Here is a 57,671-nt window from a genome sequence, read left to right on the forward strand (position 1 = left end):
CCCGGTCGAAATGCCCCTCCGGCAGCTTCGGATCGGACCCGACCGTCCGGCCGTCGGTGTTCAGCACGGCCACCGGCAACCCCCGGGTGGCCTGCTCGACCAGCCGGGCCCGGTGCTCCGAGACCTCCACCGCAGTCAGCCGGGCACCCCGCTGCGCGGCGAGCGCGCCGAGCAGGCCGGCCTTGCCACCGGGGCCCGCGCACAGGTCCAGCCAGCGGCCGTCGTGACCCTCCAACGGGGCCGTGGCCAGCGCGTTCGCCACCAGCTGGGAACCCTCGTCCTGCACGTGCGCCCGACCGTCGGCCAGCGCCGGCAGATCCCCGGGCGCGCCACCGGGCAGGTAGACCGCGTACGGCGAGAACGCGCCCGGCGCGCCACCGACCTCGTCGGCCAGCTCGGCCGGATCGAGGAGGCCCGGACGGGCGCACAGGTGCACCGGCGGGCGCTCGTTGTCCTCGATCAGCAGCCGGGTCACCTCGCCCAGGTCACCGCCGAGGGCGTCGGCGAAGGCCCGCACGATCCACTGCGGGTGGCTGTAGGTCACGGCCAGGTGGCCGATCGGGTCGGCGGCCATGGTCGGGGCGAGCTTGGCCGTCCACGCGTCGACGTCCTGGCCGGCCACCTCGCGCAGCACCGCGTTGGCGAAGCCGGTGGCCCCCTCCCCCACCGCGCGGACCAGGTCGACCGTGGAGGACACCGCGGCGTGCGCCGGAACCCGGGTGTGCAGCAGCTGGTAGGCGCCGAGCCGCAACGCGTCGCGGACCGGCGGGTCGATCCGGGCGACGTCCCGACCGGCCGCAGCGGTGAGGATCGTGTCGAGGGTGCCGAGCTGCCGCAGGGTGCCGTAGGTCAGCTCGGTGGCGAAGGCGGCGTCCCGACCGGCCAGCCCCTGCTCGCGCAGGATCGCCGGCAGCACCAGATTGGCGTACGCGTCGTCGCGGTGCACCGCCGCGACCGCCTGGTAGGCGGCGTACCGGGGCAGGTCCACGGCCGGGCGGACCGGGCGGCCGGGTCGCCCGCCGCGCCGGTCGGCCCCGGCCCGGTCGCCCCAGCTGCCGGTGCGGGCGGGGCGGTCACCCCGGGTGCCGCCGGACGGCCGCCGGTCGTCGCCGGCCGGACGGTCGGGGCGTGCGGTCGGCCCGGTCACGCGAGTTCCTCCCCGGCGGCGACCCGGACGCCGCGCGCCCAGTCGGTCGCCGGCATGGCCTTCTTGCCCGCCGCGCGCACCTCACCGAGCTGCACCGGCACCGTCGCCGTGCCGGCCAGCACGCGGGACTTCTCCACCAACAGTTCTCCAGGTTTCAGGGTGGGGCCGTTACCGACCGGGGTCACCGGGCCGAGCTTGACCCGGTCGCCGCGGAACGTCGTCCACGGACCGGGCGCGGGGGTGCAGGCACGCACCCGCCGGTCGACGGCGAACGCGGGGTCACCCCACCGCACCCGGGCGTCGTCCACGGTCAGTTTCGGGGCCAGCGAGACCCCGTCGGCGGGCTGCGGTTCGGCCCGCGCGGTGCCCGCCGCGATCGCGTCCAGGACGGCGACCAGCAGCCCGGCACCGGAGTGGGCGAGCCGTTCCAGCAGGTCGCCGGAGGTGTCGGTGGGGCGGATCTCGTCGGTGAGCGTGCCGTAGACCGGGCCGGTGTCCAGCCCCTGCTCCAGCTGGAAGACGCTGGCCCCGGTCAGCTCGTCGCCGTGCAGCACCGCGTGCTGCACGGGTGCCGCGCCCCGCCAGGCGGGCAGCAGCGAGAAGTGCAGGTTGATCCAGCCGTGCCGGGGGATCTCCAGCGCCGCCGGGGGCACCAGCGCGCCGTAGGCGACCACCGGCACACAGTCGGGGGCCAGCTCCCGGAGCCGGTCGAGGAACTCGGGCTCCCGGGGGCGGGCCGGGGTGAGCACCTCGACGCCGTGCTCGTCGGCCCAGACGCCGACCGGGGACCGCGACACGCCCCGGCCCCGGCCGGCGGGCGCGTCGGGACGGGTCACCACGGCCACCAGTTCGTGCCCGGAGGCGTGCACGGCGGCCAGGGCGGGGACGGCGACCGCCGGGGTGCCGGCGAAGACCAGCCGCATGCCGGCGGTCACCGGCCCAGACCGAAGGGGTTGCCGGCGGCGTGCGGGCTGACCTTGACCGTCGGCGGGGCGGCCTCGTCGTACCAGTCGGCCTGGCGGATCGCCTTCATCGCCTCCTTGCGCCCGGCCGGGTCGAGCCGGTCGAGGAAGAGCACCCCGTCGAGGTGGTCGGTCTCGTGCTGGACGCAGCGGGCCATCAGCCCGGTGCCGACGATCTGCATCGGGTCGCCGTAGCCGTTGAAGCCCTTGGCGATCACGTTCTGCCGGCGCTTGGTGTCGAAGTAGAGCCCGGGGATGGACAGACAGCCCTCCGGGCCGTCCTGCTCCTCGGTGTCGGGGAACTCCAGCACCGGGTTGACCAGGTGACCGAGCACGTCGTCCACCTCGAAGGTGAAGACCCGCAGACCCACGCCGATCTGGGGGGCGGCCAGCCCGGCACCGCTGCGGTCACGCATCGTTTCGGTGAGGTCGGCGACGAGCCTACGCAGCTCGACGTCGAAGTCGACGACCGGATCGGCCGGCGTGCGCAGCACCGGGTCCCCGAACAGACGGATGGGCTGGACGGTCACGCGGGGTGGCTCCTTCGTTGGACGGCGTGGTGCCGTACCAGTCTACGGAGTGCGGCGGGGGCACCGGCCGGCGTACCGCGACGGGTGGTGATCGGGGTGGGACGGCCGGGTCAGCCGCCGGCGCCCGGGTCGCCGGCCAGCACGGCGTCCCCGCCGAGCAGGGCGTGCGCGGGCAGCGGGAGCCGGGTGCCGTGGGCGGCCTCCCAGTCGTGCACGAGGCTGGGGCGCACGTGGGCGGCGAAGTAGTCGACGGCGCTGGTCTGCCCGACGACCGGCTCGTCCACCTCGGCGACGAGCTGCGCGGGCACCAGCGGGAAGCCGTTGCGCAGGGCGGCGCTGAGCCGGCGGTGACCGTCGACGACGAAGAAGTACTCGCCGGTGAAGCCGATCCGCAGCGGGGCGAGGGCCTCGTCGCCGGCCGCCGCCAGCTCCCCGACGAGTCCGGAGCCGTCGAGCCCGCGCAGGGTGGCGACGTCCTCGGTCGGGTAGACCCGGGCCGGGTCGAGCAGCAGCAACGGGGGGGCATCGCGCAGCACGTCGGCGGCGAGCCGGCCCTCGTACGCGTCGATGATGTGCGTGATGACCTCCTCGGCGGAGGCCCGGGTGGTGTCGCAGACCAGGTCGTAGTTGCGCAGCCGGGCCTTGTCGACGCCGTAGCGGAGGATGAACCGGTTGCGCTCGCTGTCGCTGCGTTCGCGCAGCCTGGCCTCCGCCTCGGCCAGCGAGGTGTAGCTCTCGGCCGGGCCGGAGGGGCGCAGCAGCACCCGGCGGGCCGCCTCGGCCGGCTCGGTGATCATGTGCACCTTGAGCGCGTGGGTGAAGAAGTGCCAGGCCAGCCGGGAGTCCATCACCAGCGACTCGCCGGAGGCGGCGATGTCGCGCTGGAGCTGGTCGACGTAGCCGTCGACGGCCTGGTCCAGCTCGGCGTGCAGGTTGAGCTGGAGGGCGGTCATCTGGCGTTCCTGGGCCATCTGCCGGTAGAGGTCGCCGACGCTGACCCGGCGCAGGCCCAGCCGCTTGGCGATCTCGACGGAGACGGTGCTCTTGCCGCTGCCGAGGTCACCGTTGAAGACGATCGACTGACGAACGGTCACGACTGGTCCACCCCTGCTCACCGGCTGATTGACTTCATCGATTTGGCGTCGACCCGACGCGTTCCCGCCTTCGTCGCGCCATTCGTGCGCCCGGGCATGAGGGGCGATGCTATCACGCGTACGCCCGCCGTCCGGCGGACCCGGGGTGCGACGGGAGGCTGGCCGGGCACCCGATGGAACTGACCGGTGACTCAGAACAGGGCGAGCGGGTCGACCTGGAGGCGGACCGGTTCGGCGGCCCGCCGGGCGCTGCGGACCCCGGCGGCGGTGTGCAACGCCCCGGCCAGCGCGGCGGCCCGCGACCGGGGCACCCGGACCAGCATCCGTTCCCGGTCCTCGTCGGCGGGGACCGGACCGAGCACCTCCGCCCCGTCCGGCAGCCGCACCTGCGCGAGCAGGTCGGCCACCGCCTCCGCCGCACCGGTGACGCTGGCCATCTTCACCGCCGGCGGGAAGCCCAACTCCCGCCGCTCGGCCAGCTCCCGGGCGGCGAACCAGCCCGGGTCCCAGCGCAGCAGCGCCTGCACGGGGGCCAGGGCCCCGTCGGCGACCACCACCACCTTGCCACCGGCCGGGGCGGGACGGGCCAACGCCGCCGCGGACAGCCACCGTCGCAGCGCCTCCTCGCCGGCCCGCAGATCGGCCCGGGTGAGCAGGGCCCAGGAGTCCAGCAGCAGTACCGCCCCGTACCCGCCGTCGGCCACCGGTTCCGCGCCCGGGGTGGCGATGACCAGCGCGGCACCGCCCGGCACGGCGGCGAGCACCTCGTCGCGGCCCGAGGTGCGCACCGGCACCCCGGGAAACGCCCGGCCCAGTTCCTCGGCGGTCCGGCGGGCCCCGGTGACGGCCGCCCGCAGCCGCCGCCCGCCGCACTGCGGGCAGGCGTACGCGGCGGTGACCCGGCCACACCAGCGGCAGGCCGGCGGGGCGTCGGCGGCACGCAGCGCCAGCGGGCCGGCGCAGTGCGGGCAGCGGGCCGGGGTGCGGCACTCCGCGCAGGAGACCGAGGGCAGGTAGCCCCGGCGGGGCACCTGGACCAGCACCGGCGCGTCCGCGCGCAGGGTGTCCCGGGCGGTGGTCCAGGCCAGGCTGGGCAGCCGGGCCGTCGCCGCGCCCGGGTCGCGGGCCAGTTGCGGGTCGTCCCCGGTCGGGGCGATCGCCGGGGTACGCGTCCGCAGGGTCGCCCGGTCCGCCACCACCTCGCGGGCCCACCCCGTCTCCACCAGCAGCTGTCCCTCGGCGGTCCGGGTCCAGCCGCCGACCAGCGCGGCGGCGTCGGCGAGCCGGGCCCGGGTGAGCAGCACCTCGCGCGCGTGCGGGTAGGGGGCCCGGGGCTCGGCGTGCAGGTCGTCCCCGTCGTCCCAGATCGCCACCAGACCGAGCCGGTCGACGGGGGCGAACATGGCGGCCCGGGTGCCGATCACCACCGGCACGTCGCCCCGCCGGGCGGCCAGGAAGGCCCGGTAGCGGCGGGCCGGGCCGAGCGCGGCGGAGAGGGTCACGTGCCGGCCGGGGCCGAGCAGGGCGGTCAGCGCCGCGTCGAGCCGGTCGAGGTCCCGGGCGTCGGCCACCACCACGACCGCGCCCCGTCCCCCGACGAGGGTGGCGGCGACCGCGTCGGCGTAGCGGGCCGCCCAGTCCTCCCCGGCCAGCGCCGACCAGACCGCCCGGGGGGCCCGCCCGTCGGCCAACGCCGCCAGGAACGCCGGGCCGGCCGGATAGTCCCGCCAGCCACGCGGATCGACCCCGGCCGCGCCGGGCTGGTCGACGCCGGGCGGCTCGGTGCCGACCGGCACGGCGTCGGCGCGGGGTTCCTTCTCGACCCGGGCGTGCCGGGGCGGGACGGCCAGCCGGAGCACGTCGGCGAGGTTGCCGGCGTACCGGTCGGCGACCGCGCGGGCCAGCCGGGCCACCTCGGGGGCGAGCACCGGCTCCGGCGAGACCACCTTCTCCAGGTAGGCCAGCCGGCCGTCGTGCGCGGAGCTGTCGACCCGCTCCAGCAGCCATCCGTCGACCAGTTGACCGGCGAAGCGGACCTTCACCCGCACCCCGGGGACCGCGTCGTCGGCCAGCCCGGCGGGGACCAGGTAGTCGAAGGGGCGGTCGAGGTGCGGCAGCGCGACGTCGACGCAAACCCGAGCGACCGGCGACCCGTCAGCGGGTCGCCGGTCGCTGGGCGCGGTGCCGGTCAGGCGCCCGCTACCGACTTCAGGTCGGCGGCCCGGTCGGTGCTCTCCCAGGTCAGCTCCGGCAGCTCCCGGCCGAAGTGGCCGTAGGCGGCGGTCTGCTGGTAGATCGGGCGCAGCAGGTCGAGGTCCCGGATGATCGCGGCCGGACGCAGGTCGAAGACCTCACCGACGGCCCGCTCGATCCGCTCGACCGGCACGTTCTCGGTGCCGAAGGTCTCGATGAACAGGCTCACCGGGTGGGCCTTGCCGATCGCGTACGCGACCTGCGCCTCGCAGCGCTCGGCCAGCCCGGCGGCGACCACGTTCTTGGCCACCCACCGCATCGCGTACGCGGCCGAGCGGTCCACCTTGGACGGGTCCTTGCCGGAGAACGCGCCGCCACCGTGCCGCGCGTACCCGCCGTAGGTGTCGACGATGATCTTCCGGCCGGTCAGGCCGGCGTCACCCATCGGACCACCGATCTCGAACCGGCCGGTCGGGTTGACCAGCAGCCGGTAGCCCTCGGTGTCCAGGCCCAGGCTCTCCAGCTCCGGGGCGATGACGTGGTCCCGCACGTCCGGGGTGAGCAGCGAGTCCAGCGAGATGTCCGCGGCGTGCTGGCTGGACACCACGACGGTGTTCAGTCGGACCGGGCGCAGCCCCTCGTACTCGATGGTGACCTGGGTCTTGCCGTCCGGCCGCAGGTAGGGAATCGTCCCGTCCTTGCGCACCGCGGACAGCCGCTGGGCCAGCCGGTGCGCCAGCGCGATCGGCAACGGCATCAGCTCGGGCGTCTCGGAGCAGGCGAAGCCGAACATCATGCCCTGGTCGCCGGCACCCTGGGCGTCCAACGCGCTCTCCGACGCCCCGGTCCGCAGCTCGAAGGCGTTGTCGACGCCCTGGGCGATGTCCGGCGACTGCGCGCCGATGGAGACGCTGACGCCACAGGAAGCGCCGTCGAAGCCCTTCTTCGACGAGTCGTAGCCGATGCCGAGGATCGTCTCGCGGACGATGGTCGGGATGTCGGCGTACGCCTTGGTGGTCACCTCGCCGGCGACGTGGACCTGACCGGTGGTGATCAGGGTCTCGACCGCCACCCGGCTGTGCGGGTCCTGGGTCAGCAGGGCATCGAGGATCCCGTCGCTGATCTGGTCGGCGATCTTGTCCGGGTGGCCTTCCGTGACCGATTCGGACGTGAAGAGGCGGCGTGTCACGGCACTCCTAAGCTCTTTAGATAATCGTTCCGCAGCAGTCTAGTCACCCTCGCGTAGCGCTCACGACCGGGCGAGGCGGCATCCACCGTTCAGGACCGGGCGGGCCACCTGTCACGCACCAGGTCCCAGACCTGGTCGGCCAGGTCCTCCTTGGCCTGCTCGGGTAGGTGGTGCACGCTGCCGTCGGCACCGATGACGGTGGCCGCGTTGGTCTCGGCGCCGAAGACCTTGTCGACGCCGACCTCGTTGACGACGACCAGGTCGGCGCGTTTGCGGGCGAGTTTGGCCCGGCCGTTGGCCTCGGCGTCGCCGGTCTCGGCGGCGAACACCACCAGCACCTGCTCCGGTCGACGGCGACGGCCCAGCTCGGCGGCGATGTCCGGGTTGGTGACCAGCGCGATGGTCGGCGCGCTGCCGTCGTCCGACTTCTTGATCTTGCCGGTGGCGTAGCTGGCCGGACGGAAGTCGGCCGGCGCCGCCGCCATCACCACCGCGTCGGCGGTCTCCGCGGCGGCCAGCGTGGCCACCCGCAGTTCCTCGGTGGTGCCCACCCGGACCAGGTCGACCCCGGCAGGGTCGGGCAGCGACACGTGGGCGGCGACCAGGGTGACCCGGGCGCCCCGGGCGACGGCGGCCCGGGCGAACGCGTAACCCTGCTTGCCGGAGGACCGGTTGCCGAGGAAACGGACCGGGTCGAGGGGTTCCCGGGTGCCGCCGGCGGTGACCACCAGGTGCCGGCCGGCCAGATCGGCGGGGGCGTCGACACCCCGGGCGAGGGCCCGCCGGGCGACCGCGAAGATCTCGGCCGGGTCGGGTAGCCGGCCCTTGCCGCTGTCGGCACCGGTGAGCCGGCCGACGGCGGGCTCGATCACCCGTACCCCCCGGGCCCGCAGGGTGGCCACGTTGGCGACGGTGGCGGGGTGCTCCCACATCTCGGTGTGCATCGCCGGGGCGAGCACCACCGGACAACGGGCGGTGAGCAGGGTGGTGGTGAGCAGGTCGTCGGCGAGGCCGTGGGCGGCCCGGGCGAGCAGGTCGGCCGTGGCCGGCGCGACCACCACCAGGTCGGCCTGCTGGCCGAGCCGCACATGGGGCACCTCGTGCACCGCGGACCAGACGTCGTCGGCGACCGGCTGGCCGGACAGTGCCGCCCAGGTCGGCGCCCCGACGAAGCGGAGCGCCGACGCGGTCGGCACGACGCGGACCCGGTGGCCCGACTCCGTGAACAGCCGCAGCAGCTCGCACGCCTTGTAGGCGGCGATGCCACCGCCGACTCCGAGCACGATCTCGGCGGACATCGGGGGTACGGGGGTTACGGCTGGTCGGTCGGCTCGGCGGTGAGCAGGCCCGCGTTGATCTCGCGCATGGCGATGGAGAGCGGCTTCTCCTGCGGGGTGGTCTCCACGAGCGGGCCGACGTACTCCAGCAGGCCCTCGCCGAGCTGGCTGTAGTAGGCGTTGACCTGACGCGCCCGCTTGGCGGCGAAGATCACCAGCGCGTACTTCGAGGTGGTCTTCTCCAGCAGCTCGTCGATCGGCGGGTTGGTGATGCCCTCGGGGTTGGCGATGGATCCCACGAAATACCTCTGCCTCTGAAGTGTCCGCGCGGACGCGGCTGGTCGCTCGGCCGCGCGGGGCGGCCGGTCGCTCGACCACGTTGCGGTGGCCGGGCGGGAGCCAGATTAGGACGAACCGAGCAAGCCTACCAGCTCAGCGGCGGCGCGCTCGGTGCGGTCGTGGTGGACGGCGCGCGTGGCGCGGGCCGCCAGGACCGGGTCCGGACGGTGTCCGGGCGGCAGCAGCAGCACCAGGCTGCTCTGCGGCAGGGCCGCGTGGACGACGAGCGCCCCGGGCGGGTCCAACGGCAGCAGCACCGGCCGGCCCCGCGTCAGTCGTTCGATCAGCGGGGCGCGCGGCGTGCCCCGGCGGTACGGCCCGGCCCGGGACCACTCCAGCAGCTCGCCCGCGGCGATCATCCGGTCGAACTCGGCCGGCTCCCGGAAGAGCCGGTCGACGCCGTCGGACTCGCCGGTGCGAGGCGCCCGGGTGGTCACCGGGACCGGCACCCACACGGCGGGAGAACGCGCCCGGACCGCCTCGACCACACCGCCCCGGCCGGCACCCGAAGGTCCGGTCAGGACGGTGAGCCGTGCCGCCGGGCACGCCTCCTCATCCGTGCTCACCGCTTGTTTGTACCTGCTGCGGCGGTCAGTTGGCGGCGAACTCTCCAAGCAGCGCCTTGCGCTGCTGCTCGCCCAGGCCACGCAGGCGGCGGCTGTCGGCGATCTTGAGCTTCTCCATGATCTGGGTGGCCCGGATCTTGCCGATACCCGGCATCGCCTGCAGCACGGCCGACACCTTGAGCTTGCCGACGACATCGTCGGACTCGGCCCGCGCAAGGACGGCGGCCAGGGTGGTCTTGCCCTGCTTGAGCTGCTCCTTCAGCTCAGCACGGGCCTTGCGGATCTCCGCGGCCTTTTCCAGCGCGGCAGCGCGCTGCTCGGGGGTCAGTGACGGGAGCGGCACCAGTTCTCCTCAGGTCCCTATCGCGACGGGCGGAACGCACCGCCGCTCTGTGAAACGTGGTGTCGCTGGCAACCAAAGAGGTCCGTGGTTCCCAGCGCGGGGAAAACTAGCGTTCGACGGAGTTTTCGGCAACGTGGACGCGCGATGATCAACGTAAAGTGACCGAGCCGTCAGTCAGTGTCCGGAAGCCAGAATGTGCCGGCAGTCGGCCGCCACCCGGGCCGCGGCGGTCCGCAACGCGTCGACGTCCGGACCCGCGTTGAGCACCTCCCTGGAGTACGACGGCAACACTGCGGACAGGTTCGGACCGAACACGGTGGGTAGGTCGGCGGCCGTCGCACCCTGCGCGCCGAGACCCGGTGCGAGCAGTGGGCCATTGACCCGGGACAGGTCGTGACCGGTGTCGCCGATGGTCGCGCCGACCACCAGTCCGAAGCTGCCCAGCGGCTCAGCACCCCGGTTGAGCTGGGAAATCTCATCGATAACAAGCTGTGCGACGGTGCGCCCACCGGAGGTGACGGCACGCTGCACCTCCGCCCCTTCGGGGTTCGAGGTGAGCGCTAACACGAAGACCCCGCCACCGTGCGCAGCGGCCGTCTCGAACATCGGGGCCAGCGAACCTACTCCCAGGTAGGGGCTCGCCGTGAGCGCGTCGACATACATCGGGCTGGATGGATCAAGGTACGCGGAAGCGTACGCGGCGACCGTCGAACCGATGTCGCCACGCTTGGCGTCGAGAAGAACGAGCGCCCCAACATCACGTAACTGTCGGATAGTTGACTCAAGAATCGCCACTCCACGGCTCCCGAATCGCTCGAAGAAGGCCGACTGAGGCTTGAACACCGCAACCCGGTCACCGAGCGCTTCCGCGACGGTCCGGACGAACCGTTCCAGACCGTCGACGTCGTCCTCAAGGCCCCAGCGGGCCAGCAGACCCGGATGGGGGTCGATGCCCACACAGAGCGGCCCCCGCTCGGCCACCGCCCGGTGCAGCCGGGTTCCGAAGGTCTCCATCCGTTGCTCCCTCTCGTCTCGCGTTCCGCTGCTGCGGGGCGGACGGTCGCCGCCCCGGTTGCGCCCCGGTGTTCAGCCGGCCGCGACGGCGGCGGCGATCCCGGCCGCGATCCGGGCCACGTCGTCGTCCCCCGTCACGTACGGCGGCATCGCGTACACCAGGTCGCGGAAGGGGCGCAGCCACACGCCCCGGTCCACCGCGGCGGCCGTCGCCGCCGCCAGATCCACCTCGTGGTCCAGCTGCACCACGCCGATCGCGCCCAGCACCCGGACGTCGGCCACCCCCGGCGCCCCCCGCAACGGCTCCAGACCGGCCCGCAGCCCCGCACCCACCCGCGCCACCTCGGCCGCCCAGTCACCGGCCCGCAGCAGCCCCAGGGAGGCGTTGGCGACGGCACAGGCCAACGGGTTGCCCATGAACGTCGGGCCGTGGGCCAGCACCCCGTCGGCGGAGATGCCCCGGGCCACCTCCGGCGTGCACAACGCCGCCGCCAGGGTGAGGTAGCCGCCGGTGAGCGCCTTGCCCACACAGAGCACGTCCGGGGTCACCCCGGCGTGCCCGGCGGCGAACATCGACCCGGTCCGGCCGAATCCGGTGGCGATCTCATCGAAGATCAGCAGCACCCCGTGCGCCCGGGTCACCTCGCGCAGCACCCGCAGGTACCCGGGGTGGTGGAACCGCATCCCACCGGCCCCCTGCACCACCGGCTCGACGATCACCGCCGCCAACTCGTCCGCGTGCCGGGCGACCGCGTCGGTCAACGCCGTCACGTACGCCGGGTCGGGCGGGTCGGCGAAACCGCCGGGCGGCACCGGCGCGAAGACCTGCCGGGGCAGCACGTCCCCCCAGAGGTGGTGCATGCCGCCCTCCGGGTCGCAGACACTCATCGGGTGGAACGTGTCGCCGTGGTAACCGCCCCGCCAGGTGCCCAGGCGGCGACGCTGCGGCCGGCCGGTGGCCCGCTGGTACTGCAGGCACATCTTGATCGCCACCTCGACCGACACCGAGCCCGAGTCGGCCAGGAAGACGTGCGCCAACCCCGGCGGGGCCAGCTCGACGAGCGTCTCGGCCAGCCGGACCGCCGGCTCGTGGGTGAGCCCGCCGAACATCACGTGACTCATCCGGCCGAGCTGGTCGGTGACCGCAGCGTCCAGCACCGGATGCCGGTACCCGTGGATCGCCGCCCACCACGACGACATCCCGTCGACCAGTTCCCGGCCGTCGGCCAACCGCAGCCGGACACCCTGCGCGCTGTGCACCACGTACGGCGGGTGGGCCGGCGGCAGCGCCGCGTACGGGTGCCAGACCCGGGCCCGGTCGACGGTCAGGATCTCCTCGGGCGTCACGCGTGCTCCTCCGTACCCTCGTCGGTGGTGGCGTCGGGGCGCACGGGCGCTGCGGGCGGACACGACCGGAACGCCGGACGTGCCCGCCGGCTCACCGGCCGCCCACCACCCGGTCGCCCGCCCGGACGGCCCCGGCCGGGACCCGGGCGGCGGCCCGCACCAGGGCCGGGCCCCGGTAGATGAACCCGGTGTAGAGCTGGACCAGGCTGGCCCCCGCGTCGAACATCCGGGCCGCGTCGTCCGGGTCGAGGATGCCGCCGACCCCGATCACCGGGAGCCGGCCCCCGGTCTCCCGGTGTACGAACGCGACCATCTCCCGGGCCCGCCCGGTCAGCGGACGGCCGGACAGGCCACCGGTCTCGACGCCCCGGGCCCGGTCGGCGGGAGCGAGCCCGTCGCGGGCCAGGGTGGTGTTGGTGGCGATCACGCCGGCCGCGCCCCGGGCCAGGCACACCTCCAGCAGCTCGGCCACGGCCGGCTCGGTGAGGTCCGGGGCGATCTTCACCAGCACCGGCTTCTCCCCCACGAGGGCGGCCAGCAGGGCGTCCAGGTGTGCCTTGTCCTGCAACGACCGCAACCCGGGGGTGTTCGGCGAGGAGACGTTGACCGCGAAGTAGTCGCCGTGCCCGCGCAACGCCCGGTACGAGGTGAGGTAGTCCTCCACCGCGTCCTCCAGCGGGGTCACCTTGGACTTGCCCAGCGAGATGCCCAGCGGCACCCCCAGCGGGCGGGGCGCGGCGGCCAGCCGGTCGGCCAGCGCCTGCGCCCCGGCGTTGTTGAAGCCCATCCGGTTGATCACGGCCGCGCTGTCGGGCAGCCGGAACAGCCGGGGCCGGGGGTTGCCCGGCTGGGCGTGCGCGGTGACCGTGCCGACCTCGACGAAGCCGAACCCGAGCGCCGGCCAGGCCGGCAGGGCCACCCCGTTCTTGTCCATCCCCGCTGCCAGGCCCACCGGGTTGGGGAACTGCACCCCGAACACCGTCCGGGGCGCCAGGTGCAGGTTGCGGGCCCGCAGCAACGCCAGCGCCGCCGGCCGGCGGGACAGGGCCGCCAACCGCCGCAGCGTCCACTCGTGCGCCGCCTCCGCGTCGCCGCCGCCGATCCGGAACAGCGCCCGCCGGACCCCCTTCTCGAAGATCATGTCCCCTCCCGGCCGACGCTCCCCCGACCGACGCTCTCGTCGGTGATCAAGAGGTTTGCGTCACCGCGCCCGCCGTTCGGTGACCGAAACCTCTTGATCACCGAAACGAGCGGGGGGCGCGGACCGCGCGGGGAACGGGGGTCGGGGGTCACTGGGCGGCCCGGAGGGCGGCGTGGAGCTCCTGGAGGGGGCGCACCCGCATGTCGCCCCGGATGCGGGCCTCGATGCCCATCACCGCCGCCGCCACCCCCGGCACGGTGGTGATGCACGGGATGTCGGCCGTGACGGCGGCGCTGCGGATCTCGTAGCCGTCCGAGCGGGCGCTCGCGCCCGACCCCTGCGGGGTGTTCACCACCAGCGCCACGTCACCGGCGAGGATCATCGACACCGCGTCCGCGCCCTCGCCCGCCTGGTAGTGCTTGCGGATCTGCTCGCAGGCGATACCGTGCCGGCGCAGCAGCTCGGCGGTACCCGTGGTGGCGACGATCGCGAAGCCCAGGTCGGCCAGCCGCTTGATCGGGAAGATCATCGCACGCTTGTCCCGGTTGGCCACCGAGACGAAGATCCTCCCGGTGGTCGGCAGCGAACCGTACGCGGCGGACTGGCTCTTGGCGAACGCGTGCCCGAAGCTGGTGTCGATGCCCATCACCTCGCCGGTGGACTTCATCTCCGGGCCGAGCAGCGAGTCGACGCCCTTGCCGGCCGGGGTGCGGAACCGCTTGAACGGCAGCACCGCCTCCTTCACCGCGATCGGGGCGTCCGGCGGCAGCACCCCGCCGTCGCCGGTCGCCGGGAGCAGCCCCTCGGCACGCAGCTCGGCGATCGTCGCGCCGAGGGCGATCCGGGCCGCCGCCTTGGCCAGCGGCACGGCGGTGGCCTTCGAGACGAACGGGACCGTCCGGGACGCCCGCGGGTTCGCCTCCAGCACGTAAAGCATGTCGTCCTTGAGCGCGTACTGGACGTTGAGCAGACCGCGCACCCCCACGCCCCGGGCGATCGCCTCGGTGTAGCGGCGCACCTCGGTCAGGTGCGAGCCGGCCAGCGTGATCGGCGGCAACGCGCACGACGAGTCGCCGGAGTGGATGCCGGCCTCCTCGATGTGCTCCATCACCCCACCGAGGTAGACCTCGCCGTCGGCGTCGCAGAGCGCGTCCACGTCGATCTCGATGGCGTCGTCGAGGAACCGGTCGACCAGCACCGGGTGGTCCGGGGAGATGTCGGTGGCCCGCCCGATGTAGTCACGCAGCGTGGCGTCGTCGTAGACGATCTCCATGCCTCGCCCGCCGAGCACGTACGACGGTCGGACCAGCACCGGGTAGCCGATCTCGTCGGCGATCGCCTTCGCCTCGTCGTACGAGGTGGCCGTGCCGTGCGCCGGGGCCCGCAGGTCGGCGCGGGCCAGCAGCGCCCCGAACGCGCCGCGCTCCTCGGCCAGGTGGATCGACTCCGGAGAGGTGCCCACCACCGGCACCCCGGCGTCCTTGAGCCGCTGCGCCAGCCCCAGCGGGGTCTGCCCGCCGAGCTGCACGATCACCCCGACCACGCCGGGGCCGCCGGCCGCCCGGCCGGACGAGTCCTCGGCGTGCCAGACCTCCAGCACGTCCTCGAAGGTCAACGGCTCGAAGTAGAGCCGGTCGGCGGTGTCGTAGTCGGTGGAGACGGTCTCCGGGTTGCAGTTGACCATCACGGTCTCGTAGCCGACGGCACCTGCCGGGTCCGCCGCCACGGCACCCGCCGTGCCGCGCGGGGCGGCCCGCAACGCCTGGACGGCGTGCACGCAGGAGTAGTCGAACTCGATGCCCTGGCCGATCCGGTTCGGCCCGGACCCCAGGATCAGCACCTTGGGCCGGTCCGACGCGGCGACCTCGGTCTCCTCGTCGTACGTCGAGTAGTGGTACGGGGTGGTCGCTTCGAACTCGGCCGCGCAGGTGTCCACCGTCTTGTAGACCGGGCGGACGTCGAGCCGGTGCCGCAGGGTGCGTACCCCGTCCTCGGCGGCCAGCTCCGGGCGCAGCGCCGCGAGCTGCCGGTCGGACAACCCGGCCCGCTTCGCCCGGCGCAGCAGCCCGACGTCGAGCACCGGGGCGGCCACGATCTCGGCCCGCAACTCGACCAGACCGGCGATCTGGTCGAGGAACCACGGGTCGATCCCGCCGGAGGCCGCCGACACCTCGGCGACCGACGCGCCCAGCCGCAGCGCCCGCTCCACGGTGTAGAGCCGGCCGTCGTGCGGCATCCCCAGCGCGGCGAGGGTGTTCTCCCGCGTCGCGTCCTGCGGGTCCGGCCGGGTCCAGAACCCGGCCGCCGACGTCTCCATCGACCGCATCGCCTTGTTGAGCGCCTCGGTGAAGTTGCGGCCCAGGCTCATCGCCTCGCCGACCGACTTCATCGTGGTGGTCAGCTCCGGGTCCGCGCCGGGGAACTTCTCGAACGCGAACCGGGGGATCTTCACCACCACGTAGTCCAGCGTCGGCTCGAACGCGGCGGGCGTCTTGCGCGTGATGTCGTTGGGAATCTCGTCGAGGGTGTAGCCGATGGCCAACTTCGCGGCGATCTTGGCGATCGGGAAGCCGGTGGCCTTCGACGCCAGCGCCGACGACCGGGACACCCGGGGGTTCATCTCGATCACCACGATCCGGCCGTCGGCCGGGTTCACCGCGAACTGGATGTTGCAGCCGCCGGTGTCCACCCCGACCTCACGCAGCACCGCGATGCCCAGGTCACGCAAGTTCTGGTACTCCCGGTCGGTGAGCGTCATCGCCGGGGCGACGGTGACGCTGTCGCCGGTGTGCACACCCATCGGGTCGACGTTCTCGATCGAGCAGACCACCACCACGTTGTCGTGCCGGTCGCGCATCAGTTCGAGTTCGTACTCCTTCCAGCCGAGCACGCTCTCCTCGATGAGCACCTCGTGCACCGGGCTGGCAGCCAGGCCGGCCCCGGCGATACGGTCCAGATCCTCGTCGGTGTGCGCCATGCCCGACCCCAGGCCACCCATCGTGAACGACGGCCGGATCACCACCGGCAGGCCCAGCTCGGCGACGGTGGCGCGGACCTCGTCCATCGAGTGGCAGACCCGCGAGCGGGGCACCAGCGCGTCCGGGTCGGGCAGCCCCAGCCGGACGCCGGCCTTGGCGACGATCTCCTTGAACAGCTGGCGGTCCTCACCCCGGTTGATCGCCTCGATGTTCGCGCCGATCAGCTCGACGCCGTACTTGTCGAGCACCCCGGCGGCGTGCAGGGCGACCGCCGTGTTCAGCGCGGTCTGCCCGCCCAGGGTGGGCAGCAGCGCGTCGGGCCGCTCCTTGGCGATCACCAGCTCGACGAACTCCGGGGTGATCGGCTCGACGTAGGTGGCGTCGGCGAACTCCGGGTCGGTCATGATGGTCGCCGGGTTGGAGTTGACCAGGCTGACCCGGATCCCCTCGCTGCGCAGCACCCGGCAGGCCTGGGTGCCCGAGTAGTCGAACTCGCAGGCCTGCCCGATCACGATCGGCCCGGAGCCGATAACCAGGATGTGCTTGAGATCGTCGCGCTTAGGCATTCGTGCGCCCCTCGCTGTGGTTCCGGCCCGCGCCGGGCTGCCCGTCGGGGCCACGGCCCTCGATCAGCTCGGCGAAACGGTCGAAGAGGTAGTCGGCGTCGTGCGGGCCGGCTGCCGCCTCCGGGTGGTACTGGACGGTGAAGGCGGGCACGTCCACGGCCCGCAGCCCCTCGACGACATTGTCGTTGAGGCAGACGTGCGACACCCGCACGCCGCCGAACTCGGTGTCGATGACCTGGTCGGGGACGACCGCACCGGCCGGCCCGTCGCCGTGGCCCGGCCAGGCCACCGCGAAGCCGTGGTTGTGGCTGGTCACCTCGACCTTGCCGGTGGCCCGGTCGAGCACCGGCTGGTTGATGCCCCGGTGGCCGTAGCCGAGCTTGTAGGTGCCGAAGCCGAGCGCCCGGCCGAGGATCTGACTGCCGAAGCAGATGCCGAACAGCGGGATCCGCCGGCTCAGCACCTCCCGGGCCAGCGCCACCGGCCCGTCGGCGGTGGCCGGGTCACCCGGGCCGGGCGAGAAGAAGACCGCGTCCGCGCCGGTGGCCAGCAGGTCGTCGATGGTGGACCCGGCGGGCAGCACGTGGGTGGTGACCCCCCGGGCGGCCAGCCGACGCGGCACGTTGCGCTTGATGCCCAGATCCAGCGCGGCGACGGTGTACCGGTGCTCACCCTCCGCCTCGACCACGTACGGTGCGGCGGTGCTCACCTCGGCGGACAGGTCAGCGCCGACCATCTGCGGGGACTGCCGTACCCGCTCCAGCAGGGCACGCGGGTCGTCCTCGACGCTGGAGATGCCGACCCGCATCGCGCCCCGCTCCCGCAGGTGCCGGGTCAGCGCCCGGGTGTCCACCCCGGCGATGCCGACCACGCCCTCCACACCGAGCCGGTCCTCCAGCCCGCCGGTGGCCCGCCAGTTGGACCCGATCCGGGCCGGGTCACGGACCACGTACCCGGCGACCCAGATCCGGTCGGACTCGTCGTCCTCGCCGTTGACCCCGGTGTTGCCGATGTGCGGGGCGGTCTGCACCACCACCTGCCGGTGGTAGGACGGGTCGGTCAGGGTCTCCTGGTAGCCGGTCATACCGGTGTTGAAGACCGCCTCGCCGAAGGTCTCCCCGACACTGCCGTACGACTCACCGTGGAAGGTGCGCCCGTCCTCCAGCACCAGGATCGCGGACCTACGTTTCACCATGCTGCGTCTCCCTCGATCCGGACTGCGGGACTCCGCTTCGCTACGTTCCTCGCTCGGATCACGCGTCTCCTCCGATCCGGACTGCGGGACTCCGCTTCGCTACGTTCCTCGCTCGGATCACTTGACAGCCTTTCCGTCCAGGACCGTCGGCTCGCCGCGCAGGAAGGTCGCCACGATGCGACCCGGCAGCGTCATGCGGGCGTACGGGGTGTTACGACTGCGGCTGGCCAGCTCCGCGGGCTCGACCACCCGACGGGCGGCCGGGTCGACCAGGGTCAGGTTCGCCGGTGCCCCGGGCGTCGGGTCGAGGCCGTGACCGTCGAGCCCGGCGATCCGGGCCGGGGTCCGTGACATCCGGTCGGCGATCAGATCCCACCGGGGGCCGAGCACGTCGAGGGCGATGGACAGCGCCGTCTCCAGACCGAGCATGCCCGGTCGGGCGTACGCCCACTCGCACTCCTTGTCCTCCACGGCGTGTGGGGCGTGGTCGGTGGCGACGACGTCGATGACGCCCTCGGCGAGCGCGGCGCGCAGCGCGGCGACGTCGGTGCCGGTGCGCAGCGGCGGGTTGACCTTGAACACCGGGTCGTAGCTGGCCGTCGGGCTCCAGTCGGCCCCGAGCGCGGGGCTGGCCAACACGCCGTGTCCGGCCACCACCTCGTCGGTGAGCAGCAGGTGGTGCGGGGTGACCTCGGCGGTGACCCGGACCCCGCGCGCCTTGGCCTGGCGCAGCACCTCGACGCTGCCGGCGGTGGAGACGTGGCAGACGTGCAGCCGGCTGCCGACGTGCTCGGCGAGCAGCACGTCCCGGGCGATGATCGCCTCCTCGGCGACGGCCGGCCAGCCGGTCAGCCCGAGCCGGGTGGAGACCTCGCCCTCGTGCATCTGCGCGCCCTCGGTGAGCCGGGGCTCCTCGGCGTGCTGGGCGATGATCCCGTCGAACGCCTTGACGTACTCCAGGGCCCGGCGCATCAGCTTGGGGTCGGCGACGCAGTGCCCGTCGTCGGAGAAGATCCGCACCCGGGCCGGCGAGTCGGCCATCGCGCCCAGCTCGGCCAGGCGCTCGCCGGCCAGGCCGACGGTGACCGCGCCGATCGGCTGCACGTCGACCAGCCCGGCCTGCCGGCCGAGCCGCCACACCTGCTCGACCACGCCGGCGGTGTCGGCGACCGGCGAGGTGTTCGCCATCGCGCAGACCGCGGTGTAGCCGCCGAGCGCCGCCGCCCGGGAGCCGGACTCCACGGTCTCGGCGTCCTCCCGGCCGGGTTCGCGCAGGTGGGTGTGCAGGTCGACCAGGCCGGGCAGGGCGACCAGCCCGGTGCCGTCGACGACGGCGGCGTCCGGCGCGTCCAGCCCGGGGCCGGTCTCGGCCACGACGCCGTCGCGGATCAGCAGGTCGGTCGGCGCGCCGCCGACGACACTCACGTTCTTGATCAGGTACGCGGTCACCGGTTGTTCCCTCCGAGCAGCAGGTAGAGCACGGCCATCCGCACGGAGACCCCGTTGGCGACCTGTTCGACGATGGTGGAGCGGGGCGAGTCGGCGACCTCGGGGGTGATCTCCATCCCCCGGTTCATCGGCCCGGGGTGCATGACGATCGCGTGTTCGGGCAGCCGGCGCAGGCGCGGGCCGTCCAGCCCGTAGCGGCGGGCGTACTCGCGGGCCGAGGGGAAGTAGGAGTCGTTCATCCGTTCCCGCTGCACCCGCAGCATCATCACCACGTCCACCCCGGGCAGCACCGCGTCGAGGTCGTAGCAGACGTCGGTGCCGGGGGCGGCGTCGGTCGCCACGGACCCGACGCCGGCGCGGGCGGCCCAGTCGACCGGGATCAGCGTCGGCGGACCGACCAGGGTGACCTTGGCGCCGAGGGTGCTCAGCAGCAGCACGTTGGAGCGGGCCACCCGGGAGTGCAGCACGTCACCGACGATCGCCACGTGCAGGCCGGCGAGCCGGCCCAGCCGGGCCCGCATGGTGTACGCGTCGAGCAGCGCCTGGGTCGGGTGCTCGTGCGTGCCGTCACCGGCGTTGACCACCGAGCCGTCGACCCAGTTGGCCAGCCGGTGCGGGGCCCCGGAGGCGGGGTGTCGGACGACCACCGCGTCGGCCCCCATCGCCTGGAGGGTCAGCGCGGTGTCCTTCAGGCTCTCGCCCTTGGTGACGCTGGAACCCTTGGCGGAAAAGTTGATCACGTCGGCGCTGAGTCGTTTGGCGGCGGCCTCGAACGAGATCCGGGTCCGGGTGGAGTCCTCGTAGAAGAGGTTCACCACCGTACGGCCCCGCAGCGCGGGCAGCTTCTTGACCTCCCGGCCGGCGACCGTGGCCATCTCGGCGGCGGTGTCGAGGATCTCGGTGGCGGTGCCGGCGTCCAGGTCGCCCCCGGAGAGCAGGTGTCTGATCATGAGCGGGGCCGCCTCTCGTTCGGGCCTGCCGGGTGGCGTCGGGTCGTGGTCACCGGGTCTCCCCGCAGAGCCGTACCTCGTCGACGCCGTCGGTCTCGACGAGGGTGACCTTGACGCTCTCGGCGAGCGCGGTCGGGATGTTCTTGCCGACGTAGTCGGCGCGGATCGGCAGCTCGCGGTGCCCCCGGTCGACCAGCACGGCGAGCTGCACCGAGGCGGGCCGGCCGACGTCGTTGAGGGCGTCCAGGGCGGCCCGAACGGTGCGGCCGGAGAAGAGCACGTCGTCGACGAGGACGACCCGCTTGCCGTCGATGCCGCCGGGGGGCAGCTGGGTCGGGCCGACCGCGCGGGTGGCGTGCCGGCGCAGGTCGTCGCGGTAGAGGGTGATGTCGAGCACCCCGACCGGGACGTCGACGTCCTCGAAGGTGCTGATCCGGGCGGCGAGCCGCCGGGCCAGCGGGGCGCCCCGGGTGGGGATGCCCAGCAGCACGGTGTCGGCGGCGCCCTGGGTCTTCTCCAGGATCTGGTGGGCGATCCGGTCGACGACGCGCTGGACGTCGGCGCTGGCGAGGATCACCTTCACCGAGGGTTGCCGCTCGGGCGACGGGTCGGCAGCCGGTGGGCAGGCCACGGCGGACCTCCTTCCCCGCCTCACGGGACGGGTCGTTAAAGGATGTCGGGGGTGTCCGGTCGGGTCGGGGGCCCGACCGGGGCTGGCGGCCACGTTACCAGCGGTCACCTGGCCGTTCGCCGCGACCCACTGATCCCCGGATCAGGACGGTGAAATGCGGACAACTCACCCGCTATCTCCGATGGGAATGTCACGAGCACTTGACCACGTGTCGCAATCCCCGTACCGTCACGCTCCGTAGCGATCGCGGGGAGAACCCCTAAAGCACAGCACTGGGAGTGTCCGAATGCCCTCTGAATACGCCAAGTCGCTGGGCGCCCGCCTGCGCTCCATCCGCCAGCAGCAGGGCCTGTCCCTGCAGGGGGTGGAGGAGAAGTCGAACGGACGCTGGAAGGCGGTGGTGGTCGGCTCGTACGAGCGTGGCGACCGGGCCGTCACCGTGTCCCGACTGGCGGAGCTGGCCGACTTCTACCGCGTTCCCGTCTCGGAGTTGTTGCCCGACGGCAGCGGGGTACGGCACGAGCCCACCAGCAAGATCGTCCTCGACCTGGAGCGGCTGTACGACGAGGCCTCCGAGGACCTCGCCTACGTCGCCCGCTACGCCCGTGCCATCCAGCAGCAGCGTGGCGACTACAACGGCCGGGTGCTCTCCATCCGCGCCGACGACCTGCGCGCCCTGGCGATCGTCTACGACGCCTCGCCGTCCGGTCTGATCGAACGGCTCACCGAGCACGGTGTGCTGGTCGCCGACCCGCGGGCGTTCTTCGCCTCCTGATCCGCGGTCACGCAACGAGAAGGGCCCGTGCCGTCCGGCACGGGCCCTTCTCGTCACGGCGCAGGTCCCGCCCGCGCCACGGGCGGCCACGCTCAGCGGGTGGCGTACTCGGCGATCCGGCCGAGGATGCCGTTGAGGAAACGCGGCGAGTCGTCGGTGGACATCTGCCGGGCCAGCTCCACCGCCTCGCTGATCGCCACCGCGTCGTCGATCTCGTCGACGTAGAGCAGCTCGTAGACGGCGATCCGGGCCAGGTTGCGGTCGACCGCCGGCATCCGGTCCAGGGTCCAGCCCTCGGCGTAGCTGGCGATCACCTCGTCGATCCGGTCGAGGTGCCCGGCGACCCCCTCGACCAGACCGATCGCGTAGTCCAGGTGCTCCGGACGCGGCTTCTCGATCCGCTCGACGTAGCCGGCGAGCACCTCGGCCGGGGGCCGGTCCCGCAGGTCGGCCTCGAAGAGCACGTCCAGCGCCCGCTTGCGCGCCTTGCGGCGCGCCGGCATCTGCTGCTTGGCGCCCTCGGCCATCAGGCCCGGCCGAGGTAACGGCCGTCGCGGGTGTCGACCTTGATCTTCTCGTCGGTGGTGATGAACAGCGGCACCTGCACGGTCGCGCCGGTCTCGACGGTGGCCGGCTTGTTGCCGCCGGTCGACCGGTCCCCCTGCAGACCCGGCTCGGTGTAGGTGACCTGGAGCACCACGCTGGTGGGCAGTTCGATGTAGAGCGGAACACCCTCGTGGGTGGCGACGGTCGCCTCGGCCTCGGGGAGGAGGTAGTTGGCGGCCTCGCCGACGGTGCCGCCGGGGACGGTGATCTGGTCGAACGTCTCCAGATCCATGAAGACGTAGTCCTCACCGTCGGCGTAGAGGTACTGCATGGTGCGCTTGTCGACGGTGGCGGTCTCGACCTTGGTGCCCGCGTTGAAGGTCTTGTCGACGACCTTGCCGGACAGCACGTTCTTCAGCGTCGTGCGGACGAACGCCCCACCCTTACCGGGCTTGACGTGCTGGAACTCGACGACGGACCACAGCTCCCCGTCGAGGTTGAGTACCAGGCCGTTCTTGAGGTCGTTGGTGGATGCCATTTCCTGCCTTGATCATCAATTGGCGGACAGACCTGACAAGTCTACTAGCTGCGTCTAATCGGTGGCGGGGCCGTCGACCGGGGCCCGACCCACCCCCCGACCGTCACACAGAGTGACCAACGGGGGATCAGGCGGCCCCGTCGAGCCGGGTGGCGAGATGCCGCAGCGCGAGCCGGTAGCCGTCCACGCCGAGACCGCAGATCACCCCGGTGGCCACCGCCGACACCACCGAGTGGTGCCGGAACTCCTCCCGGGCGTGGATGTTGGAGATGTGCACCTCGACCAGGGGGGCGCGCAGCAACGCGCAGGCGTCGCGCACCGCGATCGAGTAGTGCGACCAGGCCGCCGGGTTGAGCACCACCGCCGCGCCCTCGTCAGCTGCCCCGTGCAGCCAGCCGACCAGCTCGTGTTCCGCGTCGGTCTGCCGCACCACCACGTCCAATCCCAGCTCACGGCCCGTCTCGACGCAGAGCTTCACCAGGTCGGCGTAGCTGGTCACCCCGTACACGTCGACCTGGCGGGTGCCCAGCCGGCCCAGGTTCGGCCCGTTGAGCACGTACACCCGGGGGGTGGTCCCGGTGGTCACCGGCTGACCTCCCGGTAGGCGGCGTGCAACAGCTCGTCGTCCGGGCCGTCCAGGATCGCCGGGCGGGCCAGGCCGTCGAGCACCACGAACCGCAACCGGCTGCCCCGGGCCTTCTTGTCCACCCGCATCGCCGAAAGCAGCTCCGGCCAGGCGTCCGCCGGGTAGCTGGTCGGCAGGTCCAGCGCCGCCAGCACGCTGCGGTGCCGCTGCGCGGTCGCCACATCCAGCCGGCCGGCCAACCGGGCCAGGGTGCCGGCATAGACGGTGCCGACGGAGACCGCGTGCCCGTGCCGCCAGCGGTACCCCTCGACCTTCTCGATCGCGTGCGCCAGCGTGTGCCCGTAGTTGAGCACCTCCCGCACCCCCGACTCGCGCAGGTCACCGGAGACCACGTCGGCCTTCACCCGGATCGCCCGCTCGATCAGCTCCCGGGCCACCGGGCCGGTCGGGTCGACGGCGGCTGTCGGGTCCGCCTCGACCAGGTCCAGGATCACCGGGTCGGCGATGAAACCGCACTTGACCACCTCGGCCAGCCCGGCGGCCAGGTCGGCCGGCGGGAGGCTGTCCAGCGTGCCCAGGTCGGCCAGCACCCCGACCGGCGGGTGGAACGACCCCACCAGGTTCTTGCCGGCCGCCGTGTTCACCCCGGTCTTGCCGCCGACGGCGGCGTCGACCATGCCGAGCAGCGACGTCGCCACCGGCACCCACCGCACCCCACGCAACCAGCAGGCCGCGACGAAGCCGGCCAGGTCGGTCACCGCACCGCCGCCCACCCCGACCACCGCATCGGTACGGGTGAAGCCGGCCGCCCCGAGCTGCTCCCAGCAGTCGGCGGCCACCTCGACCCGCTTGCCCGCCTCGGCGTCGGGCACCTCGATCGCCAACGGGGTGATCCCCGCCCCGGCCAACCGCCCGCCGATCTCCTCGGCCAACGCCCGCAGGGGCGGCGCGTACAGCACCGCCGTCCGGGTCGCGTCGGGCAGCAACGCGGGCAGCTCGGCCAGCAGGCCCCGCCCGACCAGTACGTCGTACGGCCGTTCGCCGCCGACCGGAATCCGGGTCACCTCGTCCATCGCCGGCAGCCTAGTCCAGCCCCGGCCCCGGCACGGGGAATGTCCACCTGATGGCGGCCCGGCCTCCCGGCGTGACCCGACGGCCGGGCCGGCGTCGGGTGGGCGCGGTCAGGGCCTGATCAGGGTGACGATCTCGGCGGCGATCTCCTCCGGCGTCCGGCCGTCGGTGACCACCGTCGCGGTCGCGACCTCCGCGTAGAGCGGCCGACGCTGGTCCATCAGGTGCTTCAGGGTGGCGCGCGGGTTGACCGACAGCAACGGCCGGCCGGCACCGAGCCCGACCCGCTTCACCGCGTCGGTCAACTCCACCGACAGATGCACCACCGTGTGCCCGACCAGCGCGGCCCGGTTCTCCTCGGCGAGGATCGCCCCACCACCCAGGGCCAGCACCCCGGCGTGCGAGGTCAGCGCCGCCAGCACCGCGGCCCGCTCCAGCGCCCGGAAGTGCGCCTCACCCTCGTCGATGAAGATCTCCGGGATGGGCTTGCCGGCCATCTGCTCGATGTCGGCGTCGGTGTCCCGGAACGCCACCCCGAGCAGGGTGGCCAGTTCCGCGCCGACGGTGCTCTTACCGGAACCGGGTGCCCCGACCAGCACACAGACAGGCTTCGTCACCGGGTTGGCCCTTCTTGACTGCCGCTGTTCACCGGATGATCAGGCTGTCGAGGTAACCGGCGACGTTACGACGGATCTCAGCCACCGAGTCACCACCGAACTTCTCCACCGCAGCCTCGGCGAGGACCAACGCCACCATCGCCTCCGCGACCACCGCAGCGGCGGGAACGGCACACACGTCGCTCCGCTGGTTGATCGCCGTCGCCGGCTCACCCGTGGTCACGTCCACCGTGGCCAGAGCCCGGTTCAACGACGAGATCGGCTTCATCGCCGCCCGCACCCGCACCGGCTCACCCGTGGTGATCCCACCCTCCAGACCACCCGCCCGGTCGGTGACCCGACGCACCCCGGTCGCCGTCGGCATGATCTCGTCGTGCGCCTCCGAGCCTCGGGACCGGGCCTGCTGCCAGCCGTCCCCGATCTCGACGCCCTTGATCGCCTGGATCGACATCAACGCCGTCGCCAACCGGGCGTCGAGCTTCCGGTCCCACTGCACGTGACTACCCAGGCCCGGCGGCACCCCGTACGCCAACACCTCCACCACCCCGCCCAACGTGTCGGCGGCCTTCTTCGCGGCGTCGACCTCGGCGACCATCTGGGCGCTCGCGTCCGGATCGAGGCACCGCAACGGGTCCGCGTCGATCCGCTGCGCGTCCTCGGGCGTCGGCCGTAACCCCGGCTTCGCGGCCACCGAGCCGAGCTCCACCACGTGCGACACGATCTCGATGCCGAGGGCCTGCTTCACCAGGGCCTTCGCCACGGTGCCCACCGCCACCCGGGCAGCGGTCTCCCGGGCGCTGGCCCGCTCCAGGATCGGCCGGGCGTCGGTGTGACCATACTTCTGCATGCCGGCCAGGTCGGCGTGGCCAGGCCGGGGACGGGTCAGCGGGGCGTTCCGCGCCTGACTCGCCAACTCGTCCGCATCGACCGGGTCGGCGGCCATCACCGTCTGCCACTTCGGCCACTCGGAGTTACCCACCCGGATCGCGACCGGACTACCCAACGTCAATCCGTGCCGCAGGCCACCGACGAGCTCGACCTCGTCCTGCTCGAACGCCATCCGGGCGCCCCGGCCATAGCCGAGCCGACGACGCGCCAACTCACCGGCGATCTCACCGGTGGTCACCGCCACCCCGGCGGGCACCCCCTCCAGCAACGCCACCAGAGCCGGACCATGCGATTCACCTGCAGTCAGCCAACGCAACACGACGGTCAGTCTGTCACGCCCGGTGCCGGCGTCGGCACCCTGTCCGGTCCGTCCCGCCCTGCGGACGCCGAGCTGCGTCGGGCGGGCCGTCGACCGGGTTCACGACCAGTCGAAGCGCATCCCCAGTCGCTGTTCCAACGCCGCGTTGTGCGGGGCGAAGTGCGCGCTCAGCTCTTCCCGTACCTGCTCGGGCATGGCGCTGCTGCGCCGGTGGTTGTGCGCCTCGTAGGCGGCGAGCCGGTGCGGGGGCAGGCCGAGGAAGTCCAGCACCCGGGCATAGGTGGCGGCCGGCTCGGCGTACAGCGTCTCGCTGGGCAGGATCAGCAGCTGGGAACGGTCGAACCGGTCCAGCCACGGCGTCAGGTGCTCCAGGTAGCGGCCCCGGGCCCGGTAGGTGTACCAGTCGTACGCCTCGCTGAAGTACGTCGGGTCGGCGATCAGCCGCTCCCGCTCCCCCGCCGTCCGTTCCTCCTCCCGGGCCAGCGCCTCGGCGAAGTCCAGCGGCTCCCTGCCCTCGGTACGCCGCTCCTTCCAGTGCGAGTACGCCCGCTCCACCGGGTCCCGGAGCAGGAAGATCAACCGGACGTCGGGCATCAGCTCGGCGACCCGCTGCGCGACGAGCGGGTGGAACATGTACAGCGGCGCGGCCTCACCGACGCGGACCGGCCCACCGTGCCGGCGTTCCAGGGCCTGCCGGTGCCGGACCGTCGGAAAGTGCGACCGGTACCACGCCTCACCCCGGCCCCAGTTCTCCTCGAAGTAGTGCGAGGTCTTGGTGTTCCAGGCCGGGAAGAGCCGGGGCACCAGGGGGTGCGCCAGCAGGTATCGCCACAGCGAGGTGGTGCCGCCCCGTTTGGTGCCGGTGATCAGGAAGTCCGGCAGCGGCCGGCGGTCGCTGGTCCGTTCGCCGTAGCGGACCAACGAGCTGCGCACCTGGTGGCTGACCTGGTGCGGGACCACACCCTTGAGGCGGTCGCGGATCGTCATCGTCTTCCCTCTCGTCACGCCGGTCTCGGGCCGGGCATCGTCCGGCCGCTCTCGGTCGGCCTGAGCATCGTCACGGCGGCCCGGACCGTGTTCCGGACCCGCCGGTCCAGCAGCAACCCGGCGGCGACGACCGCCAGCACCACCAGGGCCAGCGCCAGGCCGGCCACGCCCCGGCCGGCGACCAACGCGCTGAGCACCGCCACCACGGCCGCGCCGCCGCCGGCCCCGAGCGCCGCCCAGCCCACCGAGCGGGTGAGCAGCGGCTCGCCGATCGCCACCCGGGCGGCCACCGCGGCCAGCACGTTCTCGGCGACCACGCCGGCCGTCCAGGCGTACGCCGCGCCGAGCGCCCCGTGGTCGGGGATGAGCAGGAAGCCCAGCCCGACGGTGAGCACCAGCCCGACCACGGTGGCCTGGAGGTGCCGGGCGCTGTTGCCGCTCATCAGCAGCATCGTCTGCACGATGCCCACCCCCGAGTTGACCAGCATCGCCCCGGCGAGCACCGCAAGCGGCGCGGCCCCGGCGGTGAACCCGTCGCCGAAGAGGCTGAGGAACCCGGGCGCGAACACCGCCAGCAGCAGGTACGCCGGCCAGGACAGCAGGATGATCACGACGGTGACCCGTCGGTAGACCAGCGCCGCGTCGGCGGTGCGCCCCTGCCCGAGCAGCCGGGACAACTGGGGTGCGACGGCCACCCGCAACCCCTGCATGATCAACAGCCCGGCCAGGGCGTACCGGCCCACCGCGCCGAAGACGCCGGACTCGTCCGCGCCGGCCAGCGCCGAGGTGAGCAGCACCCCGACCCACATGCTGCTGGCGTCGATGGCTGCCGACACCGCCCGGGGCAACGCGAAGCCCCAGAGGGTACGCCAGTCCGCGCCGTCCGGCCGCAGCCGTGCCCCGGCGAGCAGGCCGAGGGGCCGCAGCAGCAGGACGGCGGCAGCGGCCACCGCCAACGCCACCGGCAGCAGCCACCCGCCGAACCCGACCACCACCCCGGCACCGGTGGCGACCGTCACCAGCAGCAGGGCGGGTCGGGCCAGCGGCACCAGCACGTACTGGATGCCGACCACGGCGGTCACCGGCCGGACCGCCCGGACGGCGGCGAGCAGCACGGTCATCGCCACCGTGACCGGCAGGGCGAGGAACGCCAGACGCAGCAGCGTCGGCCCGTCCGACCGGGCGAAGAAGACCGGGGCGAGCAGGTCGGCGGTGAGCGCGCCCACCGCCGCCACGACCCCGGTGAGCAGGAGCACCGGCAGCAACGCGACAGGCAGCAGCCGGGCGGCGTCGCCGTCGGCACCCACCCGGCGGCGGGGCAGGGCCCAGACCAGTGCGGTGTCCGCACCGGCGCAGCAGACCGCACCCAGGATGGTGACCACGCCGATGGCGGTGAACAGCGCACCGGAGCCGTCGGTGCCGAAGCCGCGCACGATGACCACGGTGAGCAGGAAGCCCAACGCGCCGTTGACCGCCGCGCCGACCAACCCGACCGCACCGTTGCGGGCGCTGCGTCGTACCTCGCCGGAGCCGCCCCCCGGGTCGGTGACCGCCGGGCCGGTCGACGCCGGCGACCCCGGGTCGGCGGCGCGACGGTCGAGCTGCCGGGACACCGCCGGAGTGGTTCCGGTTCCCGGTCGTCTCATGTCTGCTCCCTGCCGTCCTCGGTGCGGGTCTGGTTCCCGGTGCCGCCCTGCTCCCCGGCGCGGGGTGGGACGCCGGGTGGGGTGTCGCCGCCGACGCGTGCGGGTTGCACCACCGTCGGCGCGTCCACCCCGCCGGCCGGCCGGGAGCCGTCGACAGGTGTCGCCGCCGAGGGCCGGGCGGAAGCCGGGGCCGAGGTCGCGGCAGCAGTCGGGGCCGGGGACGACGGCGGGTGGGCAGCCGGCGGCCGGGCCGGGGAGGGGAGGGGGATCGCGGTCCGGCGGGGCACCGGGTCCGCGACCGGCCCGGAGGCCGGAGGCGGGGCCGCGACCGGAGGCGAGGTCGCCGACGACCCCTGGGCCGGCACCGGGGTGGGTGGGCGGGGACGGGCCGGGGCCTGGGGCGGGGGCCAGGGCGGAACCGGCGACGGGGCCGGTGGCCGGCCCGGAACCGACGCCGGAGGCGGGGCCGGGTCCGGTGGCCGGGATACGACCGGCGGCTGCGGCGCGGACGGGGCCGGAGTTCGGGGTCCGACCGGGGGTGCCGGCGCGGGCGGGGCCGGAGTTCGGGGTCCGACCGGGGGTGCCGGCGCGGACGGGGCCGGAGTTCGGGGCGCGGACGCCGGCGGAGCCGGGGTCGGGGTCGGCGGCGGGGCCGGGGGTGCCGGGGTCGGGGTCGGCGGCGGGGCCGGAGGTGCCGGCGCGGGCGGAGCGGAGGTCGGAACGGCAGCAGTGGCCCTGGTGGGTCGGGGTGGCACGGTGGCGGCAGCCCGAGCCGGCGGGATCGGTACGGCGGCCGACGCCCGGGTCGGCACGGCAGCCGTTCCGGACGCGGTGGTGCCGGACGCGGTGGTGCCGGACGCGGTGGGCGGTACGCCGGAGCCGCCCGTCGCCGAACGTGGCGCGCGGGCGTCGGCGACTCCCGGGGCGAGGGTCACCGCGCGGTTCACCGGCCCGCTGACCGCCGCCAGCCCGGCCCCGACCGCGAAGAAGATGACCGACATGTTCGGGTCGATGTAGGCGTACACCGGGATCACCACCAGGGCGATCACCGGGATGGTGCTCAGCCACTGCCCGGCCGGGGAGACCGCGCCGGCCAGCCGCTTGGCGATCAGTGCCAGCCAGGCCAGGAAGGCGACCAGGGCCGGGATGCCGTGGCTGTAGAGCACCTGCCAGATCATCCCCTGGGTGCCCAGGGGTTCCTCGGCGAGCGTGGTGTCGACGCTGTTCGGTGCGCCGTAGCCGAGCAACGGCGAACGCTCGACGGCCTGGAGGGTACGGACGTAGAGGTCCATCCGGTCGACGTTGGTGTCGGTGCTGCTGACCCGGTTGTCGATCAGCTCCTGCACCGGCACCACCAGGCTGACCACCCAGACCAGCAGCACCAGCCCACCGATCGAGGCGATCAGCTTGGCGTTGCCCCGCACCAGCGCCCGCAGTCCCAGGTAGGCCAGCCCGGCCCCGAGGCCGAGGAACATGCCCCGGTTGAGGGTCATGAACGCCGGCACCATCGACAGCGGCAACGACACCAGCAGCGCCACCCGGAACTTGCCGGTACGCACCGAGGTCAGGTACGCCAGCACGCACGGCACCAGCAGCGCGTACGCCGTACCCCAGTTGTTGGTGTACGGGTAGGGCGCGGCGGTCCGGTAGATCGGCGCCCGGGAGACCGGGTTGAACTCGTTGGCCCGCACGTGGGTCAACGCCTGGATGAACCGTTCCCCCGACATGCCGCCCGGCAGCAGCATCTCCACCGGGGTGGTGAGCTGGAACTGGGGTGCCAGCACGGCCAGCCAGCCCAGGGCGACCACGCCCAGCCAGTACCAGCCGAGCGGGCGGAGCACCTGCTCCCAGGGGACGCCGTCGCGGACCAGGTTGTAGACGTAGACGCAGACGATCAGGGCGGTCAGCATGAAGCCGAAGCGCAGCCCGGAGGTGAGGTAGGCGGTGGCCCGGTCGAGCCGGGTGAAGCTCAGCAGCACCAGGGCGAGCAGCACCAGCCAGCAGGCGGTGCCGGCGGGCAGCGCCACCCGGCCCCGGGTGACCATCAGGCCCAGCAGCACCACCCCGAACACCGACCAGCCGAGGTAGAAGCCGCCGAGCATCCACCAGAGCGGGACCAGCCCGAACATGGCCAGCAGGGGCCAGGTGGGCAGCGGCGGCGGCCCGGAACGCGCCCCGGGCACCGGCCGGTCAGACACCCCGGCCCCGGCGCTGGGCGAGCTGGAGCACCCGCTCCCCCGACAGCAGCCCGAGCACCACCGGGACGGTCACCAGCACCCGCTTCTCGCGGGGGTTGAGCCGGATCACCCGGCCGAGTTCCCGCACCGCCTCACCGCGCCGCCGGCCGGAGGCGAGCGCGAACGCGATCTGCCCGTGCAGCCGGGCCAGGCCGGTGCGGCTCCCGGCCAGTTCGGGGTGCTTGTCGAGCAGGTAGCGGGTGGCCTCGACGATGGTCGCCCACCGGCCGAAGAAGAACGAGCCGCCGTGCCAGTCGACCACCACCAGCACCTCGGGCACGATCACCACCGGGCCGTGCCCGGCGATCCGCAGCAGCCACTCGTAGTCCTCGCCGTAGCCGCCGGGCAGGTCCTCGTCGACCGGGCCGATGGCCTCCCAGGTGGAGCGGCGGATGAGGATGGTGCTGGAGTGCACCTCCATGATCCGGTCCTCGACGAAGTCGGGCAGGCCGACCTCGGCCCGGTCGAGCTGCCGTTCCTTGGCGATGCCCGGCCCCTCCAGCCGGATGCCGCAGCTCGCGGCGGCGGCGTCGGGCCGCTGCGCCAGCAGCTCCACCTGCCGGCGCAGCTTCGCCGGCAGCCAGTGGTCGTCGTCGTCGCAGAAGGCGATCAGGTCGGCGGTGGCGGTGTCGAAGCCGCTGTTCCGGCCGCCGGGCAGCCCCCGCCGGTGGGTGTTGTGGACGTAGCGCAGGGTGCGTCCGGCCGGCACGTCGACGTCCAGTTCCCGCAGGTCGGTGTGGTCGTAGACGACGACGCACTCCACCGGCCCGGGGTAGTCCTGGGCGAGCACCGCGCCCACGGCCCGCTCCAGCAGGCCGGGCCGGTCCCGGGTGGCGATCACCACGGTGACCGGCGGGTGTCCGGTGGTCGTCGGCTCAGTCACGCTTCTCTCCCGTCACCACGAACCCGACCGGTTCGACGCCCACCGCGCGCAGCCGGTCCACCAGTTGACCCAGCCGGCCGGTACGGGTCTTGTCGCGGGCGGCGACCAGCACGGCCCGGCCCTCCCGGGCGGCCCGGACACCCCGTTCGTCGTGCAGGGCGGGCGGGGCGTCGATCACGGTGACACCGCCGGCCACCGGGGCCTCCAGCGGAACCAGGCGTACCGCGCCGGCGCCGATGCGCAGCTGCTCGCCGTCGGCGGCGGGGGCCTCCTTGGGCAGCACCCTGGGAATGATCTCGGTCTTGTCCGCCGAGGTGGTGGTGGAACGGTAGACGCCACCGTTCTTCGGGTCGTCGGTGGGGAACGGCCGGGGCTTGCGGACCGGCGGGATGACCATGGTGTCCTCCGGGTTGCCGCCGGTGGCCGGGGTGGCGGCAGCCGGGGCGGGGACGCTGCTGGGCATCGGCCGGGGGCGGGGCACCCGGGGCCGGGTCGGCTCGACGGCCGGGTGCCGGCGCTGGGCGTCGGTGAGCAGCGCCCGCAGGCGCTCCTGGCCCTCCGGGGCGACCCCCAGGCGCACCTCGTGCCCGGCCTGGGCCAGTGCCGCGGCGATCCCGGCGGCGACCTGTTCCCGCTGCTCGTCGGCGGCGCTGGAGAGCAGCACCAGGGGCAGCGGGGTCGGCCCGTCCACCCAGCGGCCCAGGGCCAGCACCAGGTAGCGCAGGTCGGTGTCGGAGAGCCGACCCGCGCGGTCCCGCCCGACGGTGCCCAGCAGCGGCGCACCGACCAGCGCGGAGGCCTCACCGGCGGTGCGGACCCGGCGGTCCATGGACTCCCTGACGAAGGCGACCAGCCCGCCGACGAGCAGGCCGCCGAGGAGCCCGGCGACCAGGATCAGCGGGGCGGCGTCCCGGCTCGACGGGACGGGCATGCGGGCGGCGCTGGTGACCGAGCCGGGGCTCAGGTCCGCCGAGGCGATCTTGGAACGCTGCTCGGCGAGGGTGGCGAGCTGGTCGTTGAGCGCCCGCAACTGGTCGAGCAGGGCGCTGGTGCGCGGCGACGGGCTCGACGTGCCCTGGTTGGCCGGCAGCGACCGCTGGGTGGTGGTGCGCTGGCTGGTGACCAGGGCGATGGTCTCGTCGTACGACTTGAGCACGGCGGCGCGCTGGTTCTCGTACATGCCCTTGCGCAGGTCGAGGTACGACTCGGCGGCGCCGTTCGCGCCGTTGACCGCCTCGGTCTCGCTGTGCCCGGCGTACGTGAACCGCATCACCTGCCCGCCGACGGGCGTCTCCACGGTGAGCGCGTCGGCCACGGCGGTGGTGTCCCGGCCGGTGATCGAGGCGACCTTGTCGATGACGTCGTTGCTGGTGGCGATCCCGCTCTCGGCGGTCATGTTGACCGCCCGGTCGGCGCCGCCGGAGGGCACCGAGAACGGGTCGGTGACCACCGGGCGGACCACCACGGCCGTGGTGGCGGTGTAGGTGGCCGGGAAGACCAGCACGTAGGCGGCCACCAGTAACAGCACCAGCCCGGTGGCGGCGAGCACCGTGCGCCACCGCCGCAGCGGAATGCGGGCCAACTCGGCCAGGCCGACCGGGCGCTGCCGGGCGGGAGTGACGTCGGTCACATCCATCAGTCAGGTCCTCTTGCGATGCGGGGGGCGGGCCGGCTCGGGCCGATAACGGCCCTGGTGTGAACCGCTGGTGTTCCCATTGTCGCCGACCGTTCACCTGTGGTCGACAGCCGACCGGTCCCACTGCGCCGTGGGCGGCCCGCCGGTGTCCGGGACACCGGCGGGCCGCCCACGGCGGGTGCGGCTCAGGAAGTGGCGAAGAACAGCGTCTTGCTCGACCAGTCCACGCCGCCGCCGGCCGGGGCGATCTCGACCGAGGCGGCGCCGTCGACGGCGGTCTCGTCGAACGGCACGGCCCGCAGGGAGCCGTTGGTGTTGCCGTAGACGATCTTACCGTCGACCCAGGCCATCCCCCGCACGTTGCCCCAGTTCAGGCCCACGCTGGGCAGGGTGAACTCGGTGCAGCCGACGACGTAGCCGTCGGGCTCCAGGTAGCGGTAGAACAGCTTGTTGGTACCGGCCTTGGTGTAGTACATCCGACCGTCGAGGTAGAACGCGCCGGCCATCGTGGCGGGGTTGAACCAGTCGTTGTAGCCGCTGCTCACCCAGGGTGCGCCCACCGTGCCGCCGGTGAACATCGACACACCGAGGTAGCTGCCGCCGGCGGCGGTCGCGTCGGTCTTCGACCAGTAGAGCTTGTTGCCGACCGAGAAGGCCGCGCCGGCCGCGGTGAGGTTCGCCTGCGCGCTGGTCACCGGCGTGCCCAGGGTGCCGCCGTTGAACGGCACCTTGGTGGTCTGGCCGCTGCCGGTCCCGACGTACAGGTAGCCCGAGGACGCCGTCGGGGCGTTGGTCGCCGCGACGGTACGGCCACCGGCCAGCGGGAACAGGCCCATCCGGCCGTGGTACTCGTTGCCGAGGCCGTCGGAGTCGAAGCCGGCGTAGAGGCCGGTGCTGCCCCGCCACAGCTCCCACATGATCGGGCCCCAGGTGGTGGTGCCCGCCGGGGCACCCGAGCGGGTCGGGTTCCAGACCAGCGGCAGGCCGTTGATCGGGTCCAGCGCGCCGAGCCCGAACCGGTTGATCGCGCCGCTGCCGGCCGAGTCGTTGCCGTTGGCGTTGCTCAGCCAGCGGAAGTGCCCGCCGACGTAGACCACGTTGTCGGCCACCTCGACGGAGGTCACCGAGTCGGTGCCGGTGTAGTTGACCCAGGTGGCGTCCATGGCCGCGCCCCGGTCGGCGGTCTCGAACCGGGCGATGGCGTCGCAGTACGCCCCGTCGCCCCGGCCACCGTCGGCGATGATCACGAAGTACGTGCCGTCGTCGGAGAAGTCGACGTCGCGGGCGTAGAACGGGAACGAGCCGCTGTAGCAGGGCGCCACGTAGCGCTGGGTGCTCCAGTTGGCGACCGCCGGAGTGCCGTCCAGGTCGACGACCACCACCTGGTTGCGGGGCTGGCCGTTGACCTCGGTGAAGTTGCCCACCGCGACCAGCGTCTTGCCGTCGGGGGCGACGGCCAGGCCCCAGACCAGCTCGCTGCTGGCGCGGGCGACGCTGGCGTCGATCTGGAAGCTCGGGTCGATCGCGCCGGTGGTCGCGTCGAGCCGGGCCAGCAGCGAGTGCTCGGTGCCGTTGACCCAGTGGAACGCGCCGGCGATGTAGAGCTTGTTGCCGACCACGACGGTGCGGCGGACCAGACCGCCGTCGCTGCGGCCGACCCAGCTGGTGACCGTCGCGCCGGTCACCGGGTCGAGCTGGACGAGGTTCTTGCGGCTGACCCCGTTGACGTTCTTGAACGCGCCGCCGACGATCAGCTTGCCGTCCGGGCTGGCGGCGAGGGCGTGCACCGCGCCGTCGAGCGTCGGGCTGAAGTCGGCCTTGAGGGCGCCGCTGGTCCGGTCGTAGGCGAACAGGTAGTTGCGGGAGGTCCAGCTGGTGCCCCCGGCCGCCTTGACCGAGGTGAACGAACCGCCCACGTAGATCGTGTTGCCGATTTCGGCGAACGCCTTGGTGTCGCCGTCCTGGGCGTGCGGGATGTTGTCCGCCGGGTTGGCCGACGTGAGCGTGCTGGTTACCGGGGTGAGATCCGCCGCATGGGCGGGCGCGGCCAGGAGGCCGACCGCGAGCACCGGTGCGGCGAGCGCGGCGAACCACCGCCGCCACACCGGTCGAGACGTTCTGTGAAGCACTGGCGCCCCCAAAAAAGAAGTGAGATCGTGCGTAGCTTGCTCTGCCCGGACATTTCCCACCATCAACCGACCGGTCCGGTCGGCCACCGGCTCGGCCCTGTCCTGCCGTACGGGTCGCGTCCGGACGACTCACGCAGGACGAGGATCGCGCGTCGACCGGCGGAGCCCACCACCGGGCTGCCGTCCCGGGTCGGCCTCATGCCGCCTCCGCCCACCGGAACGCCGGGACCGTGCCGGTGGCGGTCACCGTCCAGGCGGCCGCCCGGGTCAGGTCCTCGGCGCTGACGGCGTCGGCCTCCCGGGCCAGCACCAGCCCGCGCCGGTCGAGTTCCCGGGCCATCTCGACCTGGTGGTCGTCGACGTGTTCGCCGTGCCGGGCCCGGCGCGGCACGTAGACGGCGCGGTGGCCGGCGCGCATCGCGGCCAGCGCCGACCCCACCCCGGCGTGGGTGACGATCACGTCGGCCTCCCGCATGGCCTGCTGCATCTCGGCGTACGGCACCTGCCGGCGGGCCCCGGCCGGCATCCGGGGGATCCGGGTCGCGCCGACCTGCCAGAGCACCTCCGCCTCGGCGGGCACCACGTCGACCAGGCGTTGCAGCAGGCGCGGGAAGCCGAAGCGGTCCTGGGTGCCGAGGGTCACCACGATCTTGGAGACCGGGCGCGGGGCGGCGGGCTCGGGCGCGTAACCGTCGAAGATGGAGCCACCGTAGCGCCACCGGCCGTTCGCCCAGCCCGGGTACTGCGTGTAGAGCCGGGTCCGGGGCACCCGGGCGACCAGTCGGCCGGTCAGCGACGGGCCGACGGTGCGGGTGGCGCTCTCGATGTAGTGGCAGTCCAGGCCGTGCCGGGCGGCGGGCAGGAAGAACGACATGGCGACGCTGGCGCCGGTGCTGATCACCCGGCGGAACCGCCCGTCGCAGAGCACCCGGCGGGCGGCCAGCAGGTCGCGCAGCGCACCCACCGGGTCGCGGGTGCTCGCCGGGGGCACGTGGATGACCTCGTGGCCGTCGAGCAGCGACCGGCTCTGCGGGGAGTCGAACGTCGCCCAGACGCAGTCGTGCTGCACCCCGAGCCGGGGCAGCAGGTCGTGCAGCTCGGCGAGGTGCCCACCGGTGGAGGCGACGAGGAGGGTGGTCACGTCGGTGGCCCAACTTCTGTCAGAGGAGTGGTGGGGGCCGGGTCCGGACGGCGCGGGGACGGGGTCGCGCACACCGGACGGGGGTACGGGGTCAGGTGCCGGTCAACATCCGGTCGTCGTCGGTGGTGGTCGTCGACGCCGGGGCCGCGGGGCGGCGGACCCGACCGTCGGCGACCAGGACGGCGAGCACCATCACGCCGGTCAGCAGGGTGCCGAAGAACCACCCGCCGAACACGTCGGTGAGCCAGTGCTTCTCGGCGTAGATGCGGGTGTAGCCCTCCACCGAGACCAGCACGGCCAGGGCGGTGACCAGGCCGATCAGCACCCGGCGCGGCAGCCGCCAGGTCAGCGCGGCCAGCACCAGGATGGTGCCGAAGGTCATCAGCACCCGGCCGCAGCCCCCGGAGGGGTAGGTGCCCAGGTCGGTCGGCGGGTGGCCCCGGTCGACGACCTTCGCGAGGATGGTCTGGGTGTACTGCTCGACGACGAACTGCAGCGGCATCGCCACCAGCGGGATCCACCAGCGGCGACGACGCCAGGCGACGGCGAAGCCGATCGCGGCCACCACGGTCACCCACTTGAGCGGGTAGCGGTCGCCGATCGGGGAGATGAACAGGTTGACGTCCTCCCAGAAGCCGACCCGGTGGGCGTGCACGTAGTCGAAGACCGGGTGGTCGACGTGGGGTTCGAGCCGGGAGATCGCCTCACCGACCGGCCAGCACACGGCGACGACCGCCGCGCACCCGGCCAGCAGCACCACCACCGCCGCGCCGACCCGGCCGAACGCGGCGGTCAGCCCGGCCAGGGCGATCCGGAACCGTTCGGCCGTCCGGCCGGTGGCGACGGCCGACATCCAGCGGGACGCCAGCACCGGAACGACCAGCAGCGGCACCAGCACCGCCAGCACGGCCAGCACGTAGACGATGGTCACCGGAGGTGACCGCCGCTCACACGGCAGGTGACCGGGGCGTGGTCCACCCCGGGCTGAATGACACGTGACGATCCCATCGTGCTCCCTGATTGTGCCGGCCGTCGGCCGGGCCTCCCCCACACCTGCGCCCCGGACAGGGTCCCCACTCCGTCCCGGGCCGGACCGACCACGCCGTCACCGGCCAGTAGTCGTCGAGTGGGGCCACCCTAGTGGAACGTGAGCCGGCTTCGGTAGCGGCGGTGACGGCAGTGTGGGCTTTTCGCCGTTTTTCCGGTCGGGACCCCGACACTTGTCCCAGTCACCGGGAGAACCGCCGGTCAGGGGCGGGGTGAGCCCAGCCGGTCGGCGAGCGTGTGCAGCAGTGCGGGGTGCAACTTCGCACTCCAGCCGCCCCCGCCGGCGGCCAGTTCCGCCGTCCGCAACCACAGTTCGACGAGATATGCGTCGGCAACGAACTGACACCCCGCCGGGTCCAGGCCGAACGCCGCACCGTGCCGACCCAACAGCTCGACCATCTCGCCGGTCGCCCCCGCGACGTCCCGGCCACCCAGCGACAGGGCGCTCTGGAACCCGTGGTGGGCGAGATCGAAGCCGAGCGGCCGGTCGGTGCCGCTGTTCTCCCAGTCCCAGACGACCAACCGGCCCCGGTGCCGGCCGAGGTTCCACGGCACCCAGTCGCCGTGCCAGTGCCCGAACTCCACCGGCCGGTCGCCGTCGCGGGCGGCCAGGGCCGCCACCGCCGCGACCACCGGACCACCGGCGGTCGCGGCCCGCGCGGTCAGGTCGTCCAGGAACGCCGAACCGCGCAGCGGCCGGGGTGTCGACGGCGGGCCACCGCGCCGGGCCACCGCCAGCATCGCGGCCACCTCCGGGCGCAGCGGGTGACGCGGCCGGCGGACCCGCGCCGGCATCGGCTCGACCAGGGTCACCGCCAGGTCACCCCAGTCCACCTCGCGCAGCAGCCGGGGCACGTCCGGGAAGTCGCCGCCGTCGCGGGGCAACTCCCGCAGCGCGGCGGCCTCTGCGCGGACCATCGCCCGGGTCGCCTCGTTCCACCCGATCTTCGCGTACGCCCGGGCGACGCCCCGGTCGTCGAAGAGCTGCAACGTCGGCTTGTGGTGCGGGTCGGGTGGCCGGATGCCGATCGCGGCGTGCAGCGGCCGGCCCGTCAGCCGGCCCAGATGCGCGGCGAGCAGCAGCTCGGCCGGGTCGGCGTCGGTGGGCAGCGCCACGGTCAGCACCGGCATCCGGGCCAGCCCGGTCGCCCCGAGGCCGGCCAGCACACCGACGGCCAACCGGTTGGCCCGCACCCGGGGCGGGCGCAGTGCGTTGTAGGCCAGCGTCGATGCCGCGCCGACCCGACGGGAGGCGAGCGGGAGCAGGAACCTGGCCCGCTCCACCGAGGGCACCACGGCGTACCGGACGACCGCGCGGTGGGTGGCGGGCACCGGGTCGGGCGGCATACCGAGCCAGATCCGCGGGTCGGCGAAAATGGCCCTGGTCACCCAGCCCAGGCCGTCGTGCCGGGTCCGTGGGTCCGTCGCCACCGTCATGCCCTCCCCCTGTCCCGCCCGACCGCCGCGCGCTGGCGGACACGATAGGGGCAGCGGGCAAACCGCCACCCGGCGGGCCGGGGCCCGCCGGGTGGCGTACGTCGTCGTGGGTGGCTCAGCGTTGCCAGACGCGGACGTAGTCGACGCGGAAGTCGGCCGGGAAGCGGGTGGCCGCGTCGGGATCGCCCAGCCAGCCACCGACCTGGAAGTTCAGCCGCAGGTTGAACGGCTTGTTGAACGCCTCGTCGAACCACGGGGTGGTGCTGCGGTCCCGCTGCCAGACCTGCCGGCCGTCGATGTACCAGCGGATCACCCCCGGCTCCCACTCCGTGGTGTACGTGTGGAAACCGTCACCCGGGTAGCCGGTCGGGAAGTCCCACCGCTGGTCCTGCTTGACCGGCGTGTAGTCGTAGAAGATCGCCTGGGTGGCGGCCCCGTGCAGGGACGACCCGCCGGGCAGCTCCACCACGTCGATCTCGCCCTTGCCGCCGTCGTCGGGACGCAGCCAGAACGCCGGCCAGAGCCCCTTGGAGTCGGTCGGCCCGTTGGGCGACTTCGCCCGCATCTCGAACCGGCCGTAGGTGAACGACGCCTTGCCGATGGTGTCCAGGTAGCTCTGGGTGTACTGCCGGGTCTGCGAGCTGCACACCGCGGTCTCCCGCTGGGCGCGCAGGGTCAGCACCCCGTCGGCGACGAAGGTGTTGTCCGGGTCGTCGACGTTGCAGCCCTTGTCGATGTCGCGGCCCTCGTTGTCACGCAGGTTCCACCGCTTGAGGTCGACCGTCGGCCCGGTGAACTCGTCGGACCAGACCAGCCGCCAGCCGGGCACGTCGGTGCCGGGGCGCACGGTCGGCGTCGGGCGCGGGGCGGCCGTGGTCGGCGCGGGCGGGCTGACCGTCCGCGTCGGCTTCGGCGACGGCGACGGCGACGTCCGCGTCGGCGACGGGGCGGCGGTGGTCGGTGCCGTCGTGGTGGCCGGCGGCCGGGTCGGCGTCCGGTCGCTGCGCTGGTAGGTCAGCACCAGGCTGGGCCGGATGGCGGCCTTGGCGTTCTCCCGGGAGGCCCAGTAGATCCGGGTGTTCCAGTTCTCCTGGGTCAACGCGAAGGTGACCGGGCCGTTGCCCGTGACGGCGGCGGTGACGTCCCACTCGTTGTAGCCCTGGGCGACCCGGTCGACGGCCGAGAGCGCCGGGCCGAGGGCGGGTCGGTAGTCCCACGCGCCGGCACCGACGGCGGTGCCCTGGGCGGCGTGGGCCCGGACCCGGGACGAGAACTGCTGCCACGCGTACACCCGCAGGGACGCCTTGACGTCGACCGCGTCGGCGGGCAGGCCCCGCACCTGGAACTCCAGCACCGCGTCGCGCCGGCCGTTGCGGTTGCCGTCGCAGAGCTGCGGGCAGCTGGCCAGGGTGGTCTTGACCCCGTTGTCGCCGTCCTGCGGGACCTGGGTGACCGTGGTGTCCGCGACGGCGGAAAGCGTGATCGGCGGCACCTCGGCGGCGATCAGCGGCATCATCGTGGCCATGATGCCGCCGACTGCGGTGACACTCAGGACACTGAGGACGACCGCCTTGCGTCGGCCGCTGATGGCCGGAAATGCGCGGTGGATTCCATGCCGGCTCAAGGAACACTCCCCGGATGGGCGACGATTACCCGCAGCAGCGTATCCACCACAGCCGGATGTGGCAGGTTGGAAATCGGAGTGGCGACACGACTTAACCAAAGAATAAGGGAGCAGGGGTTGCTTTTCGGCAGGCGAGCAAACGAATGCCGCTTCGGCGAGGTTACGCCTGATTGACCGGAAAGTCGGCGATGCGGTGACGGCCCGCCCACCGGGTGGTCAGCGGCGGGCCGCCGCCAGCGCCGCCCGCATCGCGTCGACCGGTGCCGGCACCCCGGTGAACTGGGTGAACTGGCCGACGGCCTGGGCCAGCAGCAGATCCAGCCCGGAGACCACCCGCCGGCCGGCGGCCAGCGCCGAGGCCGCCAGCGGGGTCGGCCACGGGTCGTACAACGCGTCGAAGAGCACCGTGGACGGTCCCCAGTCGACACCGGCCGCGACCGGGTCGGCCACCCCCCTGGGCACGGTGGAGACGACCAGGTCGGCCCGGATGTGCCCGGCGGCGTCGGACCACGCCGCCGGGACCAGTTCCACCCCGACCGCCGACGCCACCGGCCGTAGCTGCGCCACCGCCTCCGCGCGCCGGGCCACCACCGTCACCGTGGTCGCACCGAGCCGGGCGGCGGCGGCCAGGGCGGCGCGGGCGGTGCCTCCGGCGCCGAGCACCGTCACCGCGGCACCGGGGCGCACCCCGGCCCCGGTCAGCACGTCCACCATGCCGGTGACGTCGGTGTTGTCGGCGTACCACGAGCCGTCGGGCCGGCGGACCAGCGTGTTGGCCGCGCCGACGGCGGCGGCGACCGGCGACGCGGTGGCGGCCACCGCGAGCGCCGCCTCCTTGCCCGGCATCGTCACCGACAGCCCGGCCCACTCCGGGCCCAGGCCGGTGACCAGCGCCGGCAGCTCCTGCGCCCCGCACTCGATCCGGGTGTACGACCAACCGTCGAGCCCGGCCGCGGCGTAACCCGCATTGTGGATCACCGGGGAGAGGGAATGTGCGATCGGCCGACCGAGCACCGCCGCCCTCACCGGCAGTTCTCTCCGCTCAGCACGCCGTTGGTGCACATCTTGCGCTGGAGCTCGCGGAAGTCGGCATCGGTGGTGCCGTAGCCCATGGTGCCCTTCTTGTCGATGGTCATGAAGTAGACCCAGGTGCCGTTGGGCGGGCTCATCGCCCCCTTGAGGGCGTCCTCGCCGGGGTTACTGATCGGGGTGATGGTCAACCCGTCCGCGCCGTGCGTCCGGTACGGGTTCCTCGGGTCGTTCAGCTCGGACTGCTTGAGGATGTCGGAATCCTTCGGGTCCTTGCCCTGCAACCGCAGCCAGTAGTTGATCGCGCTGTCGATCTCCAGGCACTTGCAGTGGTAGCGGTCGGTGTAGACCCGGTTGTAGATCACCCGGGCCACCTTCGGCATGTCCACGTGGTTGACCGACTCGGCCTGCGCGATCGACGCCGTGATCAACGCCTCGTACGGGGAGATGCCCCGGTCGGCCTCGACCGTCTCGACGAACTTCATCTCCCCGGTCACGTCGAGGAACTTGTCCACCATCAGCGACAGGATCTGCGCGGCGGTCGCCTTCGGCGGCAGCTCGTAGGTGGCCGGGTAGAGGAAGCCCTCCAGGCTGCGCGGCCCCTTCTTGCCGTCCTTGCGGTTGAACCAGAACTCCGGCACGCCCAGCTTGACCGGGTCCTTCGCGGCGGCCTTGAACTCGGCGACCGGGATCCTGGTCTCCTTGGCCAGCAGGTCGTAGATGGCGAGCGTGATCATGCCCTCGGGGATGGTGACCCCGTTGACCACCCGGCTCTTCGGGTCCAGCAGCAGGATGAGCGCGTCGCTGGCGCGCATCTCCTTCTTGACCTTGTACCGGCCGACCTGGATGTTCTTGCTGAGCGCGTTCTCCTCGGCCGCCTCGATGAACGCCTTGGTGCTCTTGACCACCCCGGCGTCGTAGAGGGAGTTGCCGATGTCGGTGGCGGTGTCGCCCTGCTTGACGTCGACGAGCGCCTCACCGGTGCCCGGCCCGTCGAAGTCCGGGGTGATGAAGTGGTTACGGATCCGGTCGAAGCCGTAGAAGGCACCACCGCCGATGCCGCCCAGCAGCACCAGGGCCATGAACAGGGCGAAGATGGTCCTCCCGGTGCCACCGCCCGACTTGCGCCCGCCCGACGTGCCGTTGCGTCGGTTGACGAAGCCGCGCCGGTGCCGGCCCTTCTCCCCCCTCTCCTGCTCGTCGAACCCGAGGTCCAGATCGTCGATCATTCCGTCCGCCTCCGCTGCGCTTCCAGCCAGCTCTGCAGGATCTCGACCGCGGCGGCCTGATCCACCACCGCACGTTGGCGCTTTCCCCGGACGCCACGCTCGGCAAGCCTACGAGACGCGACGACAGTTGACATCCTCTCGTCGGTGAGGGTCACCGGAACCGGGGCGATCACCTCCGCCAGCCGGCTCGCGTACGCCAGAACGTGCTGGGCCGCCGGGCCGTGCCGACCGGCCAGGTTGACCGGCAGTCCGACGACGACCTCGACGGCCTCGTGCTCGACGACCAGCTGCGCGAGCTGGGCAAGGTCGCCGGGCACCGCGTCCGGGCCGGTGGTCAGGTCCCGGGCCAGGGTGACCAGCGGAGTGGCCAGGATCCCGTGCGGATCGGACCGGGCCACCCCCACCCGGACCTGCCCGACGTCGACGCCCAACCGGACCCCACGGGACGACTCACTCACGGATGGTCACCCTCCCGGTGACAGAGCCAGGGCGGACCAGCTCGGGTCCGCCCTGGCTCGGGTGCTGTTCCGTCACGCGTCGGCGATCGCCTTCTCGACCGTGAGCAGCAGGTTCGGTGCCTCGGTTGCGGGCAGGCCACCGCCCTGCGCCACGTCCTGGCTGCCCCCGCCACGCCCGGAGAATGCCGCCTTGACCAGGTCGTTCGCTGCCAGGCCACGCCCACGGGCCGCCGCGTTCACGGCCACCACCAGGGATGCCTTGCCGTTCGACCGGGCCGCCACCGCCACCACAGCCGGTCGCGCCGGGTCGATCTTGCCACGGATCTCCTGGGCCAGGGTCCGCACGTCGTTGCCGGCCGCGCCCTCCGGCGCCTCGGTGCCGACGTACGCCACCCCCCGGACGTCCTTCGCCTGCCCGGCCAGCGCCGCCGCCCCACCCAGCACCAACTGGGCGCGGAGCTTCTCCAGTTCCTTCTCGGCGTCACGCAGTTGGGTGACGGTCTGCTCCACCCGGTCGGCGACCTGCTCGCCGGGCACCCGGAACAGCTCCGCCAGCCGGGACACCAGCAGGTGCTCGCGGGCCAGGAAGCCGAACGCGTCCATCCCGACCAACGCCTCGATCCGGCGCACCCCGGAACCGACCGACGCCTCGGAGAGGATCTTCACCAGGCCGAGCTGGGCCGAACGGGCCACGTGGGTGCCGCCGCACAGCTCCCGGGCGTAGTCGCCGACCTCGACGACCCGCACCCGCTCGCCGTACTTCTCGCCGAACAGCGCCATCGCGCCGATCCGCCGCGCCTCCTCCTGGGTGGTGATGAAGGCGTTCACCTCCAGGTCCGCCAACAGCACCTCGTTGACCTGCTGCTCCACGTCGTGCAGCACGCTCGGCGACACCCCGGCCGGAGTGTTGAAGTCGAAGCGCAGCCGGCCCGGCGCGTTCAACGAACCCGCCTGGGTCGCCGACTCGCCGAGGAAGTTACGCATCGTCTGGTGCACCAGGTGGGTCGCCGTGTGCGACCGGGAGATCGCCCGGCGGCGGGTCACGTCGATCTCGGCGTAACCGGTCTCACCGGCCCGCACCTCGCCCCGGACCACCTTCGCCCGGTGCACGATCAGCCCCGGCACCGGCTGCTGCACGTCGAAGACCTCGACCTGGCCGGCGCCCACGGTGATCAGCCCCTGGTCGGGCTGCTGACCGCCGCCCTCGGCATAGAACGGGGTGGTGTCGAGCACCAGCTCGATCGTCTCCCCCTCGACCGCCGCGCCCACCGTCGCGCCACCGCGCAGCAGCGCCCGGACCCGGGACTCCCGCTGCAACTCGGTGTAGCCGGTGAACTCCACCTCACCGCCGTCGTCGCGCACCGACCGGTACGCCGACACATCGGTGTGCCCGGTCTTGCGCGCCTGCGCGTCGGCCTTCGCCCGGTTGCGCTGGTCGGCCATCAGCCGGCGGAAGCCCTCCGCGTCGACCTGCAGGCCCTGCTCGGCCGCGATCTCCAGGGTCAGGTCGATCGGGAAACCGTACGTGTCGTGCAGCTGGAACGCCTTCTCCCCCGACAGCGCCGGCTTCCCCGCCGACCGGGTCTCCGCGATCGCCGTGTCCAGGATCGTCGTGCCCGCCCGCAGCGTCGACAGGAACGCGTCCTCCTCGGCGTACGCGTACTGGGAGATCCGGTCGAACTCCTGCGCCAGCTCCGGGTACGACGGGGACATGCAGTCCCGGGCCACCGGCAGCAGCTCCGGCAACGCCCGCTCCTGCCAGCCCAGCAGCCGCACCGCCCGGATCGCCCGCCGCATGATCCGGCGCAGCACGTAGCCGCGCCCCTCGTTGCTCGGCGTCACCCCGTCGCCGATCAGCATCAGCGCGGTCCGCACATGGTCGGCGACCACCCGCAGCCGTACGTCGTCCGGGTGCGACTCGCTGGCCACGTGCCCGGAGTGCGCGCCGTACCGCTTGCCGGTCAGCTCCGCCGCCCGGTCCAGGATCGGCCGCACCTCGTCGATCTCGTACAGGTTGTCGACGCCCTGCAGGATCGAGGCCATCCGCTCCAGGCCCATGCCGGTGTCGATGTTCTGCGCCGGCAGGTCACCCAGGATCGGGAAGTCCTCCTTCCCGCTGCCCGGACCCCGCTCGTACTGCATGAAGACCAGGTTCCAGAACTCCATGTAGCGGTCCTCGTCGACCGCCGGGCCGCCCTCGCGGCCGTACTCCGGGCCCCGGTCGTAGAACAGCTCCGAGCACGGGCCGCACGGGCCGGGGATGCCCATCGACCAGAAGTTGTCGGCCTTGCCCCGGCGCACGATCCGCTCCGCCGGCACCCCCACCGACCGCCAGATCTCGAACGCCTCGTCGTCGTCGAGGTAGACCGTCGGCCAGACCCGCTCGCCGTCCAGCCCGTAACCGCCCTCGGCGACCGGCTTGGTGACCAGGTCCCAGGCCAGCGGAATCGCCCCGGCCTTGAAGTAGTCGCCGAAGGAGAAGTTGCCGTTCATCTGGAAGAACGTGCCGTGCCGGCTGGTCTTGCCGACCTCGTCGATGTCCGGCGTGCGCAGGCACTTCTGCACGCTCACCGCCCGCCGGTACGCCGGGGTCTGCTGCCCCAGGAAGTACGGAACGAACTGCACCATGCCGGCGTTGACGAACAACAGGTTCGGGTCGCTGATGGCGGGCAGCGGAGCGGACGGCACCACGGTGTGCCCGTTCGCCTCGAAGTGGGCGAGATACCGCCGCTTGATCTCCGCCGTCTTCATCGCTGGGGTTCCTCCGGAAAGATCTCTCGGTCACCGATGCGCGGGTCCTCCCGCAGCTCGGCGAACTGGTCGTCGAACGCCTCACCGCGGGCGAACGCCTCGTGGATCTCCTGCTCGCGCTCGGCCATCCCGATCCGTACGTCCTCCACGAAGCTACGCAGCGACTCGACCAGACCGCCAGCGGATTCGGACAGCCCACTGGCGATGCCGGCCGGGGTGTACGCCTGGGCCGTCCGGGTGGCCTTGCGGACCACCACCACGCCCACGGCCAGCCCGATACCGAGCCAGAAAAGTCGCCTCATGTCCCCTATCCTCCTGTGCGCCGCCGGCCCGGGGGTCAGCGGTTGCCGCGCCGGGCGGCCCGACGCTGCTGCTTGATGGTGTCGCGCACCTCACGCTCGGTCTCCGCGGTCCGCCGCGCCGACGCGGCCCGGCGCACGCCGTACCCGAAGGCCGCCACCTTCACCAGCGGGTTCGCCGCGGCGGCCGAGACGACGGTGGCCAGGTTCGCCACGTTCGCGGTGACGTTCTGCGCGTGGCTGGTCATCGTGTCGACCTTGGCGAGCTGGAGGTTCACCCCGTCGAGGGAGGTCTGCACCTGCTCCAGGGCCACGTTGACGTTCTTCACCGTGGTGTTGACGTCCCCCAGCAGCGGGGCGGTCTGCTCGTTGAGGTCGTTGATCATCCGGGTCGTCGCGTCCACGGTGTGCCGCAGCCGCAGGATCGGCACCGCCAGCACGAGCACCAGCATCAGGAACGCGCCGGCCGCGATCAGCGCAGCGATCTGTCCACCATCCACGCAAGTCCTCCTCAAGCAGGGTTCCGGGGCCCGACGCCCCGGAACACGCGACCCCGATTCCCGCCGTCGCGGCGTGACCCGCACGGGGTCATCGGAAGCAGGCGGGCCTGCCAGCCCCAGACCCTACCGTCCGTGATGGAAGCCGGCTCAGGATGGTGAGCGTGTCAGATCGCCGAGCGGATCATCGGTGATCGTCGGGAACGGGTCCTCACCGGTCAGTGACGGGTCGGTGCTCGGCTGTGGCCGGGTCCGCTCGTCGTCGATCGCGTTACGGACCTTCACCGAGACCAACGAGCCGGTGCACTCTCCCGCCGCGGGCTCCACCGGGGTGGCCGGCGGCGCCGCCGGGTCCCCGCTGGCCTGCGGTGCCGCACAGGTCGGCTCCCGCACCCACAGGTCGAGGGTCAACTCGTCGCGCCGCCAGCAGGTGTAGCTGCCCTTGGCCGGCTGTTCCGGGCAGCGGGTGACCTCCCACCGCCGCCAGCCCTCCGCCCGCAGCGCCTGCTCGTAGACCCGGGCGGTCTCCTCAGGCGTCCGGTCGGACTCCACCGTGCGCTCCCGCAACCGGCAGTCCTGCAGGCACCATCGGCTGCCACTGACGTTGTCCACCGTCTTGGCCGTCGCCCAACCGGGCACGCCCAACTCGTCAAGGGTGTCGAAGACCGGGTCCCGGCTCAACGTCCGCATCCCGAAATAGAGCGGGAGCGCCCCGAGGAGCACCACGCTGACCAGCACCAGGACTCCCAGCCGCAGCCGACGCCGCTCCCCCGACCGGCGTCGCGGCCCGGTGGACGCGTCGGAGTCGACGTCCGACGCGTCGTCCCCGGCGGCCGGGCGCAACGGCCCGCCGGCCGGGCCGTCGGAATCGGACCGGACCTCCTCCGGCAGGGGCACCCGGGCCACACCCGGCCCGTCGACCCGTCCGGATGGCACGGTGGCGGAACCCGCCGCCCCCGCCCGGTCGGCGGGACGCACCGGCGGAGCGGCCCGACCGACGGGTTCCTCCTGTCGTACGCCCGGCGCGGTGGCCCGGGCCGCCGCCGTCGCGGCGACCCCGGCCGCACCGGCGGGCCGGGCAGCGGCATCGGCCGCCGGGCCGGGCCGCCGGGCCCCCTCCGGCCGCGCCGCACGACGCGGGTCGTCGGCGGGGACGGGTGGACGGGCGGTGCCGGTCGCCGGGCCACCCACCCGCGCGGTGCCGGCGGCGGGGCCGCCCGGACGCGCGGTGCCGGCGGCCGGGTGGGCCGTATCGGAGGCCGGGCCCCCCGCGTGCGCGGTACCGGCGGCCGGGCCGGCCGGGCGGGCGGTGCCGGCGATCGGACGGGCGGTGCCGGCGGCCGGGGCGTCCGGACGGGCAGTGCCGCGCGACGGTGCGCCGGGGCGCGGTGCCCGTGGATCGGGCTCGCCGAGACGCGGGCCACCCGGGCCCGGGACATCGGGGCGGGGGCCGCCGGGCGGTCCCGCCGGGCGGGGAGCGTTCGGGACCGGGACACCCACCCGGGGGGCACCGGAGGTGGGTGCCGGGGCGGCACCGTCCCCACCGGTGTCACCTGACGGGCGTACCACAGGTGGGGACGCCGCGGCACGCGGACCGCCGGCGACCGGTGCGACGCCGGGCCCCGGCACGGCGGCCGTGGCACCGGTCCGGGGCCCACCGGGCGACGTTCCCCGACCGCCGGTCGAGCCGGACCCGTCCGGACCGCCAGGGCCGTGGGACCGCGGGCCACCCGGCACCGGCGCGCCGCCGGGCACCGGAGCCGAGCCACCGGCGCGGGGACCACCGGGCACCGCCCCCGGGGAACCGGGACGAGCGCCCCGGGCCGGGTCCGGCGACGGACCGGCATCGGCGTGGACGCCCCGGGCGGGACGGTCGGGCCCGTGCGGCCCGGGGCCGGCCGGGCGGCCGGGCGTCCCCTCGGGCGGCTGCGGACGGGCCGTCGCCCGGGCGGGACCGGGCTGGTCGGGCCAGGGCGGCCCGGACTGCTCCGGCCGGGACGGCCCGACCGGGGTGCCGGTCGGCTCCGGGCCACCCCGACGGGTGGGGGCGGCCGGGGTGGCGCCCGCCGACGGGTCCGACCGGCCGGGCGGCGGGGTCGACCGGTTCAGCACCCGCAGGGCGGGGTCGGTGTGCGAGGTACGACCGGCCTGGCGCAGCCAGTCGGCCGGACGCTCCGGGCGGTCGCCGCGGGGCCGCTCGGCGGGCGTGGGCGGGACCGTCGGCTGGCCGCCCGTCCCTCCCTCGTCGGGCCGGCTCCGCCGGACCCGTGCCTCGTCGGCGTCCGGACGGGCCCGGGGACCGGGGGCGTCGGTGCCGGCCGGGTACCGCCAACCACCCGACGGCTCGTCGTCGTCGGGGCGGGCCCGACGACCCACTGGCGCGTCGCCGTCAGGGCCGGGCCGGTGGACGGCCGGTTCACCGTCGGGGCGGGCCCGACGGCCGGGTGGTGCGGCGACGTCGGTGGGCGGGCGACGACGCCCGTTGTCGTCCCGGGCGGCCGGACCGGGCCGGCCGGGTACCGACGGGACCGCCTGCGCACCCGGTGCGGCCGGCGTCACCTCGGGCAGCGGCGGCGCGTTGCCGGTCAGCGGTACCAGCGGCTGGTCCGGCTCGGCCGCACGCCGACGGCCGGCCCGCTCGGCGGCCGGCCGGTCCGCGGGCTCGCGGCCCACGCCGGTCGCCGCGTCAGCGGGACGCCCCGGTGCACCGGGGCCGGGCTCGGTCGGGTCGGGACGCGGGCCCACAGGTGCCACGGCGGCGGCCCGTGGGCCGCCGGCCGACGGGCCGGGCAGCAGCCCGGCACCGGTCGGGGCACCCGCCCCGACCCGGGGGGCACCGCCCGGGTCCACTCCGACGGAGGCGGAGCCCGGACCGGACCTGGCCGGCTCGGCCGGTGCCGCCCGTCGACCTCCCGGACGGTCGTCCGGCACCGTGCGGCGGCTGCGCAGGGGCGGCTCGGCGGGAGTCACGACGCCGGGCCGCTCCTCAGGCACCGCCCGGCCGGCCGGTGGCACGGCAGCCGGGCCACCGGGGGGTGGGCCGCCCGGGGCCGCACCACCGGGGCCGGCCCGGCCGACCGGAGGGGCCTGGCCGGCCTGGGGGGGCTGACCCGGCGGGGGTGCCTGACCGACCGGAGGTGCCGGGCGGCCGGGTCCGACACCGGGAACCGACGCACGGCCGGGGGCCGGGACGGCGGCCCGGACCGGGCCGGCGCCACCGGTGCCGGGGTCGGGACGGGACGCCTCCCCGGGCCGCTGCGGGCCCGGCCGGCCGGGCGAGGCCGGGTCCGGCCACGGCCCCGCACCGGGGCGTGGGCGCTGCTCGGGTGGCGCGGGCCAGCCCGGCCCACGGACCGGCGGGGCGGCCGGACCGGCGGCGGGTGGCGGCCCGTCGGGGTGGGGCGTCGACCGGCCGGGCCGGGCCGGATCGGCACCGGCCGGCACCGGACCCGGCCGGGTCATCCCGGCCGGCGGCGGCTCGACCGGGCCACCGGGCTGCGGCGGGCGGGCGACACCCGGGGCCGCCGGCCCGGGGCGCGGACCCGGTTGACCGGGGAGCGGGGCGGCCGGTGGCCCGGACTGCGGCCGGACGGCCGGCGGTGCCGGCTCCGGGCCGGTCCCGGCAGGCGTCGGGTGCGGTCGGGGATCCGGCTGCGCGGGGCGGGGACCGGCCGGTTCGGGGCGGTGCACCGGCTGACCGACGCGCGGCGCGACCGGCCCGGACTGCGGCGCGACCGCGCCCCGGCCGGCAGGTGGCACGGCCGGGGGCCGCACGGGCGGAACCGGGCCGCCATCCGGGCCGAGTTCGGTGCGCTGCTGCTTGGCCGTACGCAGGTCGTCGATCCAGCCGAAATCCTCGCCGACCGGCTCGGGCGGGGTCTCGTCGCCGCCCCGCCCCCGGCCCCACCGACGTCCCTTGGCGCGGGGTTCACGCCGCTCGTCGGGACCGTCCTGCGGTTGCTCCCCACCTCGCGATGTCACTGCCGAACCTCCCCGGCGGCGTCGCCGCCGTCCTCATCCGCCCCACCGGCGTGCCCCGTGCCCGACGGGTGCCGGCCGTTGACCACCGGCACCGGACCGTCGGGGCGCGTCGCCGGGGCGGACAGCCCCCGGACGATCCGGCGCAGCAGGGGCAGCCGGGCGGCCACCGACCGCTCGGCCCCGTGCCCGCTGGGCCGGTAGTAGTCGGTCCCGACGAGGTCGTCGGGAGCGTACTGCTGGGTGACCACCCCGCGCTGGTCGTCGTGCGGGTAGCGGTAACCCGTGCCGTGCCCGAGCCCCCGGGCGCCGGCGTAGTGCGCGTCGCGCAGCCCGCGCGGCACCGCGCCGCCCCGGCCGGCCCGCACGTCGGCCATCGCCGCCCCCAGGGCGGTGGTCGCCGAGTTGGACTTCGGCGCGGTCGCCAGATGGATCACCGCCTGGGCCAGGTTGAGCTGGGCCTCGGGCAGACCGACGTACTCCACCGCGTGCGCGGCGGCGGTCGCCACGCTCAGCGCGGACGGGTCGGCCATGCCGACGTCCTCGCTGGCGAAGATGACCATGCGGCGGGCGACGAACCGGGCGTCCTCCCCGGCGACCAGCATCCGGGCCAGCCAGTGCAGCGCGGCGTCGACGTCCGAGCCGCGCATGCTCTTGATGAACGCGCTGGTCACGTCGTAGTGGGCGTCGCCGTCGCGGTCGTAGCGCACGGCCGCCACGTCCACCGCCTGTTCGGTGGTGGCCAGGTCGATCCGGTCGACGCCGAGCGCGGTCGCCGAGGCCGCCGCCGCCTCCAGCGCGGTCAGTGCCTTGCGGACGTCGCCGCCGGCGAGGCGTACCAGGTGGTCCTCGGCGTCGGTGGCCAGGGTGAGCGTGCCGGCGAGGCCGCGCGGGTCGGTCACCGCGCGGCGCAGCAGCGCGCGCACGGCGTCGTCGTCGAGCGGCTGGAGGGTGAGTAGCACGCACCGGGACAGCAACGGCGAAATGACCGAGAAGTACGGGTTCTCGGTGGTCGCCGCGAGCAGGGTGACCGTGCGGTCCTCGACCGCGGCGAGCAGCGAATCCTGCTGGGTCTTGCTGAACCGGTGCACCTCGTCGATGAAGAGCACGGTCTGCGGGCCACCGGAACGGCGCTGGCGGCGGGCGGTCTCGATGACCGCCCGGACGTCCTTGACCCCGGCGGTCAGCGCCGACATGGCCACGAACCGGCGGTCGGTGGCCCGGGCCACCAGGTGGGCGATGGTGGTCTTGCCGCTGCCCGGCGGGCCCCAGAGGATGACCGACAGCGCCGCGCCACCGCCGACGAGCTGCCGCAGCGGCGCCCCGGGCGCGAGGAGGTGTTCCTGCCCCACCAACTCGTCGATGCTCGCGGGTCGCATCCGCACCGGCAGCGGGGCGTCCTGCCCGACCGAGGCGAAGTCGTCGACGCCGACGGAACCCGCGGGGGCGCTGGGCGCCGCGGCGGGTGCACCGAGGGAGAACAGGGCGTCGGAATCCATCAGGAAGACAGTACCGGGCGCGGCCCACGACGCCGGAATCGCGCCGTGGACCGCGCCCGTTCTGATCCGTTGCGGTCAGCCGCGGCCCGGCCGACGGCCCCGGTACCACCGGCCGCCGCCACCGCCGCGCGGGCCGCTGCCGACGCCGGCCAGGTAGAGCGAGAGCAGCAGCAGGCCGATCAGGACCAGGGTGTTCCAGTTGAACAGGTCGGGGGCGCCGAAGTTGGTGTTGAGCAGGTCCAGCAGCAGCGCAAAGCCGAAGACGACGGCCGCGAGGATGGCGAGCATGGTTATGTCCTCCGGTAGGGGGTCCCAGTAGGTCGGCCCGGATGTACCCAAACGGTCGACTCGTCAATCTCCATGGTGGAGATCGGCGTCGGTGGGGTGTCCCACCCGGCCGGGTTCTAGGCTGGTCGCATGATCGACACCGACCGGGAACTCGCCGGCCGGCCGGCTGTCCTCGCCGCCACCGACCACCACCCGTTCGTCCGGCACGCGGTGCGGCTCGACGACGCGCCCCGCGCCTGGGCCCGCGACGGCGCGGTGGCCTGGCTGCTGCCGGCGGCGGGGACCGACCGGGCCGGCGGCGTCCTCGGCCCGGTCGACGCGGCGGTGGAGCTGGTCGCGGCGCTGGTCGCCGACGGGGCCGTCGGCCCGGGACAGTACCTGCAGCTGCCCCGGGCCGACCGGGAGCTGCTGGTCGACCGGTTCGCGGCGACCCGGGTCGACGACTGGGACTTCCTCTGGACCACCGCCGCCCCACCCCGGCAACCCGGACAGGAGCGGGTGGTCCGCCTCGGTCGGGCCGACCACCCGGCGCTGGCGGCGCTGATCGACGACGCCTTCCCCACGTCGTCGTCGCGCCCGCAGGACCCGACGGTCGCCGGCTGGTACGGCATCTGGGACGCCGACCGCCTGGTCGCCTGCGGTGCCGACCGCAGTCGCGGCGACGTCGGCTTCCTCGCCGGACTCACCGTCGCCCGCGACCGGCGGGGGCGCGGGCTGGGCACGGCGCTGACCGCCGGGATGACCCGGGCCCTGCTCACCCGGTACGACCACGTCGCGCTCGGCGTCTACGCGGACAACCTGGCCGCGCTGCGGCTCTACCGTCGACTCGGCTTCACCGGCACGCTACGGCGCAGCTCGGTGTGGCTCGGCTGAGGCCGCCGCGCCGCCCGGCGGGACGCCCCCGGCTGGGCCGGTCCCGGCTGCGGCCCCGGCCGGTTCAGCCCCGGGCCCGGGTCCGGGTCCGGCCGGACCGGTCGCCGGCCCGGCTCCGGCGGGCGTGGCCGGGGCGGCCCGGCGACCGGCCCACCAGGCGGGCAGGTAGAGCGGGGCGGCCACCGCCAGCGCGACCGCGCCGACCACCATCGCCGGGCCGACCCCGGAACGGTCGGCCAGGGCGGTGAGCAGCACCGCGCCGAGGGCGAACCCCGGTTGCCCCATCATCGAGTTGAGCGAGATGACGCTGGTCCGGTAGGGCCCGTCGACCTGTCGGTGCAGCAGCCCGAGGTGCAGCGGGTTGGACGCGCCGTGGACGGCGTAGCAGGCCAGGTAGGCGACCAGCACCCCGGCCGGGCCGGCGAGCAGCCCCATGCCGAGCACGGTGACGCCCTGCAGGATCCGCAGCAGCCCGGCGGCGGGCGCGGCACCGAGCCACCGCAGCAGCAGCGGGGTGGCCGCCGCGCCGGCCGCCGAGACCAGCCAGGCCGCCGAGTTGGCCGGGCCGAGCAGCGCCGCCGCCCGCTCGGGGTCGCCGACCACGTCGGCGAGCCGGATCGGCAGCAGCGACTCGAAGGTGACCATGCCGAAGCCCCAGAACAACTCCACCGACACCAGCGCCAGCAGCACCCGGGAGCGGCGCAGCAGGCCGACGGCCTGACCAACCATCCGGGGCGCCGCCACGACCGAGGCACGCAGCGCGCGGCCACCCCGGGCAGGGCCGGTCTCGACCAGCAGGACCAGCAGGACGACCAGGGCGACGGCCTGGAGGGCGGCGGCGACCAGCACCGGTACGGTCAACGCGCTCACCGGCCCGACCGGGCCGAATGCGATGAGGCCGCCGCTGAGCAGCGCACCGGCGGCGATGGTGAGGCCCGCGACGGTGCCGGCGAAGCCGAGGCCGGGTTCGTAGTCGGCGTCGCGGTCGGCAGCCAGTGTTGACTCGACATACCAGGAGTCGAGCGGGCCGCTGTCGAGCGCCCGGTAGACCCCCTGCAGGGCCCAGACCAGGAAGAACAGCGCGAACGAGTCGGCCACCGCGAACAGCCCGAGCGACAGCAGGCTCACCGCCCAGGCGGTGACCAGGACCACCCGGCTGCCGAGCGCGTCGGCCAGGCCACCGGTGGGCAGTTCCAGCGCCAGCACGACCAGGCCCTGGGCGGTGGAGACCAGGCCGATCTGGGACAGCGTCAGGCCGCGTTCCTGCATCAGCAGGATCATCACCGGGATGGTCAGGCCGGTGGGCAGCCACCGCAGGCCGTAGAGGGTCAGGTAGCGGAACCGAACCTGGCGTACGGTGAGCGCGCTCATCGGGGCCCCTCCAGCAGCGGGTAGGCGGCCAGGAACACCTGCACCGGACGGGCCTGCGGATCGGCGGGCGCGTGTTCCGCCTCGCGGTGGTACCGCTCCAGCACCTGCCACACCTCCGCGGTGAGCGCCGCGAGCCGGTCCGGTGCGACGGTCAGGAAGATGTCGCTCATGCCGATCGCGTCCCGCCATGCGGGGGTCGCCTCGTGCTGGGTGGCGAACCAGCGTTCGGCGTGCTCGACGAGCAGGCGCACCTGGTCTCCCTGGATCCACTCGATCGCGGCCCGCGCGTCGGGGTCGTCGTCGAAGTCGGTCGGTTCCCAGTTGGTGACCTCATGGGCCGCCTGCCACCAGCGCTGCCGGCCGGTGCCCCGGTCAGGGTCCTCGGTGACCAGCCCGACCTCGGCGAGCTGCCGCAGGTGGTAGCTGGTGGCGCCGGTGTTGGTGCCGAGCAGTTCCGCCAGGGTGGTGGCGGTGGCGGGCCCCTGCACCCGCAGTGCGCCGAGCAACCGCATCCGCAGCGGGTGTGCCAGCACCCGTACCTGCCGCTTGTCGATCCGCACCTCGCGCGGCACGGGTCGGGGGGTGGGTCCGTCGTTCGCCATGACCGCACGGTACCTGTGCACAGTTTCTATGCACAAGAGTTTTGCATAGAAACTGTGCAGCATCACGGAGGGGCCGGCAGGCAGGGCGGGGTCAGCCGGCGAGGAGTTCGGCGACGCCGCGCAGCCGGGTCCGGAGCAGACCGACCGCGCGGGAGGAGTCCAGGCGTACCTGCGCCGGGCGGACCAACCCCGACGACCGCCCGGTGGCGGTGGTCATCCCACCCGGGTCGAGCCCCTCCCGCCGGGCCACCAGCAACCCCAGTTCCGCCCGGCTGACCGCGTCGGGGCCGGCGACGTTGAGCGGCCCGGCATACGACGACGTAGCCAACTCCAGTACGGCGCAGGCCAGGTCGGTCACGTCGACCGGGCAGCGCAGCTCGTCGGTGAACAGGACGGCCCGCCCGGCGAGCGCGTCCCGGCAGAGCTGGATCTGCTTGCTGCCCTCCCCCACGATCAGCGAGGTACGCACCAGCACGGCGGACGGGTCGATCGCCCGGACCGCGGTCTCCGCCGCCGCCTTCGCCGCACCGTAGGCGTGGACCGGGCTGGGCGGCTCCTCGTCACCGTAGGGTTCGGGACGTCCACCGTGCAGCGCGTCGCTGGACAGGTGCACCAGCCGCGCCCCCGCTCCCTCCCACCACGAGCATCCGCATCCCACCACTCTCCCGTAACGATCAGGAGGTTTGCGTCACCTCGGCGAGCGATGATGACGCAAACCTCTTGATCAACGATGCCGGGTAGGCCGGGCCGGGTTCCGGGTGGGGCCGGGTTCCGGGTGGTGGGTCAGACCGGGTCGGCGACCGGGGCGGCCGGGCCGGCGGTGCCGGTGGACGCCACGGCGGCGGGCTTGGGCTTGGCGTCGATGCCGGCCTCGGCGCGCTGCTGCCCGGTGATCGGGGTCGGGGCGCCGGTCAGCGGGTCGAAGCCGCCCCGGGTCTTGGGGAAGGCGATCACCTCGCGGATCGAGTCGGCCCCGGCCAGCAGCATGCAGACCCGGTCCCAGCCGAACGCGATGCCGCCGTGCGGCGGGGCGCCGTACTTGAACGCCTCCAGCAGGAAGCCGAACTTGTCCTGCGCCTCGGCGGGGGTGATGCCGAGCAGGTCGAAGACCCGCTGCTGTACGTCGCCCCGGTGGATACGGATCGAGCCACCGCCGATCTCGTTGCCGTTGCAGACGATGTCGTACGCGTACGCCAGCGCCCGGTCCGGGGCCTGCTCGAACCGGTCGACCCAGTCGGCGTTCGGCGAGGTGAACGGGTGGTGCACGGCCGTCCAGCCGCCCTCGTCCGTGCGTTCGAACATCGGCGCGTCGACCACCCAGCAGAACGCCCAGGCGCTCTCGTCGACCAGCTTGGCCCGCTTGGCGATCTCGATCCGGGCCGCGCCGAGCAGTTCCTGCGCCTCCCGGGTGTTGGTGCTGGCGGCGAAGAAGACCGCGTCGCCCGGCTTGGCCCCGACCGCGTCGGCCAGCCCGCCCAGGTGCTCGGCGGAGAGGTTCTTGGCCACTGGGCCGCGTGCCTCGCCGGTCTCGGCGTCCAGCACCACGTACGCCAGGCCCCGCGCGCCGCGCGCCTTGGCCCAGTCCTGCCAGCCGTCGAGTTCCTTGCGGGTCTGCGCCGCCCCACCCGGCATGACCACCGCGCCGACGTAGCCGCCCGCGTCGATCGCGCCGGCGAACACCCGGAAGGCGGTGCCGCGCAGGTAGTCGGTCAGCTCGGTCAGCTCCAGGCCGTAGCGCAGGTCGGGCTTGTCGGAGCCGTACCGGGCCATCGCGTCGTG

The 57,671-nt window shown here is 73.9% G+C and carries 48 protein-coding genes and 1 pseudogene (2 of these 49 running past the window's edge); 2 read left to right on the forward strand and 47 right to left on the reverse strand.

The features are described 5' to 3' along the window. The 18 genes and pseudogenes from ACN267_RS13450 to pyrR all read right to left on the reverse strand — a co-directional run. A protein-coding gene (locus ACN267_RS13450; RefSeq protein ID WP_421488824.1) for an RsmB/NOP family class I SAM-dependent RNA methyltransferase crosses the window boundary here: on the reverse strand, positions 1-1,147 show its 5' portion. It extends 365 nt beyond the left edge of the window; the window shows 1,147 of its 1,512 coding nt (coding positions 1-1,147); it begins with the start codon at positions 1,145-1,147; its stop codon lies off the left edge, out of view. Continuing rightward, a complete protein-coding gene (gene fmt / locus ACN267_RS13455) occupies positions 1,144-2,070 on the reverse strand; it encodes a methionyl-tRNA formyltransferase (RefSeq protein WP_281903118.1) in 927 nt (308 codons plus the stop codon). The genes ACN267_RS13450 and fmt overlap by 4 nt, the downstream gene beginning before the upstream one ends. 8 nt (positions 2,071-2,078) lie before the next feature. After that, the gene (gene def / locus ACN267_RS13460) at positions 2,079-2,639 is read right to left on the reverse strand and encodes a peptide deformylase (RefSeq protein ID WP_281898858.1); all 561 of its coding nucleotides are present in this window, start codon (positions 2,637-2,639) and stop codon (positions 2,079-2,081) included. 110 nt (positions 2,640-2,749) lie between these two features. Further along, the gene (locus ACN267_RS13465; protein WP_421488825.1) at positions 2,750-3,733 is read right to left on the reverse strand and encodes an AAA family ATPase; all 984 of its coding nucleotides are present in this window, start codon (positions 3,731-3,733) and stop codon (positions 2,750-2,752) included. A gap of 191 nt (positions 3,734-3,924) precedes the next feature. Then, entirely contained in the window at positions 3,925-5,850 is a 1,926-nt protein-coding gene (locus ACN267_RS13470) for a primosomal protein N' (RefSeq protein WP_421490419.1), read from the reverse strand. Between the two features lie 71 nt (positions 5,851-5,921). Continuing rightward, complete coding sequence (metK, locus tag ACN267_RS13475; RefSeq protein WP_204961395.1) at positions 5,922-7,115, reverse strand: methionine adenosyltransferase; 1,194 nt, start codon at positions 7,113-7,115, stop codon at positions 5,922-5,924. An 89-nt stretch (positions 7,116-7,204) separates the two neighbouring features. Further along, positions 7,205-8,413, reverse strand: a complete 1,209-nt coding sequence (gene coaBC / locus ACN267_RS13480; RefSeq protein ID WP_281898862.1) for a bifunctional phosphopantothenoylcysteine decarboxylase/phosphopantothenate--cysteine ligase CoaBC — start codon at positions 8,411-8,413, stop codon at positions 7,205-7,207. A 14-nt stretch (positions 8,414-8,427) separates the two neighbouring features. Then, entirely contained in the window at positions 8,428-8,691 is a 264-nt protein-coding gene (gene rpoZ, locus ACN267_RS13485) for a DNA-directed RNA polymerase subunit omega (RefSeq protein ID WP_007075826.1), read from the reverse strand. A gap of 74 nt (positions 8,692-8,765) precedes the next feature. Then, a pseudogene (locus ACN267_RS13490) lies at positions 8,766-9,297 on the reverse strand (guanylate kinase); the annotation flags it as partial. Positions 9,298-9,322: 25 nt separating this feature from the next. Continuing rightward, positions 9,323-9,640 carry an integration host factor, actinobacterial type gene (gene mihF, locus ACN267_RS13495; RefSeq protein ID WP_067309448.1) on the reverse strand — a complete coding sequence of 106 codons (318 nt, stop codon included), beginning with the start codon at positions 9,638-9,640 and terminating at the stop codon, positions 9,323-9,325. Between the two features lie 174 nt (positions 9,641-9,814). After that, positions 9,815-10,654, reverse strand: a complete 840-nt coding sequence (gene pyrF, locus ACN267_RS13500) for an orotidine-5'-phosphate decarboxylase (RefSeq protein ID WP_204961392.1) — start codon at positions 10,652-10,654, stop codon at positions 9,815-9,817. Between the two features lie 72 nt (positions 10,655-10,726). Continuing rightward, complete coding sequence (locus tag ACN267_RS13505; RefSeq protein WP_421488826.1) at positions 10,727-12,001, reverse strand: adenosylmethionine--8-amino-7-oxononanoate transaminase; 1,275 nt, start codon at positions 11,999-12,001, stop codon at positions 10,727-10,729. A gap of 91 nt (positions 12,002-12,092) precedes the next feature. Then, positions 12,093-13,142: a quinone-dependent dihydroorotate dehydrogenase gene (locus ACN267_RS13510; RefSeq protein WP_281898872.1), complete on the reverse strand. Its 1,050-nt coding sequence runs from the start codon at positions 13,140-13,142 to the stop codon at positions 12,093-12,095. Between the two features lie 148 nt (positions 13,143-13,290). Further along, a complete protein-coding gene (gene carB / locus ACN267_RS13515) occupies positions 13,291-16,686 on the reverse strand; it encodes a carbamoyl-phosphate synthase large subunit (RefSeq protein WP_204961389.1) in 3,396 nt (1,131 codons plus the stop codon). Beyond that, positions 16,679-17,878, reverse strand: a complete 1,200-nt coding sequence (carA, locus tag ACN267_RS13520; protein WP_307821455.1) for a glutamine-hydrolyzing carbamoyl-phosphate synthase small subunit — start codon at positions 17,876-17,878, stop codon at positions 16,679-16,681. The genes carB and carA overlap by 8 nt, the downstream gene beginning before the upstream one ends. 120 nt (positions 17,879-17,998) lie before the next feature. Further along, positions 17,999-19,330, reverse strand: coding sequence for a dihydroorotase (locus ACN267_RS13525; protein ID WP_281898877.1), 1,332 nt, complete (start codon positions 19,328-19,330; stop codon positions 17,999-18,001). Beyond that, entirely contained in the window at positions 19,327-20,280 is a 954-nt protein-coding gene (locus ACN267_RS13530; protein WP_204961386.1) for an aspartate carbamoyltransferase catalytic subunit, read from the reverse strand. Before ACN267_RS13530 ends, ACN267_RS13525 begins: the two co-directional genes overlap by 4 nt. Positions 20,281-20,329: 49 nt before the next feature. Beyond that, positions 20,330-20,911: a bifunctional pyr operon transcriptional regulator/uracil phosphoribosyltransferase PyrR gene (gene pyrR / locus ACN267_RS13535; RefSeq protein WP_204961385.1), complete on the reverse strand. Its 582-nt coding sequence runs from the start codon at positions 20,909-20,911 to the stop codon at positions 20,330-20,332. Positions 20,912-21,197: 286 nt separating this feature from the next. Between pyrR and ACN267_RS13540 the strand changes: the two genes are divergently transcribed. Beyond that, entirely contained in the window at positions 21,198-21,686 is a 489-nt protein-coding gene (locus ACN267_RS13540) for a transcriptional regulator (protein WP_013285505.1), read from the forward strand. 92 nt (positions 21,687-21,778) lie between these two features. Here ACN267_RS13540 and nusB read toward each other — a convergent pair whose 3' ends face one another. The 25 genes from nusB to ACN267_RS13665 all read right to left on the reverse strand — a co-directional run bounded on the left by nusB (position 21,779) and on the right by ACN267_RS13665 (position 53,046). After that, positions 21,779-22,189, reverse strand: coding sequence for a transcription antitermination factor NusB (gene nusB / locus ACN267_RS13545; RefSeq protein WP_204961462.1), 411 nt, complete (start codon positions 22,187-22,189; stop codon positions 21,779-21,781). Positions 22,190-22,212: 23 nt separating this feature from the next. Next, on the reverse strand, positions 22,213-22,770 hold the full coding sequence (gene efp / locus ACN267_RS13550) for an elongation factor P (RefSeq protein ID WP_088645221.1): 558 nt from the start codon (positions 22,768-22,770) through the stop codon (positions 22,213-22,215). Between the two features lie 127 nt (positions 22,771-22,897). Further along, positions 22,898-23,356, reverse strand: coding sequence for a type II 3-dehydroquinate dehydratase (gene aroQ / locus ACN267_RS13555; protein WP_204961384.1), 459 nt, complete (start codon positions 23,354-23,356; stop codon positions 22,898-22,900). Continuing rightward, positions 23,353-24,429 (reverse strand): 3-dehydroquinate synthase, encoded by a 1,077-nt coding sequence (gene aroB, locus ACN267_RS13560; protein ID WP_204961383.1) that lies wholly within the window; start codon positions 24,427-24,429, stop codon positions 23,353-23,355. The genes aroQ and aroB overlap by 4 nt, the downstream gene beginning before the upstream one ends. 108 nt (positions 24,430-24,537) lie before the next feature. After that, on the reverse strand, positions 24,538-25,044 hold the full coding sequence (locus tag ACN267_RS13565; RefSeq protein ID WP_204961382.1) for a shikimate kinase: 507 nt from the start codon (positions 25,042-25,044) through the stop codon (positions 24,538-24,540). A 28-nt stretch (positions 25,045-25,072) separates the two neighbouring features. Next, positions 25,073-26,251 (reverse strand): chorismate synthase, encoded by a 1,179-nt coding sequence (aroC, locus tag ACN267_RS13570; RefSeq protein ID WP_204961381.1) that lies wholly within the window; start codon positions 26,249-26,251, stop codon positions 25,073-25,075. Between the two features lie 99 nt (positions 26,252-26,350). Beyond that, positions 26,351-27,238 (reverse strand): sulfotransferase family protein, encoded by an 888-nt coding sequence (locus tag ACN267_RS13575; RefSeq protein ID WP_281898885.1) that lies wholly within the window; start codon positions 27,236-27,238, stop codon positions 26,351-26,353. Positions 27,239-27,252: 14 nt separating this feature from the next. Next, complete coding sequence (locus tag ACN267_RS13580) at positions 27,253-28,884, reverse strand: lipopolysaccharide biosynthesis protein (protein ID WP_421488827.1); 1,632 nt, start codon at positions 28,882-28,884, stop codon at positions 27,253-27,255. Then, a complete protein-coding gene (locus tag ACN267_RS13585; RefSeq protein WP_421488828.1) occupies positions 28,881-31,082 on the reverse strand; it encodes an O-antigen ligase family protein in 2,202 nt (733 codons plus the stop codon). The genes ACN267_RS13580 and ACN267_RS13585 overlap by 4 nt, the downstream gene beginning before the upstream one ends. Beyond that, entirely contained in the window at positions 31,075-32,004 is a 930-nt protein-coding gene (locus ACN267_RS13590; RefSeq protein ID WP_421488829.1) for a glycosyltransferase family 2 protein, read from the reverse strand. Before ACN267_RS13590 ends, ACN267_RS13585 begins: the two co-directional genes overlap by 8 nt. Beyond that, complete coding sequence (locus ACN267_RS13595; protein ID WP_421488830.1) at positions 31,997-33,640, reverse strand: hypothetical protein; 1,644 nt, start codon at positions 33,638-33,640, stop codon at positions 31,997-31,999. The genes ACN267_RS13590 and ACN267_RS13595 overlap by 8 nt, the downstream gene beginning before the upstream one ends. A gap of 185 nt (positions 33,641-33,825) precedes the next feature. Continuing rightward, positions 33,826-35,832: a delta-60 repeat domain-containing protein gene (locus ACN267_RS13600; protein WP_421490420.1), complete on the reverse strand. Its 2,007-nt coding sequence runs from the start codon at positions 35,830-35,832 to the stop codon at positions 33,826-33,828. A 133-nt stretch (positions 35,833-35,965) separates the two neighbouring features. Then, entirely contained in the window at positions 35,966-36,910 is a 945-nt protein-coding gene (locus tag ACN267_RS13605; RefSeq protein ID WP_281898894.1) for a glycosyltransferase, read from the reverse strand. 91 nt (positions 36,911-37,001) lie between these two features. Next, a complete protein-coding gene (locus tag ACN267_RS13610) occupies positions 37,002-37,841 on the reverse strand; it encodes a hypothetical protein (RefSeq protein WP_421488831.1) in 840 nt (279 codons plus the stop codon). A gap of 317 nt (positions 37,842-38,158) precedes the next feature. Then, a complete protein-coding gene (locus tag ACN267_RS13615) occupies positions 38,159-39,394 on the reverse strand; it encodes a hypothetical protein (protein ID WP_421488832.1) in 1,236 nt (411 codons plus the stop codon). Positions 39,395-39,509: 115 nt separating this feature from the next. Continuing rightward, the gene (locus ACN267_RS13620) at positions 39,510-41,018 is read right to left on the reverse strand and encodes a family 16 glycosylhydrolase (RefSeq protein ID WP_421488833.1); all 1,509 of its coding nucleotides are present in this window, start codon (positions 41,016-41,018) and stop codon (positions 39,510-39,512) included. A gap of 216 nt (positions 41,019-41,234) precedes the next feature. Next, positions 41,235-42,044 (reverse strand): shikimate dehydrogenase, encoded by an 810-nt coding sequence (locus ACN267_RS13625; RefSeq protein WP_421488834.1) that lies wholly within the window; start codon positions 42,042-42,044, stop codon positions 41,235-41,237. Next, a complete protein-coding gene (gene mltG, locus ACN267_RS13630; RefSeq protein WP_421488835.1) occupies positions 42,041-43,276 on the reverse strand; it encodes an endolytic transglycosylase MltG in 1,236 nt (411 codons plus the stop codon). Before mltG ends, ACN267_RS13625 begins: the two co-directional genes overlap by 4 nt. Then, positions 43,273-43,734, reverse strand: coding sequence for a Holliday junction resolvase RuvX (ruvX, locus tag ACN267_RS13635; protein WP_421488836.1), 462 nt, complete (start codon positions 43,732-43,734; stop codon positions 43,273-43,275). The genes mltG and ruvX overlap by 4 nt, the downstream gene beginning before the upstream one ends. A 72-nt stretch (positions 43,735-43,806) precedes the next feature. After that, positions 43,807-46,485, reverse strand: a complete 2,679-nt coding sequence (gene alaS, locus ACN267_RS13640) for an alanine--tRNA ligase (RefSeq protein ID WP_204961368.1) — start codon at positions 46,483-46,485, stop codon at positions 43,807-43,809. Further along, a complete protein-coding gene (locus ACN267_RS13645; protein ID WP_067312326.1) occupies positions 46,482-46,787 on the reverse strand; it encodes a hypothetical protein in 306 nt (101 codons plus the stop codon). The genes alaS and ACN267_RS13645 overlap by 4 nt, the downstream gene beginning before the upstream one ends. A gap of 35 nt (positions 46,788-46,822) precedes the next feature. Beyond that, positions 46,823-47,284 carry a DUF948 domain-containing protein gene (locus ACN267_RS13650; protein ID WP_088647310.1) on the reverse strand — a complete coding sequence of 154 codons (462 nt, stop codon included), beginning with the start codon at positions 47,282-47,284 and terminating at the stop codon, positions 46,823-46,825. 147 nt (positions 47,285-47,431) lie between these two features. Beyond that, positions 47,432-48,031 carry a hypothetical protein gene (locus ACN267_RS13655; RefSeq protein ID WP_372446020.1) on the reverse strand — a complete coding sequence of 200 codons (600 nt, stop codon included), beginning with the start codon at positions 48,029-48,031 and terminating at the stop codon, positions 47,432-47,434. Between the two features lie 3,227 nt (positions 48,032-51,258). Continuing rightward, positions 51,259-52,758, reverse strand: a complete 1,500-nt coding sequence (locus ACN267_RS13660) for a replication-associated recombination protein A (protein WP_204927609.1) — start codon at positions 52,756-52,758, stop codon at positions 51,259-51,261. Between the two features lie 75 nt (positions 52,759-52,833). Next, positions 52,834-53,046 carry a hypothetical protein gene (locus ACN267_RS13665; RefSeq protein WP_067307861.1) on the reverse strand — a complete coding sequence of 71 codons (213 nt, stop codon included), beginning with the start codon at positions 53,044-53,046 and terminating at the stop codon, positions 52,834-52,836. A 129-nt stretch (positions 53,047-53,175) separates the two neighbouring features. On the opposite strand from ACN267_RS13665, the gene ACN267_RS13670 reads away from it, so the two are divergent. After that, a complete protein-coding gene (locus tag ACN267_RS13670; RefSeq protein WP_421488837.1) occupies positions 53,176-53,919 on the forward strand; it encodes a GNAT family N-acetyltransferase in 744 nt (247 codons plus the stop codon). Here the strand turns inward: ACN267_RS13670 and ACN267_RS13675 are convergent. The 4 genes from ACN267_RS13675 to aspS all read right to left on the reverse strand — a co-directional run. Next, positions 53,890-55,290 carry an MFS transporter gene (locus tag ACN267_RS13675; RefSeq protein WP_421488838.1) on the reverse strand — a complete coding sequence of 467 codons (1,401 nt, stop codon included), beginning with the start codon at positions 55,288-55,290 and terminating at the stop codon, positions 53,890-53,892. The two genes, ACN267_RS13670 and ACN267_RS13675, sit on opposite strands and share 30 nt — an antisense overlap. Beyond that, positions 55,287-55,892, reverse strand: a complete 606-nt coding sequence (locus ACN267_RS13680; protein ID WP_421488839.1) for an ArsR/SmtB family transcription factor — start codon at positions 55,890-55,892, stop codon at positions 55,287-55,289. Before ACN267_RS13680 ends, ACN267_RS13675 begins: the two co-directional genes overlap by 4 nt. Before the next feature lie 91 nt (positions 55,893-55,983). After that, on the reverse strand, positions 55,984-56,553 hold the full coding sequence (locus tag ACN267_RS13685; RefSeq protein ID WP_421488840.1) for a sugar nucleotide-binding protein: 570 nt from the start codon (positions 56,551-56,553) through the stop codon (positions 55,984-55,986). 122 nt (positions 56,554-56,675) lie between these two features. Then, positions 56,676-57,671, reverse strand: partial view of an aspartate--tRNA ligase gene (gene aspS / locus ACN267_RS13690; protein WP_421488841.1) — the 3' portion only. The gene runs 810 nt beyond the window's last position; the window shows 996 of its 1,806 coding nt (coding positions 811-1,806); its start codon lies beyond the right edge, outside the window — the gene reads right to left on this strand; it ends in the stop codon at positions 56,676-56,678.

Origin of the sequence: Micromonospora sp. WMMD734, from assembly GCF_049178975.1 — a bacterium.
Lineage (GTDB): Bacteria > Actinomycetota > Actinomycetes > Mycobacteriales > Micromonosporaceae > Micromonospora > Micromonospora wenchangensis.

Excerpts from the sequence above, each read along its gene's own strand:
- ACN267_RS13510 (WP_281898872.1), bottom strand. The coding sequence starts at position 13,142 with ATGATCTTCGAGAAGGGGGTCCGGCGGGCGCTGTTCCGGATCGGCGGC.
- pyrF (WP_204961392.1), bottom strand. The coding sequence starts at position 10,654 with ATGGAGACCTTCGGAACCCGGCTGCACCGGGCGGTGGCCGAGCGGGGG.
- mltG (WP_421488835.1), bottom strand. The coding sequence starts at position 43,276 with ATGATCGACGATCTGGACCTCGGGTTCGACGAGCAGGAGAGGGGGGAG.
- ACN267_RS13670 (WP_421488837.1), top strand. The coding sequence starts at position 53,176 with ATGATCGACACCGACCGGGAACTCGCCGGCCGGCCGGCTGTCCTCGCC.
- ACN267_RS13575 (WP_281898885.1), bottom strand. The coding sequence starts at position 27,238 with ATGACGATCCGCGACCGCCTCAAGGGTGTGGTCCCGCACCAGGTCAGC.
- efp (WP_088645221.1), bottom strand. The coding sequence starts at position 22,770 with ATGGCATCCACCAACGACCTCAAGAACGGCCTGGTACTCAACCTCGAC.
- ACN267_RS13675 (WP_421488838.1), bottom strand. The coding sequence starts at position 55,290 with ATGAGCGCGCTCACCGTACGCCAGGTTCGGTTCCGCTACCTGACCCTC.
- nusB (WP_204961462.1), bottom strand. The coding sequence starts at position 22,189 with ATGCCGGCGCGCCGCAAGGCGCGCAAGCGGGCGCTGGACGTGCTCTTC.
- ACN267_RS13580 (WP_421488827.1), bottom strand. The coding sequence starts at position 28,884 with ATGAGACGACCGGGAACCGGAACCACTCCGGCGGTGTCCCGGCAGCTC.
- ACN267_RS13660 (WP_204927609.1), bottom strand. The coding sequence starts at position 52,758 with ATGGATTCCGACGCCCTGTTCTCCCTCGGTGCACCCGCCGCGGCGCCC.
- carB (WP_204961389.1), bottom strand. The coding sequence starts at position 16,686 with ATGCCTAAGCGCGACGATCTCAAGCACATCCTGGTTATCGGCTCCGGG.
- alaS (WP_204961368.1), bottom strand. The coding sequence starts at position 46,485 with ATGAAGACGGCGGAGATCAAGCGGCGGTATCTCGCCCACTTCGAGGCG.
- ACN267_RS13540 (WP_013285505.1), top strand. The coding sequence starts at position 21,198 with ATGCCCTCTGAATACGCCAAGTCGCTGGGCGCCCGCCTGCGCTCCATC.
- aroB (WP_204961383.1), bottom strand. The coding sequence starts at position 24,429 with ATGGACGAGGTGACCCGGATTCCGGTCGGCGGCGAACGGCCGTACGAC.
- coaBC (WP_281898862.1), bottom strand. The coding sequence starts at position 8,413 with ATGTCCGCCGAGATCGTGCTCGGAGTCGGCGGTGGCATCGCCGCCTAC.
- ACN267_RS13665 (WP_067307861.1), bottom strand. The coding sequence starts at position 53,046 with ATGCTCGCCATCCTCGCGGCCGTCGTCTTCGGCTTTGCGCTGCTGCTG.
- ACN267_RS13530 (WP_204961386.1), bottom strand. The coding sequence starts at position 20,280 with ATGATCAGACACCTGCTCTCCGGGGGCGACCTGGACGCCGGCACCGCC.
- ACN267_RS13600 (WP_421490420.1), bottom strand. The coding sequence starts at position 35,832 with ATGGTGGGAAATGTCCGGGCAGAGCAAGCTACGCACGATCTCACTTCT.
- ACN267_RS13615 (WP_421488832.1), bottom strand. The coding sequence starts at position 39,394 with ATGACGGTGGCGACGGACCCACGGACCCGGCACGACGGCCTGGGCTGG.
- ACN267_RS13595 (WP_421488830.1), bottom strand. The coding sequence starts at position 33,640 with ATGGATGTGACCGACGTCACTCCCGCCCGGCAGCGCCCGGTCGGCCTG.
- ACN267_RS13680 (WP_421488839.1), bottom strand. The coding sequence starts at position 55,892 with ATGGCGAACGACGGACCCACCCCCCGACCCGTGCCGCGCGAGGTGCGG.
- ACN267_RS13645 (WP_067312326.1), bottom strand. The coding sequence starts at position 46,787 with ATGAGGCGACTTTTCTGGCTCGGTATCGGGCTGGCCGTGGGCGTGGTG.
- fmt (WP_281903118.1), bottom strand. The coding sequence starts at position 2,070 with ATGCGGCTGGTCTTCGCCGGCACCCCGGCGGTCGCCGTCCCCGCCCTG.